Annotated in this window: 58 protein-coding genes, 1 pseudogene and 1 other annotated feature (2 of these 60 only partly in view); of the genes and pseudogenes, 50 read left to right on the forward strand and 9 right to left on the reverse strand. The window is 43.6% G+C overall.

Annotated features, from left to right (window positions below; all coding sequences use genetic code 11):
* A protein-coding gene (locus ACYQ5K_RS03535) for a hypothetical protein (RefSeq protein WP_459777267.1) crosses the window boundary here: on the reverse strand, positions 1-113 show its 5' portion. 757 nt of this gene lie to the left of the window's left edge; only the first 113 of its 870 coding nucleotides appear in the window; its start codon is at positions 111-113; the stop codon falls past the left edge of the window.
* 221 nt (positions 114-334) lie between these two features.
* Between ACYQ5K_RS03535 and ACYQ5K_RS03540 the strand changes: the two genes are divergently transcribed.
* The 10 genes from ACYQ5K_RS03540 to ACYQ5K_RS03585 all read left to right on the forward strand — a co-directional run bounded on the left by ACYQ5K_RS03540 (position 335) and on the right by ACYQ5K_RS03585 (position 11326).
* Positions 335-1621 (forward strand): homoserine dehydrogenase, encoded by a 1287-nt coding sequence (locus ACYQ5K_RS03540; protein WP_173688372.1) that lies wholly within the window; start codon positions 335-337, stop codon positions 1619-1621.
* Between the two features lie 32 nt (positions 1622-1653).
* On the forward strand, positions 1654-2502 hold the full coding sequence (gene thyA / locus ACYQ5K_RS03545; protein ID WP_173688371.1) for a thymidylate synthase: 849 nt from the start codon (positions 1654-1656) through the stop codon (positions 2500-2502).
* Positions 2503-2519: 17 nt separating this feature from the next.
* Positions 2520-3008: a dihydrofolate reductase gene (locus tag ACYQ5K_RS03550; RefSeq protein WP_173688370.1), complete on the forward strand. Its 489-nt coding sequence runs from the start codon at positions 2520-2522 to the stop codon at positions 3006-3008.
* An 80-nt stretch (positions 3009-3088) separates the two neighbouring features.
* Positions 3089-3347 (forward strand) — a binding site (T-box leader).
* An 88-nt stretch (positions 3348-3435) separates the two neighbouring features.
* Positions 3436-5166, forward strand: a complete 1731-nt coding sequence (gene ilvB / locus ACYQ5K_RS03555; protein WP_173688369.1) for a biosynthetic-type acetolactate synthase large subunit — start codon at positions 3436-3438, stop codon at positions 5164-5166.
* Positions 5167-5184: 18 nt separating this feature from the next.
* Entirely contained in the window at positions 5185-5694 is a 510-nt protein-coding gene (gene ilvN, locus ACYQ5K_RS03560; RefSeq protein WP_173688368.1) for an acetolactate synthase small subunit, read from the forward strand.
* A gap of 154 nt (positions 5695-5848) precedes the next feature.
* A complete protein-coding gene (locus tag ACYQ5K_RS03565) occupies positions 5849-6874 on the forward strand; it encodes a branched-chain amino acid aminotransferase (protein WP_008369610.1) in 1026 nt (341 codons plus the stop codon).
* Positions 6874-7509, forward strand: coding sequence for a lactate utilization protein (locus tag ACYQ5K_RS03570; protein ID WP_173688367.1), 636 nt, complete (start codon positions 6874-6876; stop codon positions 7507-7509). Before ACYQ5K_RS03565 ends, ACYQ5K_RS03570 begins: the two co-directional genes overlap by 1 nt.
* A gap of 204 nt (positions 7510-7713) precedes the next feature.
* Positions 7714-8496 (forward strand): class I SAM-dependent DNA methyltransferase, encoded by a 783-nt coding sequence (locus tag ACYQ5K_RS03575; protein WP_334297097.1) that lies wholly within the window; start codon positions 7714-7716, stop codon positions 8494-8496.
* Positions 8497-8515: 19 nt separating this feature from the next.
* Positions 8516-9394 carry an Hsp33 family molecular chaperone HslO gene (gene hslO, locus ACYQ5K_RS03580; protein ID WP_173688365.1) on the forward strand — a complete coding sequence of 293 codons (879 nt, stop codon included), beginning with the start codon at positions 8516-8518 and terminating at the stop codon, positions 9392-9394.
* Between the two features lie 15 nt (positions 9395-9409).
* A complete protein-coding gene (locus tag ACYQ5K_RS03585) occupies positions 9410-11326 on the forward strand; it encodes an NAD(+) synthase (protein ID WP_173688364.1) in 1917 nt (638 codons plus the stop codon).
* Between the two features lie 153 nt (positions 11327-11479).
* Here the strand turns inward: ACYQ5K_RS03585 and ACYQ5K_RS03590 are convergent, their stop codons facing one another.
* On the reverse strand, positions 11480-12166 hold the full coding sequence (locus tag ACYQ5K_RS03590; RefSeq protein WP_173688363.1) for a S1 RNA-binding domain-containing protein: 687 nt from the start codon (positions 12164-12166) through the stop codon (positions 11480-11482).
* Between the two features lie 289 nt (positions 12167-12455).
* On the opposite strand from ACYQ5K_RS03590, the gene ACYQ5K_RS03595 reads away from it, so the two are divergent.
* The 14 genes from ACYQ5K_RS03595 (at position 12456) to ACYQ5K_RS03660 (ending at position 27061) form a co-directional block, all read left to right on the forward strand.
* Positions 12456-13190 carry a DUF5058 family protein gene (locus ACYQ5K_RS03595; RefSeq protein ID WP_117558938.1) on the forward strand — a complete coding sequence of 245 codons (735 nt, stop codon included), beginning with the start codon at positions 12456-12458 and terminating at the stop codon, positions 13188-13190.
* 21 nt (positions 13191-13211) lie between these two features.
* Positions 13212-13901 (forward strand): hypothetical protein, encoded by a 690-nt coding sequence (locus tag ACYQ5K_RS03600; RefSeq protein WP_173688361.1) that lies wholly within the window; start codon positions 13212-13214, stop codon positions 13899-13901.
* Positions 13902-13919: 18 nt separating this feature from the next.
* Complete coding sequence (locus tag ACYQ5K_RS03605; RefSeq protein WP_173688360.1) at positions 13920-15029, forward strand: M20/M25/M40 family metallo-hydrolase; 1110 nt, start codon at positions 13920-13922, stop codon at positions 15027-15029.
* Positions 15019-16380 carry an amidohydrolase gene (locus tag ACYQ5K_RS03610; RefSeq protein WP_459777268.1) on the forward strand — a complete coding sequence of 454 codons (1362 nt, stop codon included), beginning with the start codon at positions 15019-15021 and terminating at the stop codon, positions 16378-16380. The genes ACYQ5K_RS03605 and ACYQ5K_RS03610 overlap by 11 nt, the downstream gene beginning before the upstream one ends.
* Positions 16381-16447: 67 nt before the next feature.
* Complete coding sequence (locus tag ACYQ5K_RS03615) at positions 16448-17743, forward strand: GTP cyclohydrolase IIa (RefSeq protein WP_178025318.1); 1296 nt, start codon at positions 16448-16450, stop codon at positions 17741-17743.
* 100 nt (positions 17744-17843) lie between these two features.
* Positions 17844-19499: a putative manganese-dependent inorganic diphosphatase gene (locus ACYQ5K_RS03620; RefSeq protein ID WP_459777269.1), complete on the forward strand. Its 1656-nt coding sequence runs from the start codon at positions 17844-17846 to the stop codon at positions 19497-19499.
* Positions 19500-19524: 25 nt separating this feature from the next.
* Positions 19525-20130, forward strand: a complete 606-nt coding sequence (locus ACYQ5K_RS03625; protein ID WP_173688356.1) for a flavin reductase family protein — start codon at positions 19525-19527, stop codon at positions 20128-20130.
* A 250-nt stretch (positions 20131-20380) separates the two neighbouring features.
* Positions 20381-21529: an iron-containing alcohol dehydrogenase gene (locus tag ACYQ5K_RS03630; RefSeq protein WP_178025327.1), complete on the forward strand. Its 1149-nt coding sequence runs from the start codon at positions 20381-20383 to the stop codon at positions 21527-21529.
* A 300-nt stretch (positions 21530-21829) separates the two neighbouring features.
* Complete coding sequence (locus ACYQ5K_RS03635; protein WP_178025322.1) at positions 21830-22549, forward strand: polysaccharide deacetylase family protein; 720 nt, start codon at positions 21830-21832, stop codon at positions 22547-22549.
* 13 nt (positions 22550-22562) lie between these two features.
* A complete protein-coding gene (locus tag ACYQ5K_RS03640; RefSeq protein WP_173688355.1) occupies positions 22563-23882 on the forward strand; it encodes a replication-associated recombination protein A in 1320 nt (439 codons plus the stop codon).
* A 181-nt stretch (positions 23883-24063) separates the two neighbouring features.
* The gene (locus tag ACYQ5K_RS03645) at positions 24064-24522 is read left to right on the forward strand and encodes an NfeD family protein (RefSeq protein WP_173688354.1); all 459 of its coding nucleotides are present in this window, start codon (positions 24064-24066) and stop codon (positions 24520-24522) included.
* Positions 24523-24525: 3 nt separating this feature from the next.
* Complete coding sequence (locus ACYQ5K_RS03650; protein WP_173685095.1) at positions 24526-25452, forward strand: SPFH domain-containing protein; 927 nt, start codon at positions 24526-24528, stop codon at positions 25450-25452.
* A 42-nt stretch (positions 25453-25494) separates the two neighbouring features.
* Entirely contained in the window at positions 25495-26217 is a 723-nt protein-coding gene (locus ACYQ5K_RS03655; RefSeq protein WP_178025324.1) for a LytR/AlgR family response regulator transcription factor, read from the forward strand.
* Positions 26210-27061: a sensor histidine kinase gene (locus ACYQ5K_RS03660; protein WP_173688352.1), complete on the forward strand. Its 852-nt coding sequence runs from the start codon at positions 26210-26212 to the stop codon at positions 27059-27061. Before ACYQ5K_RS03655 ends, ACYQ5K_RS03660 begins: the two co-directional genes overlap by 8 nt.
* Before the next feature lie 603 nt (positions 27062-27664).
* Here ACYQ5K_RS03660 and ACYQ5K_RS03665 read toward each other — a convergent pair.
* Genes ACYQ5K_RS03665 through ACYQ5K_RS03675 form a run of 3 tightly spaced genes read right to left on the reverse strand, consistent with a single transcriptional unit; the run spans position 27665 to position 30344 of the window.
* Complete coding sequence (locus ACYQ5K_RS03665) at positions 27665-28177, reverse strand: DUF4364 family protein (protein WP_173688351.1); 513 nt, start codon at positions 28175-28177, stop codon at positions 27665-27667.
* A gap of 12 nt (positions 28178-28189) precedes the next feature.
* On the reverse strand, positions 28190-29191 hold the full coding sequence (locus ACYQ5K_RS03670; RefSeq protein ID WP_243868789.1) for a tRNA modification radical SAM protein MnmL/YtqA: 1002 nt from the start codon (positions 29189-29191) through the stop codon (positions 28190-28192).
* 4 nt (positions 29192-29195) lie between these two features.
* Complete coding sequence (locus ACYQ5K_RS03675; RefSeq protein ID WP_173688424.1) at positions 29196-30344, reverse strand: NAD(P)-dependent malic enzyme; 1149 nt, start codon at positions 30342-30344, stop codon at positions 29196-29198.
* Between the two features lie 223 nt (positions 30345-30567).
* On the opposite strand from ACYQ5K_RS03675, the gene rho reads away from it, so the two are divergent.
* The 13 genes from rho to ACYQ5K_RS03740 all read left to right on the forward strand — a co-directional run bounded on the left by rho (position 30568) and on the right by ACYQ5K_RS03740 (position 41278).
* Entirely contained in the window at positions 30568-31893 is a 1326-nt protein-coding gene (rho, locus tag ACYQ5K_RS03680) for a transcription termination factor Rho (protein WP_173688350.1), read from the forward strand.
* Positions 31894-32001: 108 nt separating this feature from the next.
* Positions 32002-32202, forward strand: coding sequence for a 50S ribosomal protein L31 (gene rpmE / locus ACYQ5K_RS03685; RefSeq protein WP_008369554.1), 201 nt, complete (start codon positions 32002-32004; stop codon positions 32200-32202).
* A gap of 80 nt (positions 32203-32282) precedes the next feature.
* Entirely contained in the window at positions 32283-33218 is a 936-nt protein-coding gene (locus ACYQ5K_RS03690; protein ID WP_173688349.1) for a DUF1385 domain-containing protein, read from the forward strand.
* Between the two features lie 5 nt (positions 33219-33223).
* A complete protein-coding gene (prmC, locus tag ACYQ5K_RS03695; protein ID WP_173688348.1) occupies positions 33224-34081 on the forward strand; it encodes a peptide chain release factor N(5)-glutamine methyltransferase in 858 nt (285 codons plus the stop codon).
* 14 nt (positions 34082-34095) lie between these two features.
* Positions 34096-35172 (forward strand): peptide chain release factor 1, encoded by a 1077-nt coding sequence (prfA, locus tag ACYQ5K_RS03700; RefSeq protein ID WP_173688347.1) that lies wholly within the window; start codon positions 34096-34098, stop codon positions 35170-35172.
* A gap of 89 nt (positions 35173-35261) precedes the next feature.
* On the forward strand, positions 35262-35762 hold the full coding sequence (locus tag ACYQ5K_RS03705) for a DUF1016 N-terminal domain-containing protein (RefSeq protein WP_330586013.1): 501 nt from the start codon (positions 35262-35264) through the stop codon (positions 35760-35762).
* A gap of 183 nt (positions 35763-35945) precedes the next feature.
* Entirely contained in the window at positions 35946-36752 is an 807-nt protein-coding gene (locus ACYQ5K_RS03710; protein ID WP_243259176.1) for an Rpn family recombination-promoting nuclease/putative transposase, read from the forward strand.
* Between the two features lie 250 nt (positions 36753-37002).
* On the forward strand, positions 37003-37950 hold the full coding sequence (locus ACYQ5K_RS03715) for a hypothetical protein (RefSeq protein ID WP_173688346.1): 948 nt from the start codon (positions 37003-37005) through the stop codon (positions 37948-37950).
* A 207-nt stretch (positions 37951-38157) separates the two neighbouring features.
* Positions 38158-38385, forward strand: a complete 228-nt coding sequence (locus ACYQ5K_RS03720) for a hypothetical protein (RefSeq protein WP_330586012.1) — start codon at positions 38158-38160, stop codon at positions 38383-38385.
* Entirely contained in the window at positions 38382-38549 is a 168-nt protein-coding gene (locus tag ACYQ5K_RS03725) for a hypothetical protein (protein ID WP_330586011.1), read from the forward strand. The genes ACYQ5K_RS03720 and ACYQ5K_RS03725 overlap by 4 nt, the downstream gene beginning before the upstream one ends.
* A 158-nt stretch (positions 38550-38707) precedes the next feature.
* Positions 38708-39586: an AraC family transcriptional regulator gene (locus ACYQ5K_RS03730; protein ID WP_173688345.1), complete on the forward strand. Its 879-nt coding sequence runs from the start codon at positions 38708-38710 to the stop codon at positions 39584-39586.
* A 206-nt stretch (positions 39587-39792) separates the two neighbouring features.
* A complete protein-coding gene (locus tag ACYQ5K_RS03735; RefSeq protein ID WP_459777270.1) occupies positions 39793-40296 on the forward strand; it encodes a hypothetical protein in 504 nt (167 codons plus the stop codon).
* A gap of 88 nt (positions 40297-40384) precedes the next feature.
* Entirely contained in the window at positions 40385-41278 is an 894-nt protein-coding gene (locus ACYQ5K_RS03740) for a LysR family transcriptional regulator (RefSeq protein ID WP_173689488.1), read from the forward strand.
* On the opposite strand, the gene ACYQ5K_RS03745 is transcribed toward ACYQ5K_RS03740, so the two are convergent.
* Positions 41247-42122: a YitT family protein gene (locus tag ACYQ5K_RS03745; protein ID WP_173689487.1), complete on the reverse strand. Its 876-nt coding sequence runs from the start codon at positions 42120-42122 to the stop codon at positions 41247-41249. The two genes, ACYQ5K_RS03740 and ACYQ5K_RS03745, sit on opposite strands and share 32 nt — an antisense overlap.
* Positions 42123-42301: 179 nt before the next feature.
* Here ACYQ5K_RS03745 and ACYQ5K_RS03750 point away from each other — a divergent pair, with 179 nt between their 5' ends.
* The 6 genes from ACYQ5K_RS03750 (at position 42302) to ACYQ5K_RS03775 (ending at position 47839) form a co-directional block, all read left to right on the forward strand.
* The gene (locus tag ACYQ5K_RS03750) at positions 42302-42820 is read left to right on the forward strand and encodes a hypothetical protein (protein ID WP_173689486.1); all 519 of its coding nucleotides are present in this window, start codon (positions 42302-42304) and stop codon (positions 42818-42820) included.
* Between the two features lie 96 nt (positions 42821-42916).
* Positions 42917-43477 (forward strand): tRNA 5-(aminomethyl)-2-thiouridylate-methyltransferase MnmM, encoded by a 561-nt coding sequence (locus ACYQ5K_RS03755; RefSeq protein ID WP_173689485.1) that lies wholly within the window; start codon positions 42917-42919, stop codon positions 43475-43477.
* Positions 43478-44007: 530 nt separating this feature from the next.
* Positions 44008-44946 carry a DUF2156 domain-containing protein gene (locus tag ACYQ5K_RS03760; RefSeq protein WP_173689484.1) on the forward strand — a complete coding sequence of 313 codons (939 nt, stop codon included), beginning with the start codon at positions 44008-44010 and terminating at the stop codon, positions 44944-44946.
* Positions 44936-46129, forward strand: coding sequence for a pyridoxal phosphate-dependent aminotransferase (locus ACYQ5K_RS03765; RefSeq protein ID WP_173689483.1), 1194 nt, complete (start codon positions 44936-44938; stop codon positions 46127-46129). The genes ACYQ5K_RS03760 and ACYQ5K_RS03765 overlap by 11 nt, the downstream gene beginning before the upstream one ends.
* 40 nt (positions 46130-46169) lie before the next feature.
* Positions 46170-47228, forward strand: coding sequence for a histidinol-phosphate transaminase (gene hisC, locus ACYQ5K_RS03770; protein WP_173689482.1), 1059 nt, complete (start codon positions 46170-46172; stop codon positions 47226-47228).
* 101 nt (positions 47229-47329) lie between these two features.
* Positions 47330-47839 (forward strand): COG2426 family protein, encoded by a 510-nt coding sequence (locus ACYQ5K_RS03775; protein WP_173689481.1) that lies wholly within the window; start codon positions 47330-47332, stop codon positions 47837-47839.
* An 824-nt stretch (positions 47840-48663) separates the two neighbouring features.
* Here ACYQ5K_RS03775 and ACYQ5K_RS03780 read toward each other — a convergent pair.
* The 3 genes from ACYQ5K_RS03780 to ACYQ5K_RS03790 form a co-directional block, all read right to left on the reverse strand.
* Positions 48664-49263 carry a TIGR04100 family radical SAM protein gene (locus ACYQ5K_RS03780; protein WP_173689480.1) on the reverse strand — a complete coding sequence of 200 codons (600 nt, stop codon included), beginning with the start codon at positions 49261-49263 and terminating at the stop codon, positions 48664-48666.
* A 77-nt stretch (positions 49264-49340) separates the two neighbouring features.
* A complete protein-coding gene (locus ACYQ5K_RS03785; RefSeq protein ID WP_178025707.1) occupies positions 49341-49904 on the reverse strand; it encodes a TIGR04002 family protein in 564 nt (187 codons plus the stop codon).
* Between the two features lie 38 nt (positions 49905-49942).
* Positions 49943-50797, reverse strand: a complete 855-nt coding sequence (locus ACYQ5K_RS03790) for a pyridoxamine kinase (protein ID WP_207734506.1) — start codon at positions 50795-50797, stop codon at positions 49943-49945.
* A gap of 122 nt (positions 50798-50919) precedes the next feature.
* On the opposite strand from ACYQ5K_RS03790, the gene pdxR reads away from it, so the two are divergent.
* The 7 genes and pseudogenes from pdxR to ACYQ5K_RS03825 all read left to right on the forward strand — a co-directional run.
* Positions 50920-52242 (forward strand): MocR-like pyridoxine biosynthesis transcription factor PdxR, encoded by a 1323-nt coding sequence (gene pdxR, locus ACYQ5K_RS03795; RefSeq protein ID WP_173689478.1) that lies wholly within the window; start codon positions 50920-50922, stop codon positions 52240-52242.
* A complete protein-coding gene (locus tag ACYQ5K_RS03800; RefSeq protein ID WP_173689477.1) occupies positions 52243-53109 on the forward strand; it encodes an AraC family transcriptional regulator in 867 nt (288 codons plus the stop codon).
* Positions 53078-53437: pseudogene (locus ACYQ5K_RS03805) on the forward strand (ABC transporter permease subunit); the annotation flags it as partial. The gene ACYQ5K_RS03800 and the pseudogene ACYQ5K_RS03805, both read left to right, overlap by 32 nt.
* Before the next feature lie 106 nt (positions 53438-53543).
* Entirely contained in the window at positions 53544-54164 is a 621-nt protein-coding gene (locus ACYQ5K_RS03810; protein ID WP_173689476.1) for a DUF4867 family protein, read from the forward strand.
* Between the two features lie 34 nt (positions 54165-54198).
* Positions 54199-55683, forward strand: coding sequence for an L-fucose/L-arabinose isomerase family protein (locus ACYQ5K_RS03815; protein ID WP_195230860.1), 1485 nt, complete (start codon positions 54199-54201; stop codon positions 55681-55683).
* A gap of 335 nt (positions 55684-56018) precedes the next feature.
* Positions 56019-57488 carry a xylulokinase gene (xylB, locus tag ACYQ5K_RS03820; protein ID WP_459777271.1) on the forward strand — a complete coding sequence of 490 codons (1470 nt, stop codon included), beginning with the start codon at positions 56019-56021 and terminating at the stop codon, positions 57486-57488.
* A gap of 142 nt (positions 57489-57630) precedes the next feature.
* On the forward strand, positions 57631-57671 hold the beginning of the coding sequence (locus ACYQ5K_RS03825) for a hypothetical protein (RefSeq protein ID WP_178024597.1). The gene runs 427 nt beyond the window's last position; only the first 41 of its 468 coding nucleotides appear in the window; the start codon lies at positions 57631-57633; its stop codon lies off the right edge, out of view.

Here is a 57671-nt window from a genome sequence, read left to right on the forward strand (position 1 = left end):
TTTTTACAGTCGCGGCAGATTGCGAATTCATTGTAGATTGCTTCACCGGCTTCATTTTCGCCTACTTTTTTGTTCTTGATCTCAAGATCCTTTTTACAAATCGGGCACTGCATGATTTATCTCTCCTCTTTGGTTTTTTAATATGTATCTACTCCCTTATTAAATGATGTAAATGTTAAAACTTATGTTTAACATTCACGTACTTAAATACATAGAATCATACATTTATAATGTTATCACGTCCTCAAAAGATGTCAAGAAAGTTCTTTGAATATTCACAAAAAAGTGCTAGAATAAAATGGATTTACTATAGAGATTAGGAGGACGCGAAGATATGACAGATACAAAGACGATCAAAGTAGGATTACTTGGACTTGGAACAGTCGGAACAGGTGTTTATAAATTGATTGGACGCCGCAGTGAAGAGATGCAGCAGAAGACCGGCGCCGCTCTTGAAATAAAGAAAATCCTGGTATACAATATGAAAAAAGTAAGACAGGGTGTAGATCAGAATCTGCTGACAGATCAGTGGAAAGAGATTATAGAAGATGATGAGATACAGATCGTGATCGAAGTGATGGGCGGAATTGAGCCAGCGAAAACGATGATCACAGAAGCACTGAAAGCAGGGAAAAATGTGGTAAGTGCAAATAAGGATCTGATCGCAGAATATGGAAAGGAACTCTATGATGCTGCGAAAGAAGGCGGCGCAGATTTCCTGTTTGAGGCAGCGGTAGCAGGAGGAATCCCGATCATCCGTCCGCTTAAGCAGTGCCTGGAAGGCAACCGGATCGATGAGATCATGGGAATTGTCAACGGAACGACCAACTATATCCTGACAAAAATGTTTGAGGATGGAATGGATTTTACAGAAGCACTTGCAAAGGCGACAGAGCTGGGGTATGCAGAAGCGGATCCAACGGCGGATGTGGAAGGTCTGGATGCAGGACGTAAGGTGGCGATCATGGCTACGTCAGCATTCCATTCGCAGGTGAAATTTTCGGATGTCTATACGGAGGGAATCACAAAGATCACAGCAGCAGATGTAAATTACGCAAAAGAGATGGGAAATGTGATCAAACTGATCGGTATTGCGAGAAATACATCTGATGGAATTGAAGCAGGTGTTTATCCGATGATGATCGATAAGAAACATCCGCTCGCTACCGTAAGAGATTCTTTTAATGCTGTATTTGTGCATGGAGATGCAGTTGGGGATACCATGTTCTATGGAAGAGGAGCAGGAGAACTGCCGACCGCAAGTGCAGTTCTCGGAGATGTGATGGATGTTGCAAGAAATATTGTATGGAACTGTACCGGAAGAATCGGATGGAGCGCATACAAAGAGCTTCCGATCAAGGAATTTGCGGACGTCAAGAATCGTTTCTTTATCCGTATGCAGGTAAGTAATGAACCGGGAGTACTGGCAGCAATCGCGAAAGTATTCGGAGATCACAAGGTAAGTATCGAACGTGTGATCCAGGAACAGGCAAAAGCGGCAAAGGCAGAACTTGTCATCGGAACATCCGCAGTCAAGGAATACCATCTTCAGGATGCGCTGGAGGAATTAAAAGAAATGCCGATCGTAAGTGAGATCAGCAGCATTATCAGAGAATATTAAAAGGCACAGCATTGAAAAAGGAGCAATCAGGCATGAGTTATGCAGACAAAGTTTTTATAGAGATGTGCAGGGACATCATTGATAATGGAACCAGCACAGAAGGAGAAAAGGTACGTCCGAGATGGGAAGACGGGACTCCGGCGTATACTGTAAAAAAATTTGGTGTGGTGAACCGGTATGATCTGCGAAAAGAATTCCCGGCACTGACACTCAGAAGAACCGGGATCAAAAGCTGTATGGACGAGCTTTTGTGGATCTGGCAGAAAAAATCCAATAATATCCACGATCTGAACAGTCACATCTGGGACAGCTGGGCAGATGAAGATGGATCGATCGGGAAGGCATACGGCTATCAGATGGGCGTAAAGCATGTTTATAAAGAAGGAATGATGGATCAGGTAGACCGTGTGATCTATGACCTGAAGAATAATCCTTACAGCCGCCGGATCATGACGAATATCTATGTACATCAGGATCTTCATGAGATGAATCTGTATCCGTGTGCATACAGCATGACGTTCAATGTGACAAAAGAAAAAGGCAGTGACAAGCTGACACTGAACGGAATCCTGAACCAGCGTTCCCAGGATGTGTTGGCAGCAAATAACTGGAATGTATGCCAGTATGCTGTGCTGCTTCATATGCTCGCACAGGTATGCGATATGCAGGTGGGTGAATTTGTACATGTGATCGCAGATGCACATATTTACGACAGGCATATTCCGCTGATCGAAGAACTGATTTCAAGAGAGGCGCACCCGGCACCGGAATTCTGGCTGAATCCGGAAGTGAAAGATTTCTATCAGTTCACACCGGATGACGTAAGATTAGACAACTATGTGACAGGACCGCAGGTCAAAAATATTCCGATCGCGGTTTAGAAAAGGAGACAGATACGATGAACATTATTGTAAATGCAGATAAAAACTGGGCAATAGGAAAGAATAACAGTCTGCTTGTACGAATCCCGGCAGATATGAAATACTTCCGTCAGATGACAGAAGGAAATATTGTCGTGATGGGAAGAAAGACACTGGAAAGCTTTCCGCAGGGACGTCCGCTTGCCAACAGGGTTAATATTGTGATTTCCCACAACCCGGATTATCAGGTGAAGGATGCGATCGTGGTACACAGCGTGGAAGAGGCAATGCAGGAATGTAAAAAGCATGAAGGAGAAGTCTTTGTGATCGGCGGAGAAAGTATTTACCGTGCTATGCTTCCGTACTGTAATACAGCGTATGTTACGCGGACAGATCATGTATATGAGGCAGATACCTGGTTCCCGGATCTGGACAAGGATCCGGATTGGCAAAAAACAGCTGAGACGGATGAACAGACATATTTCGATCTTGAGTATGTATTTGCAAAATATGAAAGAATAAAATAGATCAATAAAATTTGCGAAATGTATCATTGACAAATCAATAGACCACTCATTATAATAAATGTAATCGATGAGACAATAGAAGAAATGCTATGACAAGGAGGAGTATATAATCTTCGGAAGCAAAGAGAGAAGGCGGATGGTGTAAGCCTTCATGAAGGGATTGTAGAAGTAGCCTTTGAGCAGCGGACCGAACGGGGATTTCTCAAGTAGACTTCGACGTAAGCCCTACGTTACAGGGGAATAGTATCGAACATTTCTATGGTTCTGTACTTGCGTGAGAGCAGAGAAGCAGCTTCTCTGAAGACAGGTGGTAACACGGATTTTATATTCGCCCTGAACGGTCAGCCGTTTAGGGCGTTTGTTATTCTATATGACTATGATAAAAATTTGGCGATCATCTGTATAGAAAATTCATGGAGGTAGATTTATGAAAAAAATATCAGGGAATAAATTACTTGTAAAAGCATTAAAAGAAGAGGGTGTAGATATCCTTTTTGGATATCCGGGAGCCTGTACGATTGATATCAGTGATGAAATTTACAAACAGGATTACACAAAAGTTGTACTTCCGCGTCATGAACAGGCACTTGTCCATGCGGCAGACGCTTACGCCAGATCAACAGGAAAAGTCGGGGTATGTCTGGTGACAAGCGGACCGGGTGCAACCAATCTGGTGACAGGAATTGCAACGGCAAATTATGACAGTGTACCGCTGGTATGTTTTACCGGACAGGTTGCGAGACATCTGATCGGAAATGATGCATTTCAGGAAGTTGATATTGTAGGTATTACAAGAAGTATCACAAAATACGGCGTGACAGTAAGAAAGAGAGAAGATCTGGGAAGAATCATCAAAGAGGCATTCTATATTGCGCGCAGCGGACGTCCAGGACCGGTTCTTGTGGATCTCCCGAAAGATGTAATGGCAGAGCTTGGAAACCCGAATTATCCGGAGACAGTCAATATCCGCGGATATAAGCCGAGTACCGGCGTTCATATCGGACAGCTTAAGAGGGCAGTCAAGATGCTTGGAAAAGCAAAGAAGCCTCTGTTCCTTGCCGGTGGCGGTGTCAATATTGCAGGAGCTAATAAGGCGTTTACAGAACTTGTAGAACGTACCCAGATCCCGGTTGTAACAACGATCATGGGACGTGGAGCGATTCCGACAACACATCCGCTTTTTATCGGTAATCTGGGGATGCATGGTGCATATGCATCCAATATGGCAGTGGAAGAATGTGACCTGCTGTTCTCGATCGGGACCAGATTTAATGACCGTATCACTGGAAAACTGCATGCATTTGCACCGAAGGCTACGATCGTACATATCGACATTGATACTTCCTCCATCTCACGTAATATTCAGGTAGATATCCCGATCGTTGCGGATGCAAAAGAAGCCATTGAAAAATTATTGGAATATGTAGAACCAATAGAGAAAAAAGAAAGCTGGATGGAACAGATCGAAGGCTGGAAAGAGGAGCATCCGCTTAGGATGAAACCAAAGGGAGACCAGATGCAGGCACAGGATATTCTGGAGACGATCAATGAAGTGTTTAAAGATGATGACAAGATTGTTGTGACAGATGTAGGACAGCATCAGATGTTCACATCCCAGTATCTGGAAGTGAATGAAAAGACCAGACTTTATATGTCCGGCGGACTTGGAACCATGGGATATGGATTCCCGGGAGCAGTCGGAGCGCAGATCGGCAATCCGGACAGTACGGTAATTGCAATTTCCGGTGATGGCGGTATGCAGATGAATATTCAGGAATTTGCAACGGCAGTGCTGGAAGAACTTCCTTTGATCCTCTGTGTATTTAACAATACCTATCTTGGAATGGTTCGCCAGTGGCAGAAACTTTTCTATGGAAAACGCTATTCTATGACGGATCTTCGTGCAGGCGCAGCGACAAGACGTGGAGAAGAGCATCCACCGAAATATACACCGGATTTTGTAAAACTTGCAGAAAGCTATGGGGCAAAGGGAATCCGTGTAACCGAAAAATCCGAGATGAAGGCAGCATTTGAACAGGCAAAAGCAAACCGTGCACTGAAGGTGCCGACTCTGATCGAATTCATGCTGGATCCGGAAGTGCAGGTTTATCCGATGGTACGTCCGGGCGGAACCCTGGAAGATCTTTTGATGGATTAATGGAGAGGAGAGATGAAGATGGATAATACAATGAAAAAAAGATGGATTTCCTTATATGTGGAAAATCAGGTTGGTGTACTTTCCAAGATTTCCGGACTCTTTTCCGGTAAATCCTATAATCTGGAGAGTCTGACGGTAGGTACAACAGAAGATCCGACTATCTCCAGAATGACGATTGAGACGAACAGTGATGAAGAGACTTATGAACAGATTAAAAAGCAGCTGAACCGTATGGTTGAAGTAATCAAAGTCATTGATTTTACAGAAGTATCTGTTGTTATGCAGGAGCTGATGTTTATCAAAGTAAAAAACTGTACACCGGAAGATAAGACAGAGCTTTTCCAGATCGCGCAGACTTATCAGGCAAAGGTACGTGATTATGGAAAAGACAGTGTGCTTCTTGAGTTTGTACACACGGCACATAAAAATACAGCGATCATCCAGTTTTTACGTTCTGAATTCAATTCAATTGAAGTTGTAAGAGGTGGAAGTGTGGGGATTGAAGCAATCACAATGCCAAAAAGATAAAAAAATCAAAAAAAACAGAGTGCACTCTTGAATTTGAAAAACAGAAGTACTATAATAGCGATATGTAATCCGTAGGATTCAAAATACGGGAAGCAAAATTTATAATTTAGATATATGTTACTGTAAGAAGCAACAAGGGAATGGAGGAATTACAATGGAAAAGAAACAGATTGACTGGTCAAGTATAGGATTTGGTTATATCCCGACCGAAAAGAGATATGTTTCAAATTACAAAGATGGAAAGTGGGACGATGGATGCCTGACAGAAGATGCCAACATTGTACTGAATGAGTGTGCAGGTGTTCTGCAGTATTCCCAGTCAGTATTTGAAGGTATGAAGGCATACACAACAGAAGACGGACGTATCGTTGTATTCCGCCCGGATATGAACGCAAAGAGATTTGCTGATTCCGCAAGAAGACTTGAGATGCCGGTATTTCCGGAAGACCGTTTTGTAGATGCGATCGTACAGGTAGTAAAAGCCAATGCGGCTTATGTACCACCTTACGGATCAGGAGCGTCCCTTTATATTCGTCCATATATGTTCGGAAGCAATCCGGTTATCGGAGTTAAACCAGCTGACGAATATCAGTTCCGTGCATTTGTAACACCAGTAGGGCCATATTTCAAGGGCGGCGCAAAGCCGATCACAATTAAAGTTTCAGACTTTGACCGTGCGGCACCGCATGGAACAGGACATATCAAAGCTGGTCTTAACTATGCAATGAGTTTGCATGCAATTGTAACAGCACATGAAGAAGGCTATGCAGAGAATATGTATCTGGATGCAGCAACAAGAACAAAAGTAGAAGAGACAGGTGGAGCAAACTTCATCTTCGTCACAAAAGATGGTAAAGTGGTTACTCCGAAGTCAAACAGTATCCTTCCATCTATTACAAGACGTTCTATTCTTTATGTAGCAGAACATTATCTTGGACTTGAGACAGAAGAAAGAGAAGTATATCTTGATGAAGTAAAAGACTTTGCAGAATGCGGACTTTGCGGAACAGCAGCAGTTATCTCACCGGTTGGAAAGATTGTAGATCATGGTAAAGAAATCTGCTTCCCAAGCGGAATGGATGAGATGGGACCTGTTATCAAGAAATTATATGAAACACTTACCGGAATTCAGATGGGACACATCGAAGCACCGGAAGGATGGATCCAGGTGGTTGAATAATGGATAAATTCGTCACAAAGCGAAATGATCTGCTCGCAGAGCAGGTAATAAAGAATCTGAAGTCCCGTCAGATGGAGGGACATTATGTACAGACCAAAGAAGAGGCACTTGCCCTTGCGCTGGAGCTGATTCCGGAAGGAAGCAGCATCAGCTGGGGAGGGTCTATGAGCATTAAGGCAATTGGTCTTCCGGAAGCACTTCATAAAGGAAATTATAAAGTGCTTGACAGAGATCTGTGTGCGACACCGGAGGAAAAAGCAGAGATGATGCATCAGGCATTTAACTGTGATTATTTTCTGGCAAGCTGCAATGCAATCTCGGAAGATGGCATACTGGTCAACATAGATGGAAATGCAAACCGTGTGGCAGCTATTTCTTACGGACCGGAAAATGTTCTGATGATCGTTGGCATGAACAAAATCGTAAGAAGTGCAGAGGATGCATATACCCGGGCAAAGTATGTGGCAGCTCCGATCAACGGACAGCGTTTTGAAGGACTTCCGTGTGCGAAGACAGGTGTCTGTTCCAACTGTAAATCTCCGAAAAGTATCTGCTGTCAGACACTGATTACGAGATTCAGCCATGTTCCAGACAGAATAAAGGTGATTCTGGTGAATGAAGAACTGGGATTCTAAAAAATTCGAAGAGAATCAGGGAATTTTCCCTGGTTCTTTTTGCGCCTGAAAAAGAAAATTCCGAAAGGGATAAAGTTCTCATCATAATATGACTTTTCTATGAGAAAATCCTGTGTTATACTATAGAATAATCTGGATGTCAGGATACGCAGCGGAGTATACCGCGGACATCGGTCAGTGCCGGCTATTGGACACTGGTGGCGAATCGAAAGAGAGGAACAGCAGAATATGGAAGCGTATACAAGTTTTGCACGTGTATATGATACCTTCATGGATAATATTCCTTATGAAGAATGGTGCGAATATCTCACCGGTCTTATGAGAGAATACGGTGTTATGGATGGACTGGTACTGGATCTGGGGTGTGGTACCGGGAATATGACAGAATTGCTTGCAGAGGCAGGATATGATATGATTGGTGCGGATAATGCGGAAGAGATGCTGGAGATCGCAATGGAGAAACGTGACAGATCTGGTCATGATATTCTGTATCTTCTGCAGGATATGAGAGAGTTCGAACTGTATGGTACGGTTAGAGCTGTCATCAGTGTCTGCGATTCAGTCAATTATATTACGGAGCCGGAAGAACTTCAGGAAGTATTCCGCCTGGTCAACAATTATCTGGATCCGAAAGGTGTTTTTATTTTTGATTTTAATACACGCTACAAGTATGAAGAGATTCTTGGAGACCGCACAATTGCGGAGAACCGGGAGGAATGCAGTTTTATCTGGGACAACTATTATTACGAAGATGAGAAGATCAATGAATATGATCTGAGTCTTTTTATTGAAACAGATAAGGACAGTGGGCTTTATCGCAAATATGAGGAGACGCATTATCAGAGAGCGTATACGCTGGAGGAGATGAAGAAACTGATCCGAAAGTCGGGGTTGGAATTTGTGACAGCATACGATGCATTTTCAAAGAATGCGCCGACGGATACAAGCGAGCGCATTTATGTGATCGCAAGAGAACAGGGAAAATAGAACAGGAGAGAATTATTATATGAAAGATTATATTGTAAGAGCAACTGCAGGAGACGGGCAGATCCGTGCATTTGCCGCAACAACAGGCAATCTGGTGGAAGAGGCAAGGAAGAGACATGACACAAGTCCGGTAGCGACAGCGGCACTTGGAAGACTTCTGACAGCAGGGGCAATGATGGGAGGCATGATGAAGAATGAGACAGATGTGCTGACGCTCCAGATCAAAGGTGATGGACCACTTGGCGGAATTACGGTGACTGCAGATGCAAAAGGTGATGTGAAAGGATACGTCGATCATCCGGAAGCAATGATGCCGCCTAAGAATGGCAAGCTGGATGTTGGAGGAGCTGTTGGAATCGGTCTTTTAAATGTTATTAAAGATATGGGACTGAAAGAACCATATGTAGGACAGACTATCCTGCAGACAAGCGAGATCGCAGAAGATCTGACGTATTATTTTGCAACCAGCGAACAGGTTCCGTCTTCCGTGGGTCTTGGAGTATTGATGAATAAGGACAACACTGTACACTGTGCAGGTGGATTTATCGTGCAGGTAATGCCGTTTGTATCGGATGAGGTGCTGGATAAGCTGGAAGAGAATATCAAGAAGATCTCTTCCGTTACCAGTATGCTGGATAACGGACATACACCGGAGCAGATGTTGGAGCAGGTACTGGATGGTCTGAATGTGGAATTTACAGATACAATGGATACACAGTTTAAATGTAATTGTTCACATGAGAGAATCGAGAAAGCCATCATCAGCATTGGAAAGAAAGATATCCAGGAAATGATCGATGACGGAAAAGAAGTAGAAGTAAAATGCCATTTCTGTAATACGGCGTATACATTTAGTGTAGAAGAACTGAAACAGATTTTAAAACAGGCAAAAAGATAATGAGGTAAACAACATATGAGACAGGGATTTATCAAGGTTGCAGCGGTCACAGTTGATATCCGTGTGGCGGATGTCTGGCACAACTGTGAGGAAATCTGCAAACGTATGAAAGAAGCTGAGAAGGCAGGTGCAAAGATCATTGTATTTCCGGAGCTTTGCCTGACCGGGTATACCTGCAGCGATCTTTTTACGCAGGATATACTGTTAAAAGAGGTGCGAAAAGCGCTTGCGAAAATTGCAGAAGAGACAAGACATACAGAGGCACTGGTATTTGTCGGACTTCCGCTTGCTGTGGACGGAGAACTGTATAATGTTGCGGCAGCATTAAATGATGGAAAGATTCTTGGTTTTACGACCAAGACTTTCCTTCCGAATTATGGAGAATTTTATGAGATGCGCCAGTTCCGTCAGGGGCCGAAAAAAGCAAGACTGATTTCCTATGAAGGGGAAGAAATCCTGTTTGGACCGCAGATCCTGTATCAGGCGGCAGAGATGGATGAGCTGGTCGTATCGGCAGAGATCTGTGAGGATGTCTGGTCACCAGTCCCACCGAGCATTGAGGCGGCAAGAGAAGGTGCGGTCATCCTGGTCAACTGTTCAGCAAGTGATGAAACGATCGGAAAGGATAGTTACCGGGAAGAACTGATCAAGGGACAGTCTGCAAGACTGATTGCAGGTTATGTCTATGCAAATGCCGGGGACGGAGAGTCTACGACAGATGTGGTATTTGGTGGGCATAATATTATTGCAGAGAACGGGACGATCCTGAAAGAAGCAAAGCGGTTTGCCAACGAGATGATCGTCAGCGAGATTGACATTTTCCGTCTTTTAAGTGAACGGAGAAAAAATACAACTTTCCAGACAACTGAAGAACGGCGGCTTCCAAAAGTAGTATTTCATATCAGTATGGAAGAAACTGAGCTTACCAGAGATTTTGCACAGACACCTTTTGTTCCGCAGAATATGGCAGAGCGGGAAAAACGCTGTGAAGAGATTCTGATGATCCAGGCAATGGGATTGAAAAAACGTCTGGTGCATACTCATTCGAGAACAGCGGTAGTCGGAATTTCAGGTGGTTTGGATTCTACACTGGCACTGCTTGTGACTGCAAAAGCATTTGACATGGCAGGGAAAGACCGAAAGGATATCATTGCGGTAACGATGCCTTGTTTTGGTACGACAGACAGAACCTATCAGAATGCCTGTCTGATGTCAAAAAAACTGGGAGCCACTTTAAAAGAGGTGCCGATCGCGGATGCAGTCCATGTGCATTTTCACGATATCGGACACGATGAAGCGGTGCATGATGTGACCTATGAGAATTCACAGGCAAGAGAGCGTACCCAGGTGCTGATGGATATTGCTAACCAGGAATGGGGCATGGTCATCGGAACCGGAGATATGTCGGAGCTGGCTCTTGGGTGGGCGACTTATAATGGTGATCATATGTCCATGTATGGAGTCAATGCATCCGTTCCGAAGACGCTGGTACGCCATCTGGTACAGTATTATGCTGATACCTGTGAGGATCAGGAACTGAAAGCGGTACTTCTGGATGTGCTTGATACACCGGTAAGTCCGGAACTTCTTCCACCAAAGGATGGCGAGATCGCGCAGAAGACGGAAGACCTTGTAGGTCCGTATGAGCTGCATGATTTTTATCTGTATTATGTTCTTCGGTTTGGATTTGAACCGTCGAAGATCTACCGTCTTGCAAAGCTTGCTTTTGAAGGAACCTATGACAGTGAGACAATCATGAAATGGCTGAAGACATTTTACCGGAGATTTTTTGCACAGCAGTTTAAGCGTTCCTGTCTGCCGGATGGCCCAAAGATCGGTACAGTAGCACTTTCTCCAAGGGGAGACTGGAGAATGCCAAGCGATGCGTGCGTGGCAGTCTGGATGCAGGATCTGGAAGCACTGGAAAAATAGAAGAGCAAAAGGGAAGTTTGTGTCTGAACGGATTTCCCCTTAAGTAGATAGGATAAAGAATCGAAAGCTACTTAAAGGGAAGCCTGTCAGATGCAAACTTCCCTTTTTTGTATATACGATGAGCCAAATGCCCTGCTGATAAAATTGTCAATTTTAGAGCTTGATATTTTTAAACAGATCCCCAAGGCTGGTTCCGATTGCTTCTGCTTTTGGAATTTCTACGTGTTCCAGCTCTTCTTCCTGTTCTTTTTCAGCATCTTCTGCAAGAGCCTTGATACTGAGGCTGATCTTGCCATCTTTGATACCGATGACTTTGACATCCACTTCATCCCCGACATGAAGTACCTGGTCTGCTGATTTGATTCTCTGGGTACTGATCTGGGAAATGTGAACCAGGCCGGAAAGACCGTTCTCAAGACGTACAAAAGCGCCGTAGGACTGAAGAGATTCAACAGTACCTTTTACAACACTTCCAACCTGTACAGATGCAAGTTTTTTTGCATCTTCTTCTTTTTTCTGTTCTCTTAAAATCTCACGTGCAGATAAGATCAGGCGTCCTTTTGCCTGGTTTGCCTCGATGACACGGACATCAATTTCTTTCAGAAGATAGGTTTCCAGATCTTCGATATAAGAAAGAGAAAGGCGGGATGCCGGGATGAATCCGCGGAGTCCTTCGACCATGGCGATCACGCCGCCATTTACGATTCCTTCTACTTTTACGTGAAGATTGGTTCCTTCTTCCTGATAACGTGCGACCACATTCCATGGATTGGCATCATCGAAATGTGCTTCGTAGTCTGCCATGCTTTCTGTCTGTTCCTGTAATTTTTCGTTTTCCATCTTAACACCTCTGTTAGTTTATTTTTCTGAACGTATGCTCAATAATATTATTAGTATAACACATTTTTATATAGATAAAAAGTATAGATTCCAAATCGATAAGTGGGTGATGCACTCTTAATGAGAAAAAATCGTTATTATGTACGAAAATTGTGGTAAAAATTTGTGTATATTTTGAATGGTAAAAATCGTGAAAAAAGTTGACAAAAGAAAAAATAAATTGTATATTACCAATATAAGGACATATTAAAGACGATGTCCCAAACTAAAAGGTAAAGGAGTAATTAAAATGAAGGGAAATGTGAATTATCTGGAACTGGCAAACAGCCCTCTGATGTGGGTGAGTGCCGCAATAGCAGTAGGAATCGTAGTTTTTCAGTCCGTACTGTTCTTCAGAAAGTCGCTCAAAGCAGCAAAAGAGATTGGAATTGAACAGGAAAAGATCAATATGGCAATTAAGAGTAGTGCCATTTCTTCAATCGGTCCATCTATCGTAATCCTGGTAACAATGATCTCTCTGATCGTATCAATGGGAGCACCTGTTTCATGGATGAGACTTTCTTTTATCGGATCTGTTAACTATGAAGCAATGGCAGCAGGATTTGGTGCCCAGGCAATGGGAGCAACACTGGAGAATCTGACACCGGTTGCGTTCGCATGTGGTGTATGGACCATGATCTGCGGATCACTTGGATGGCTGATCTTCACACTGCTTTTCACGGACAAGATGGATAAAGTAAATCATCTGATGTCAAAAGGAAATTCAAAAATGGTTCCGATCATTTCAGCAGGAGCTATGCTTGGTGCATTTGCAAACCTCGCATCAGGAAATTTCTTCAATGAAAAAAATCAGTTCGCATTTGGCGGAGCACCGGCGATTGCAACAATCGTAGGATGCATTCTTATGATGATCCTGACAAAGGTTGCAAAAGAAAAGAATATTGGATGGCTCAGAGAATGGGCATTTGCAATTTCCATGTTCTCAGGCATGCTTATTGGTTACATCTGGAACACTGTATTTTAATAGGAATGAGAGGATAAAGATATGAATAAAGAATACTACAACAAAGTCTATATACCTGGTATTGTCAAATGGGGAAAAATCACCATGTTATTAGGTATCATTACATGTTTTGGACCAGCACTTGTTATCTCAGTTGTATACGGATGTATGCCACCGGTATCCGCGATCATTGCAGGTACAATCGCACAGATCAGTGTAAGTGGAGCATTTTATATTGTAGAACCGATTTCCTATTTCCCGATTCTTGGAATCCCGGGAACTTATCTGACATTCCTTTCAGGAAATACATCCAACATGCGTGTTCCGTGTTCTTCTGTTGCACAGGAAGCAGCAGGCGTTGAAATGGGTAGCGACAAAGGTTCTGTTGTATCAACCATCGGTATTGCTGTATCAATCATTGTAAATATTGTGATCCTGACAATCGGAGCAATTGCAGGAAACGCAATTATCGGTATGATGCCAGAAGGATTCAAGCAGGCCCTCAACTTCCTTCTTCCGGCACTTTACGGAGCTGTATTCGGACAGTTCGCAATCACAAGACCAAAGCTTGGTGTAGTTGCAGTAGTTATTGCATTTGTGATGAACTGGCTGATGAAAAACGGATTCTTATCCTTCTTCCCTGGAACACCGTCATACGTTGTTATCCTGGTAGCTGTATTTGGATCTATTTTTGCAGGAAAGATTATCTACAAGAAAGAACTTGAGGACTAAGTCCGGAAAGGAAAAGTTATGTTATCGAGAGAAAGATTACAGGAAAGGTTTATTGAGATGATCAAAATCTACAGTCCGTCTAAAGGGGAAAAAGAGATGGCGGACTGGATAGAAAACTGGCTGAGTGAGCGGAATATTCCGTTCCAGTCAGACAATGCCGGAGAAGCATATGGTGGAAACGGCAGAAATATCGTTGCATTTGTAAAAGGAAACACAGAGGAACGTCCACTTGGATTTGCTGCACATATGGATCAGATCGAACCATGCAGAAATGTAAATCCGGTGATCAACGGAAACATCATCAGTACCGACAAGACAACAACACTTGGCGGAGATGACAAAGCTGGAATTTCAGCAATTATGGAAGCGGTAGAAGATATCATTGAAAGCGGTGTACCGCACAGAGATATTTATCTGGTATTTACCTGCTCCGAAGAGATCAGTATGATGGGAACAAAGCACATGGATATGTCTATGCTGCCATGCAAAGAACTGGTTGTTGTGGATGCAACAGGAGGAGCAGAAACGCTCGCATACAAAGCACCGGCAATGGAAGCGATTGAGATTACCTTTAAAGGAAAGAAAGCACATGCCGGAATCGAACCGGAAAAAGGAATCAATGCGATCGTTGTAGCATCAAAGGCAATCAGCAAGATGCACATCGGACGTATCGACCATGAGACCACTTCCAATATCGGACATATTGAAGGCGGATCTGCGACAAATATTGTGACAGATGAAGTAACATTTACCGCAGAGATCCGTTCCCACAGTATGGAAAAGCTGGCAGCAGAGGTTGCACATATGGAACAATGCTGTAAAGAAGCAGCGGAAGAAATGGGAGCCAGTTATGAAATGAAGCATGAGATGGCTTATCCAACTCTGTCACTGGAAGAGGACTGTGAACTGATTCAGGATACTGTAAAGGCAATGGCAGAAGAAGGAATTACAGCAAATAAAATGATCATTGGTGGTGGAAGTGATGCGAATGTGCTTGCAGGACATGGATATAAGAGTGTCATTTTAGGATGCGGAATGATCAATGTACACACAGTAGAAGAAGCACTTGATACAGATGAGACCTGGAAGGTAACAAAAGTGCTGAGAAGACTGATGGGTGCAGAATAGGAGATGGACGACACAGATGGAAAAAGAAGAACTGAAGAAGAGATGTCTGGACGCGATTGATGCGAACAGGGATCTGATCATTCAGCTTGGCGATGATGTATATAAAACGCCTGAACTTGGCTATAAAGAATTTAAGACGACTGAGAGAATGATAAAGGCATTTCAGAAGCTTGGGGAAGAGCCGGAAACAGAAATTGCATATACCGGCTGCAAGGTTTCAACTCCGAAAAAAGGGGATACAAGAATTGCCGTGATCGGAGAGCTGGACTGTATCCAGTGCAAAGAACATCCGGACAGCACACCGGAGGGGAATGTTCATGCCTGCGGTCATCACGCACAGCTTGCAAATCTGTATGGATGTGCGATCGGTCTTTTGAAATCCGGAGTTATGAAAGAACTGGATGGCGCGGTTGATTTTATTGCGATCCCGGCTGAGGAATGTGTAGATTATGATTACCGTGACAGCCTGATTCGTGAAAATAAGATCAGCTTTTACGGCGGCAAGCAGGAATATTTAAAACGCGGTGGCTTTGATGATGTGGATATGGCATTGCAGTGTCACATGATGGAAATTGGAAATGGCAGACATTGCACGATTGATACCGACTGCAACGGCTTTGTGACAAAGACGGTAACATTTATCGGAGAAGCTGCGCATGCAGGTTTTGCACCACATGAAGGAATCAATGCGTTAAATATGGCAGAGCTGGCACTGAACAATATCCATGCACTCCGTGAGACTTTTCAGGAGAAAGAAAAGGTTCGTGTGAGCGCGATCATCACAGAAGGCGGAGATCTGGTCAACGTGGTCCCGGCAGTTGTGAAGATGCAGATTATGGTGCGTGCTTTTACAATCGAAGGAATGCTGGATGCAAGTAAAAAAGTGAACCGTGCATTAAAAGCCGGAGCTCTTTCACTCGGTGGAAAGGTTGAGATTGATGATAAGATTGGCTATCTCCCAATGAATACCAACCGTGAACTTTCCGCTTTATATAAGGAGAATATGATTGAATATACAGGGGCAGAAAAAGATTCATTTGTAGAATTATATGAGACAGCAGGTTCTACCGATCTGGGGGATCTTTCCCAGATTATGCCGTGTATGCACATCTGGACAGAAGGAATCATCGGAGGACTTCATTCCAAAGATTATCGTCTTGCAGATCCGGAGTTGGCATATATCGTTCCGGCAAAGATGATGGCACTTACGATCATTGATCTTCTTTATGATGATGCAAAGAAGGCAAAACATATTCTGGATAATTTCAAACCGACACTGACAAAAGAAAGCTATCTGGAATTGAAAAAAGAATATTCTAAGCTTGTGGTTTTTGATGGCTCTGAGTTATAATAAAAAGGAATCCCGTTTGAGGGATTCCTTTTTTAAAATATAAGATCACAATATGGGGGATATTTTTGTGAAAATTGGAGTTATCGGATCAAAAGCATCTTGCGAGATTGTTAAGAAGAGTATAAAAGAAATTGACAGTTTAGTCGAAGTAGTTTCCTATGAAGAAGAGCAGGTCAATCGAAGCGACAGACTAATCGAAGGATGTGAACTGGAGTGTGATGCGGTGCTGTTTACCGGTCGCGCGGTCGAGAGTTTTGTCGGGCAGAACTATCATTTTACCAAGCCGCATGCTTCGGTGGAAAAGTCGGTTGTCAGTATAGCCGGAGCTTTCCTGCAGATGCAGAAAAGTAATATCGAACTGGATGCATTTAGTATTGATATTGTAGAAAAACAGGTTATTGAGGATTTGCTGGATGCATTTGATATTCTGGCAAGAAATATCTATTCCTGCCCGTTTCAAGCAGGAGTAGAAGAAGAACAGTATGTGGAGTGGCACATGAAGCTTCTGGATGAAGGAAAAGTGAATGTGGCACTGACTTCACTGCGCTGGGTATATAAGATACTGAAAGAAAAAGGGTATCATGCCATTTATCTGCCGCCGACCAGGGCGAAGGTGAGAGTGGCATTGGAAAAATTAAAAAATGAATGCGCACTCCAGGAAGCGGAGTATGCGCAGGCAGCAGTTGAAATTTTTCAGCTTACAGACTATGAGAGCAGAGAAGAAAATTATTATTCGAGTATGCTCGCAAAAGCAGATATTGAAAAAGAAATCATTAAATATACAAAAGGGATTCAGGGAGCGATTTTTGCATCTGGAAGAAGAGAGTATATCGTATTTTCAAACTCGGGAGCTGTGCAGGAAGAGTTTAATCAGAGGAGACTTCTGAACCTGCAAAAAAAGGTTCAGGAAGAAAATAAGATCAGCCTGAATGTGGGAATTGGAACCGGAGGAACCATGAATGAAGCAGAAATGAATGCAAGGCGTGCATTGGATTCTTCCCTGAAAAATGAAAAGCAGGAGATTTTCTGGATTGATGCAAAGCAGACACAGCATGGTCCGCTTGGAAAAGAGATCCAGCTGGAATACCAGCTTATTTCTTCCGATCCCAAATTACAGGAAATTTCAGAGAAGACAGGTCTTAGTACAACATCAATCCTGAAGATCATTGCAATTGCAGATGTGAGAAAAAGTTATATTTTTGATGCACATCAGCTGGCAGAGTGCCTGGGAATTACGGTCAGAAGTGCCCGGCGGATCATGAATAAGATCATGGAAGCCGGCTATGGAAAAGTATATGCGAAGAAGACTGCGGCAGCAGGAGGAAGACCGAAGGCGCTTGTAGAGATATTGTTTAAAATTTAGTGTAAGTGGTCTTTTATCCGTACAAGGGTTGACGAACAACGAAAAAAATGGCATTCTGAAAAGTAAGTAACACAAGAGATAGTAATGGAGTTGTAATAAAATGGAACAGAAAAAACCAAAGAAAGTGTATGTGATCGGACACAAAAATCCGGATACGGATTCCATCTGTTCAGCAATAGCATATGCAAATCTGAAAAATCAGATCACAGGAGAGAGATACATAGCGAAGAGAGCAGGCGAGGTCAATGGCGAGACCGCTTATGTTCTGGATAAATTCCAGACAGAGGTGCCGGCACTTCTGGACAATGTACATCTGCAGGTGAAGGATATGGATATCCGTCAGATCGAAGGAGTCTCTGGTCACATGTCCATTAAAGATGCATGGGCACGGATGAAGGATGAGATCATCAAGACTCTGCCGGTGACAAGAGGGGAGAAGCTGGAAGGGCTGATCACCATCGGAGATATCGCAACATCTTATATGGAAGTGTATGACAATAATATTCTTGCAACAGCGAGAACCCAGTACCGAAACATCGTCAAGACACTGGACGGAATGCTGATCACCGGGAATGAACATGGCTATTTCCTGAATGGAAAAGTTGTCATTGCAGCATCCAGTCCAGATATGATGGAGAATTTTATCGAGAAGGATGATCTTGTTATTCTCGGAAACCGTTATGAGTCCCAGCTCTGCGCGATCGAGATGGATGCAAGCTGTCTGGTCATCTGTCAGGGAGCCAATATCTCCAAGACGATCAAGAAGATGGCAGAGGAGCGGGACATTGTGATCATTCAGACACCACATGATACCTTTACTGCGGCAAGGCTGATCAACCAGAGTATTCCGGTCAAATTTTTCATGAGCCGTGACAATCTGGAAACGTTCCATCTGAAAGATTATGTAGAACAGGTCAAAGAAGTCATGTCAAAGACGAAGTACAGAGATTTCCCAATTCTGGATAATAAAGGAAAGTTCTGTGGTTTCCTCTCCAGACGAAGACTTATGACTTCCCGTAAAAAACAGGTAATTCTGGTGGATCATAATGAAAAATCACAGGCTGTGAATGGAATTGAAGAGGCAGAGGTGCAGGAGATCATTGATCATCACAGACTGGGTGGTCTGGAGACCATTGGACCGGTCTACTTCCGCAATCAGCCGGTTGGATGTACGGCGACGATCATTTACCAGATGTATCAGGAAAGCGGTGTGGAAGTAGATCCGCAGATAGCGGGACTTCTGTGTTCAGCGATCATTTCAGATACCTTACTGTTCCGCTCACCAACCTGTACCATGGTTGATCAGGCGGCAGCAGAAGCACTGGCACGGATTGCCGGAATCAATATGGAAGAACATGCAAAAGAGATGTTCAATGCGGGAAGTAATCTGCGTGGTAAATCCGTAGAAGAGATCTGTTTCCAGGACTTCAAGGTATTTAATGTGAAAGATACGAGGTTCGGAGTCGGACAGATCACTTCCATGAATCAGGATGAGCTGGATGAGGTAAAAGAACGTCTGATTCCATATCTGGAAGAGGCAAGAAAGACGCAGGGACTGCATATGCTTTACCTGATGATGACCAACATCCTGGAGGAATCAACAGAGCTTCTGTGCTGTGGCGAGAATGCGAAGGAGCAGGTCCTTGAAGCGTATGAACTGTCAGGTGATACCGAAAAGATCCTTCTGAAGGGGGTCGTATCCAGAAAGAAACAGATGATCCCTGTTCTGGTCACTTACCTGCAGCAGAAACAATAAACAGATGATACGGGAGAGATGAAAGATGGCAAAGCAGATCTGGAAGCCGGGCAATATGCTGTATCCGCTGCCGGCAGTTATGGTCAGCGTGGCAGATAAAGAAGGCAATCCAAATATCATTACCGTGGCGTGGGCGGGAACCGTCTGCACCAATCCGCCGATGGTTTCCATTTCCGTGAGACCGGAGCGGTATTCTTATCATATGATCGAAGAGACCGGTGAATTTGTGATCAATCTGACAACAGAAAAGCTTGCGTATGCGACGGATTACTGTGGTGTGCGTTCGGGAAGAGATGTGGACAAATTCAAAGAGCTGCATCTGACTCCGGAAAAGGCAGAGCATGTGAGCGCACCGCTGATCGGGGAAAGCCCGGTCAACATCGAGTGCAGGGTGGTCAAAAAAGAAACGCCGGGATCGCATCATATTTTCCTTGCTGAGGTAAAAGCAGTTCATGTAGATGATGCCTATATGGATCAGAAAGGGCGATTTGCACTGGAAAAGACCGATCCGATCGTATATGTGCACGGACAGTATTATAGTCTGGGTAAGCTTTTGGGAACGTTTGGGTACAGTGTGAAGAAACCGGCGAAAAAGACAGTAAAGAAGAACGTGAAGAAAAAGAAAAAATAAAAACACAGATTCTCTTGACAAAGAAATGACAGAGGGTATATTCTGTGTAAGTGGAAACTCAAGGGCGAGGCTGCAATGGTGCGGTCTCGTTTTTTGTTTTATAGGAACTTCCTATAAAATAAAAGGCACTGTGTGCCGGAGATGCGCACTCGCGCGAAGAGGAATAATGTCGCAAGTGACTGCGCTTGGCGCGAGAATGTGCCAAGGCACATTCTTTGTGTATACGATAAGGAAAAAGGAGTAGTAGATGATGAAAGATTTTGCATTCAATGTACCACAGGATATTATTTTTGGAAAAGGCAGTTTAAAAAGACTTCCGGAGCTTCTTGAGAAAAGTGGTTCCAGGAAGATGCTTTTGATCTCCGGACCGGTTTTGAAGAAGATCGGGATGGTAGAGAAGGTGGAAGAAATCGTAAAAGCTTCCGGTATTGAAATCGAAGTATTTACTGATGTAGAAGCCAATCCGTCTGTAGAAACGGTAAATAAAGCGACAGAGGCATACAAAAAGGCAGGAGCAACCAGTATTGTAGCTTTCGGTGGCGGAAGCCCGATGGATGTGGCAAAGGCAGTTGGTGTTCTTGCAAAATACGGCGGAGAGATCGGAGATTATGAGGGAGCACATAAGGTGCCGGGACCGATCGTTCCAATCATTGCAATCCCGACAACGGCAGGTACAGGAAGTGAAGTGACCGCATTCTCTGTAATTACGGACGAAGCAAGAAACTATAAGCTGACCGTATTCAGTTATGAGCTGATCCCGAGCTATGCCCTTCTGGATCCGGAACTTGTCATGACTTCACCGGCATCTGTAGCCGCAGCATGTGGCGTAGATGCACTGATCCATGCATGGGAGGCATATACTTCAAGAGATGCTTCTCCATTTTCCGACGCGATGGCAGAAAAGGCAATGGAACTGATCGGTGCAAATCTGCGCAGATTCGTGGCAAACCGTCAGGATGAAGAGGCGGCAGCAGCCATGCTCTCCGGAAGTATGTTCGCAGGTATCGCATTTGCCTGGGCAAGACTTGGAAATATCCATGCTATGAGCCATCCGGTAAGCGCCTATTTCCATGTGGCACACGGTGTGGCAAATGCGATCCTTCTTCCAACGATCGTAGAATATAATGCACTTGCAGACCACGGACGTTATGAGAAGATCTACAATTATATCAGCAAAGAAAAAGATCCGGTGATCGGTTTTGTACCGGAAATGCTGGTGGACGAAGCAAGAGATCTGCTTCGTGATCTTGGCATTCCGCAGCATCTTGCCGATGTTGGTGTAACGGAAGATAAGATTGAACTGATGGCTGCCGATGCCATGAAGAGTGGAAATATCATGGCAAATCCGAGACAGTCTACGATTAAGGATATTATTGCGCTTTATAAGAAGGCAATGTAGAGAAGAGATGGAATGAATCTGCAAAGATTAAAATGAAGTGGGAAAATCCAGAAAAAATTCTGAGAGAATGTATTTAGCAGAAGAATAAAAAAAGACGGTTCAGGGGATATGAATCAGCAGGAGCTGGTTTGTATCCTCTGTTTTTGTATCTTATAACAGAAAACTGGAAGAAGTAGGATTTTCGCCTATATTTTTATAACGCGAGAGTGCATGAGGCAGGAAAGAATAAATGTGAGTACATAGGAAAAGAATCTCACGCATATAGTAAAAAGAGTAGAATGGAAAAAGAGGGATGTCCGGATGCTGCACCGGCTGTTTTATGGAATAATCAGTTTTTTATGTTTTACATGGCTTCTGGTGAGCTGGGGAGTGGTAAGTAACGGAAGGATCGAATTGATAAAAATGAATGAGAAAACGGTAGAAGCATCCTATGACACAGGTGGAACAGATACGCAGCATCAGGAAAAGCAAAAGATTGCCCTCACCTTTGATGACGGTCCACATCCTTCTGGTACGCCTGTTCTTCTGGACGGACTTGCAGAGCGGAATGTGAAGGTTACGTTCTTTGTAATTGGGGAAAATGCAGTGAAGTATCCGAAGCTTCTGACAAGAGAGGCAGAGGAAGGACATATCATCGGAAATCATACTTACAGCCACGTGGATCTCACCAAAATGTCCCAGGAAGCAGCGGAGTGCGAACTGGAAAAGACTAATGCCGCGATCGAAGCAGTCACTGGAAAAAAGACGGAATATATGCGGCCGCCTTATGGAGCCTGGAAGAAGGAGATGGAAGAGAATACCGGCATGATTGCGGTGCTATGGAATGTGGATCCGCTTGACTGGAATACGGATAACGAGACAGAAATTGTCAATAAAGTAGTGACGGAAACGGAGGAAAATGATATTATTTTATTACATGACTGTTATTTGTCTTCGGCGAAGGCGGCACTTCGTATTATTGATATCATGCAGGCAAAAGGATACGAATTTGTGACAGTCGATGAATTGCTGCTGGATTAAAGGAGAGGTTTTGATGGATTTATTTGATTATATGCGGGAGACGACAAAGGAGAAAGAATCGCCCCTTGCCTCCAGACTGCGTCCGACGACTCTGGATGAGGTAGTTGGACAGCAGCACATTATCGGAAAGGACAAGCTTCTGTATCGTGCGATCAAAGCGGACAAATTAAGCTCCGTCATCTTTTACGGTCCTCCGGGAACCGGAAAGACGACGCTTGCAAAGGTGATTGCCAATACTACAAGTGCAGAGTTTACCCAGATTAATGCTACGGTTGCCGGGAAGAAGGATATGGAAGAAGTGGTGAACAAGGCAAAAGAGCTGAAAGGGATGTACCAGAAGCGGACGATCCTTTTCATCGATGAGATTCACCGTTTTAACAAGGGACAGCAGGATTATCTGCTTCCGTTTGTCGAAGACGGCACGATTATTCTGATCGGGGCGACGACGGAGAATCCGTACTTTGAAGTGAATGGAGCGCTTCTTTCCAGATCAAGCATTTTTGAACTGCGTCCGCTGTCGCAGGAGGAAGTGGAGACGCTGATCTTAAGAGCGGTGCAGGATGAGAAAAAAGGAATGGGAAGTTACCATGCGGTGATCGAGGAGGATGCCCTGCATTTCCTTGCGGACCTTGCCGGTGGAGATGCCCGGTCTGCCCTCAATGCAGTGGAGCTTGGAATCCTCACAACACCGAAAAGTGAGGACGGTCAGATCCATATTACGCTGGATGTTGCATCGGAATGTATACAGAAGCGGGTTGTGCGATATGATAAGACCGGGGATAACCATTACGATACGATTTCTGCATTTATCAAAAGTATGCGCGGTTCCGATCCGGATGCGGCGGTGTATTATCTGGCAAAGATGCTGTATGCGGGGGAGGATATCAAATTTATCGCCCGCAGGATCATGATCTGTGCATCGGAAGATGTGGGAAATGCAGATCCGATGGCACTGAATGTGGCGGTCAGCGCAGCGCAGGCGGTGGAGCGGATCGGAATGCCGGAGGCGCAGATCATTCTGTCGCAGGCAGTTCTTTACGTGGCGACAGCACCGAAGAGCAATTCGGCATGCAATGCAGTCTTTGCGGCGATGGATAATGTGAAAAAATATAAGACAACCGTTCCGGTACATTTGCAGGATGCACATTATAAAGGTTCTGCAAAGTTAGGACACGGAATCGGTTACAAATATGCGCATGATTATCCGAATCACTATGTAAAACAGCAGTATCTGCCGGATGAGATCCGGGATGCGGTGTTCTATGAAGCGAGTGACAACGGTTATGAAAAAACGATCAAAGCGCATATGAAACGGATCAGGGATGAGGCGTAAAGTGACCTGATGATTTCCGGTTGGCAAAAAAGAAGCGGCTACTCATGCGTCAACTGTAAAAAGGACTGACACGAAAGGGAACAACGAGATTCGCACAGAAAATCACTGCATTCACGCAGAAAGGATTGATTTGCCACAGACACTCTGCTACCATAACGGTAAGCAGAAAGGAGTGAAGAATATGGGAGCAGTTCAGGACAGCTATATCACAATTGCATGGCTGGTTCTTCTGGTAGTACTTCTGGTGATCGAGATCATAACGGTGGGACTTACAACGATCTGGGGAGCAGGAGGTGCGCTGGCGGCACTGATCCTGAATATTCTGGATGTACCGTTTGCCGGACAGGTGGTTACATTTTTTGTTGTGACAATTTTACTGCTTGTATTTACCAGACCATTTGCAATGCGGTTTATCAATACCCGCCGTCTGAAGACGAACTATGAAGGAATCATCGGAAAGACGATCCGGATCAGCCAGAAGGTAGATAACATCGGGCAGACCGGTATGGCAGTGGTAAATGGTACGGAGTGGACGGTAAGATCCGAACAGGATGACGTGATCCTGGAACCGGGGACACTGGCGAAGGTCGTCAACATATCCGGAGTAAAGTTAATCGTACAAAAATATGAGGAGGACTAAAAGATGATGGGACTTATTATTTTAGTAATTATTATTGTGATCGCATTATTGCTTCTGACTTCCTGCATCAAGATCGTGCCACAGGCAAAGGCACTGGTTATCGAACGTCTTGGTGCATATCAGGCAACATGGAGTGTAGGACTTCATTTTAAACTGCCGATCATTGAACGTGTGGCAAGAAGAGTAGACTTAAAAGAGCAGGTAGTTGATTTTGCACCGCAGCCGGTTATCACAAAGGATAACGTAACCATGCGGATCGATACCGTTGTATTCTACCAGATTACAGATCCGAAGATGTTCTGCTACGGAGTAGCGAACCCGATCATGGCAATCGAGAATCTGACAGCGACCACTCTTCGTAACATCATCGGTGATCTGGAACTTGACCAGACACTGACATCAAGAGAGACGATCAATACGAAGATGCGCGCATCTCTGGATGTGGCAACGGATCCATGGGGAATCAAAGTCAATCGTGTAGAACTGAAAAATATCATTCCGCCGGCAGCAATCCAGGATGCAATGGAGAAACAGATGAAAGCAGAACGTGAAAGACGTGAAGCCATTCTCCGTGCAGAAGGTGAAAAGAAATCTACTGTCCTTGTTGCAGAAGGTGAAAAAGAATCTGTGATCCTAAAAGCGGAAGCTGAAAAACAGGCAGCGATCCTCCAGGCAGAAGCAGAAAAAGAAAAGAGGATCAAAGAGGCTGAAGGTGAAGCGGAAGCCATCCTTAAAGTACAGCAGGCAAATGCAGACGGTATCCGTTTCATCCGTGAAGCAGGTGCAGATCAGGCAGTGCTTACCATCAAGAGTCTGGAAGCATTTGAAAAGGCAGCAGACGGCAAGGCAACAAAGATCATTATTCCGTCAGAACTGCAGTCACTTGCAGGACTTGTAAAAAGTGCCAAAGAAGTGATCAAAGAAGATTAAAGCTAATCAGATAAAAGAAAAGAGAGGAAAGGTGACAAAAAGATGACGGAGGTATTGATCCTGGAAGATGAACCGGCTTCGCTTCAGGCGTTGTTAGAGATTCTTACCGCATATTCGGATGATATCCGCGTCCACAAGGCATCTTCCCTAAAAGAGGCAAAAGACCTGCTGGATCAGGAAATCCGGTATGGTCTTTTCCTTTTGGATGTAAATCTAAGTGGCGAAGACCGGGAGGATATCGGTGGGATTTTGTTCGCAAGAGAGATACGGGAGAGGTTTGAATATACATTTACCCCGATCGTGATGGTGACTGCCATTGGCAATATGGAAATGCAGGCTTACCGGGAGCTGCACTGTTACCAGTATATTATGAAGCCATTTCGCAGGGAGCAGGTGGAAGAGGTTGTTCAGAAGGTGCTGGAAAAAGAGAGTAGGGAGAAACCACCGGTGATTGTTGTGAAAAAAGACGGGATCAATTATCAGCTGAAATGCGAGGATATCCGTTATCTGGAAGCGATACCGAGAGGAACAAGACTGCATCTCGTGACGGAGAACTGGGATGTCCCTTATGTGACTCTCAGACAGATGCTGCTTAAGATGCCAAAAGGGATGTTTACACAGTGCCATCGGATGTATGCGGTCAATAAAAATGAAGTTGAATATTACGATACCGTCAACCGGATCATCCGGATCAAAAACTGTCCGGATACGGTGGAAATCGGTGTGACATACAAATCGGTGATCGGAGGACTGTTAAATGGCTGATTGGGTACGCAAATTTCTATATCGTATTTTCTGCGTAATGGCACTTATGGTATCAGTCTATCTGATCGTGGATTTTCTGATCAGCGGTACCTTCGATTACCGGGTGTTTATCATGTTTGTTCTGATGGTGATCGTTGTAATCTGGGGAATTGTGGACTGGCGAAGTAATTATGTACTGATACGTCAGAAGGAAAATGAACTGCGGCTTTATCAGAACTATCTGATTCCGCTGGAAGAACTGGTCAAAGAAATCCGTGCCAAACAGCATGAATTTGACAATCATCTGAATGCAATCCTGAATATGCATCTGACCATCGACAATTATGAAGAGCTGGTAGCAAAGCAGTCCGCTTATATCACTGGAATAGCCCGGGAAGATGACAGCAGGAAATATCTTCCGCTTCTGAAGATCAGCGATAAAATCCTGGCAGGATTCATCTACAGTAAAATTGTCCGTGCACCGGAATATGTCCAGACCGATATCCGGGTATGGAATAAAGAAATCGTATCCGGAATCTCCGAACATCACCTGATTGAGATTGTGGGAACCCTGATCGACAATGCATACGAAGCCTGTACCGAAGAAAAAAATCAGGTACTGATTGAAATTGATTCCCAGAATGATAAGCTTATCTTCACGATAAAGAATCCGGTAGAAGGAATCGGACTTGGTGAGATCAGTCATTTCTTTGAAAAAGGATTCACCACCAAAGAAGATGAGAAAAAGCATGGACTGGGACTTTATAATGCGAAGATGCTCGTGAACCGTTACCACGGAGAAATTACGGTGGGAATGGAGAAAATAGAAGAAAGGAAATTCATCAGTTTTGTGGTGGTTATTTAGGCAGATCGGAATATGGGACGGTCTGCTTTTTTGCAGGTTGTGGTCGGGCGCGGACAGAAAACAAATGGAGCGGATTCCTTTGTGCTGACCATTCCGATGAGCCACTTAAGGCGAAAATTGTGTCAGCAAGGGCTTCCACAATTTTTGTGTCTCATCTCCATAGCACAAACATGGAATCCTTATCCATTTGTTTTCTGTCCGCGCCCGGGATTCAGCTCTTTTGGAGCAGACCTGGTATTCATAAATTTTCAATGATCTGGTTAAGATGTGCCTAATTAACGATGTAGATTTGATATTTGTAGTGGAGAGACATTGGTTTACTTACAAACCAGCGATACCAAAAAACGAACGAACCCCACATTGTGCTGGGGCGAAAATCCAGGTTCGCACCAATACAGTAGAAAACGGGCAAGGATACAAAATAACCCCAACAGATTCGATTGTTGTGCTATGGAGATGAGACGCAAAAATCGTGGAAGCCTCTGCTGAACACGATTTTCGCCCTAAGTGGCTCATCGGAATGGTTAGCACAACGGAATCAGTTGGGGTTATTTTGTATCCTTGCCCGATCACAACCCTGAATTGCGAACTGTCTTTCCCCCATCACAACAACTGAGCCATCAACCACGCATAGACAACCTGATTTTTCTTTTGCCAGTTGAGTGCGATTGCCGCCGCTTCTTTTTCGGTCGGCACAGAAAGTGTCAGATCGATCAGTGGTTCGTGATTTTCAAAGACCTGGCAGCGCACGGAGTATTCTTCCGCCGCATTTTTCTTGTAATCTGCTTTGACGGAAACTTCATTTTTCAGGTCATACTGTTTTGCCTGTAAAAAGTGGTCGATGTCATCTTGGATAGATTTTGAAATCTTATCCCGGAAGAGATGAACCGTCTCCGCACCATCCTCCGTCAGATGGAAAAGAGTGCGGTTGTGAGTGGATTCTTTCAGGATGAGACCACCGTCCGTAAGTTCAGAAAGAGCCTGCTGGAGTTTGAAATAATCGGTATATCCTTTATCCAGGACAAATTCAGAAATCTGGGAGTTGGTCAGAGGAAAATCAACTTTGTCCAGCATGTATAGAATGATGAGTTTATAAAGTGTAAATGCTTCTGCCATAGGGCTGCCTCCTTAAAATGTAGTATATTCTTTCCCCTGCCAGAGATTCTGCTCTTTTAAATAGCGCTGCATCTGATTGAGTACTAACCGTTTATTGCCGGTCCAGAGCGGTGCGATAAGAAGAGATTTTGGTCCGTCACCGGTCAGACGGTGAATGACAATATCCGGACGGAGCGAAGCGATACATTTTCCAAGCAGATGAAAATAAGCGTTCATATCTGGAATATAAAAAGGTTCCTGCCTGTAAAGATCTGCCAGATCGGTATGCTTCAGAACGTGGAGAAGCTGCAGCTTGATTCCGTCAATCGGAAGAGTGTTCAGATAATGGATGGTTGCAAGCATATCTGCTTCAGATTCTCCCGGAAGAAATAAAATTACGTGGGTGATGATCTGTACCCCAATCGCATGAAGGGAATGGACCGCCTGCTCAAAGACGGGAAGTGGATAACTACGGCGCATCCAGTTGGCAGTGCGTTCGTGGATCGTCTGAAGTCCAAGCTCTACCCAGACCGGTTTAATGGCATTTAGTTCGGCAAGCAGTGTAAGGATTTCAGGTGAAAGGCAATCCGGACGGGTTGCGATAGATAAAATGCGTACTTCCGGATCAGAAATCGCCTCGGTAAAGATCCGGCGCAGATGACAGACTGGTGCATAGGTATTGGTATATGCCTGAAAATAGGCGATATAGCTGTGCCCGTTGTATTTGGGGCGGACAAGGTCTTTTCCATAGGCAAGCTGATCGGCAACAGAAAGAGAAGAAGAAGCGGCAAAATCGCCGGATCCGCCTTCGCTACAGAAGATACAACCGCGTGTGCCGCAGGTTCCGTCCCGGTTCGGACAGGAACAGCCTCCGTTTAAAGAAATCTTGTACAGTTTCTCACCGAAATTCTGTTTCAGATAGTAGTCCAGTGCATAGTAGCGCCGTTCTCCCCAGCGCCGGGGATTTTCTTTTTTGTAAGTAAGCCCGCAGGATATTTCCTGCGGGCGATTGCTATCATGGGTCCTTGTATTCATAAGATTAAATCAGAGCTTTGACAGCTTCGCTTACAATCTGTGATACGCGTGGGTCAAAAGCTTCCGGAAGAATATTGTTCTCGTTAAGCTCTTCATCCGGAACCAGTCCAGCGATTGCTTTTGCTGTGGCAAGCTTCATCTCTTCGGTGATCTGTGGCACACGTCCTTCTAATGCACCTTTAAAGATACCAGGGAAAGCGACAACGTTGTTGACCTGGTTCGGGAAGTCAGAACGTCCGGTTCCGACAACTTTTGCGCCTGCAGCTTTTGCAAGATCCGGCATGATCTCCGGTACCGGGTTTGCCATTGCGAAAAGGATCGCATCCTTATTCATAGAAGCAACCATTTCCTGGGAAACAATGTTCGGGGCAGATACACCGACGAAGATATCAGCACCCTTGAGTGCATCAGCAAGTGTGCCGGTCTCATGGTCAAGGTTGGTCACTTTGGTCATTTCTTTCTGCATCCAGTTCAGGTTCGGTGAATCAGCAGAGATGATTCCGTTGATATCACACATAGTGATTTTCGGGAAGCCGTAGGTAAGAAGAAGCTTTGTAATTGCAACTCCGGCGCTTCCGGCACCATTTACAACGATCTTACAGTTTTCTTTTTTCTTGCCAGTTACTTTAAGGGCGTTGATGATACCTGCCAGAACGACGATGGCGGTTCCATGCTGGTCATCGTGGAATACAGGGATATCAAGAAGTTCTTTTAAACGGCTCTCAATCTCAAAACAGCGCGGGGCAGAGATATCTTCCAGGTTGATTCCGCCGAAAGCAGGTGCAATATTGACAACGGTCTTAATAATCTCTTCTGTATCCTGGGTATCCAGGCAGATCGGAACTGCGTTGACTCCGCCGAATTCTTTGAAAAGAACTGCTTTTCCTTCCATAACAGGCATGGCGGCTTTGGCTCCGATGTTACCAAGTCCGAGAACGGCACTACCGTCGGATACTACAGCGATCGTGTTGGCTTTCATCGTGTATTTGTAGGCTGCATCCGGGTCCTTTGCAATGACCTTGCATGGCTCGGCAACGCCTGGTGTATATGCGATTGCGAGGTCTTCACGAGAGTTTACGTGTGACTTTGCAGTAGTTTCAATTTTTCCATTCCATTTTTCATGCATTTCAAGTGCTTGTTCGATTGCTGACATTTTCATACGTCCTCCTTTGATTACAGTTTTGCTGCTCTTTTATGATAACATTCTTCTGATATGAAAGCAAATCAAAAAACTTCTTTCCATTTTGTGCAAAATGTTGTATACTTGGGTTTATCAAAAGCAAATTAGTCAGTTCAGACAAGATTTCCCAATGTTAAAAGTTTAATATTTTTTTGGATAAGAAAAGTAATTGGAATAAAGGAGGAATATAGAACATATGACGAGAGAAAAATATGAGTCCCTGCCTCTTTCTACGTTAAAAGAGGTGGCAAAAACGCGCGGACTTCGCGGAATTTCAACGTTGAAAAAAGCAGATCTGATCGATCTTATGCTGGAAGAAGATGACAAAGATTCAATAAAAGAGGCGAAGGAGGAAGTAAAATCCGAAAAAGCCGGAACTGCAGATATTGAACAGCTTGACAGTGGACGTACGGTGAATGGAATTCTGGAAGTCATGGATGGATACGGATTTATCCGTTCCCAGAACTATCTGCCGGGCGATGAAGATGTATATGTATCACCATCGCAGATCCGCAGATTCAGCCTGAAGACAGGGGATATCCTGACAGGAAATACAAGAGTAAAGATACAGTCCGAAAAATTCAGTGCGCTTCTGTATCTGACCAAGATCAATGGAATGTCTCCGGCAGAAGCAGCACGCAGAATGAACTTTGAAAATATGACACCGATTTTCCCAAATGAACGTCTCAGACTGGAAGCGGGAAAGAGCAGCACGGCAATGCGTGTTATGGATCTGATCTCTCCAATTGGTAAGGGACAGCGAGGCATGATCGTATCACCGCCGAAAGCAGGTAAGACAACCCTGTTAAAGCAGGTGGCGCTTTCTATGAGGAAGAACAATCCGGAGATCCATCTTCTGATCCTTCTGATCGATGAACGTCCGGAAGAAGTAACTGACATCAAAGAAGCCATTGAAGGGGATAATGTGGAAGTCATTTATTCGACATTTGATGAGCTTCCGGAGCATCATAAACGTGTGTCAGAGATGGTAATCGAGCGTGCAAAACGTCTGGTCGAGCACAAAAAAGACGTTGTGATCCTTCTGGACAGCATTACCCGTCTGGCAAGAGCATACAACCTGGTTGTTCCACCGAGCGGACGAACCCTGTCCGGTGGTCTTGATCCGGCAGCACTTCATATGCCGAAACGTTTCTTTGGTGCAGCGAGAAATATGCGTGAGGGCGGAAGCCTTACTATCCTCGCAACCGCACTTGTAGATACCGGAAGCAAGATGGATGATGTCATCTACGAAGAATTTAAAGGAACCGGTAACATGGAGCTGGTGCTTGACCGGAAGCTTTCTGAAAAGAGAATCTTTCCGGCAATCGATATCCCGAAATCCGGAACCCGGAGGGAGGATCTGCTTCTTACGAAAGAGGAGCAGGAAGCAGTAGATATTATGCGCCGTGCATTAAACGGAATGAAGTCAGATGAAGCGGTAGACAGCATTCTGAATATGTTTGACCGCACGAAAAATAACGTAGAATTTGTCCAAATGGTCAAAAAAACAAAGTTTATTTAGAAAATTACTTGCATTTAGAAAAAAACTATGTTATGCTAACATAGCTGTTTAAAGATATTAGCCGCGTGAAAGCGCGTAAAACGAATAAAACAAGAAGAGGTGAAAATCATGAAAGAAGGAATCCATCCAGATTACTATCAGGCAACTGTAACTTGCAACTGTGGGAATACATTCGTAACAGGTTCTACAAGCAAAGAAATCCACGTAGAAATCTGCTCTAAATGTCATCCGTTCTACACAGGACAGCAGAAAGCAACTCAGGCCAGAGGTCGTGTTGACAAGTTTAACAAGAAATACGGAATTCAGTAATAAGAGAATTCAACAGGCTGGGATTGTGAAATCTCAGCCTATTTTGTGTATACGATGAATTAAAAAGGACATAACAGAATATGAAATCTTCGAATATTGGTGGTCAGGCTGTCATCGAAGGCGTGATGATGAAGAATAAAGACCGTTATGCGGTTGCGGTAAGAAAGCCTGACGGAGAGATAGAAGTTACAACAGATACATATAAAAGTGTAGTTGGAAAATATACGGCACTTACGAAGCTCCCTTTTGTCAGAGGAATCTTTAATTTTGTTGATTCTCTGGTATTGGGGATGAAGACTTTGACCTGGTCAGCAAGCTTTTATGAGGAAGAGGAAGAAAAAGAGATGACCGAAGCCGAAGAAAAGAAGCAGGAGCGTATGGAAAAGCTTTTGATGACGCTGACGATGGTTGTATCTTTTGCACTTGCGATCGGTATTTTTATGGTACTTCCGTATTTTTTGTCAGATCTGCTGAAGAAATGGATTTCTTCCTATACAGTTCGGATTATCATTGAGGGAATCATCCGCATTGTGATTTTTGTTGCTTATGTGGGTGGAATTTCAGTAATGAACGATATTAAGCGTCTGTATCGCTATCATGGCGCGGAGCATAAGTGTATCAACTGTATTGAACATGGACTTCCACTGACTGTTGAGAATGTTAGAAAGAGCTCTAAAGAACATAAAAGATGCGGAACCAGCTTCATGCTGTTTGTCATGATCGTGGGAATCGTTCTCTTATTTTTTGTAAGGGTAGAATCTCCGCTGATGAGAGTGATTGTGAGAATTGCACTTCTTCCGGTGATCGCAGGAATTTCTTATGAGCTGATCAAATGGGCAGGAAGCAGTGAGAATCCGATCGTGTGTATCTTAAGTAAGCCGGGACTTTGGCTGCAGGGGCTTACGACAAAAGAACCGGACGATGAGATGATCAAAGTTGGTATCGCATCGGTAGAAGCGGTATTTGACTGGAAAGCATATTTGAGAGAGAATTTCGGATATAAGGAAGAGGAGTAAAAGCTGTGACCTATCAGGAAGCATATCAGAAAGCCACAGGCGAATTGAAAGCGGCAGGGATCCCGGAGCCGGAGAGTGATGCCTGGATCTTGCTGGAGCATGTGACCGGCATGACAAGGACCAGGTATTATGTTGATGGCTTTGGGAAGATGCCGGAAATTGAAGAAGACCGGTTCTTTGAACTGGTGAGCTGCAGAAAAACCCGGATTCCGGTGCAGCATCTGACCGGGGTACAGGAATTTATGGGATATGAATTTGCGGTCAATGAACATGTACTTGTGCCGAGACAGGATACGGAAATTCTTGTAGAGGAAGCAGAGAAGAGACTGCGCCTAATGAAAAAGAAAAATCCGATAAGGCTGCTGGATATGTGTACCGGTTCCGGTTGTATTCCAATCAGTCTGAAGCTTCGAAATCCGCAGATTTTCATAGAGGGAGCAGATATTTCAGAAGAGGCTCTGAAAGTGGCTGGGGAAAATGCCCGAAAACTCGGAGCAGACGGTGAATGGATCCGGACCGATATGTTTGAAAATATCACAGGAACTTTTGACATGATCACATCGAATCCGCCTTACATTCCGACAAAGGTGATTGAGGAGCTGGAAGCAGAGGTACGTTTCTATGACCCGTATGAGGCGCTGGATGGAAAAGAGGATGGGCTTTATTTTTACCGGATCCTCGCGGCAGAAGTTCCAGACTATCTGACAGATGGCGGCTGGCTTATCATGGAGATCGGGCATGACCAGAGTGCAGATGTGGAAAATCTGCTGAAAGAGGCAGGTTTTGAACAGGTTTCGACGCAAAAGGATCTGGCAGGTCTTGACCGTGTGGTAAGTGGCGTGTACAATAGGCATAGCAAATAACAGGAGGAAAAGAAATGTTTGATAAATTAGAAGATCTGCTCATTCGTTATGAGGAGATTATGGGTGAGCTTCAGGAGCCGGATGTGGTCAATGATCAGTCACGTTTCCGCAAGCTGATGAAAGAACAGAATGATCTGACCCCGATTGTTGAGGCATATAAAGAATATAAAAACTGTAAACAGAATATAGAAGACAGCCTGTTTCTTCTGGAGGAAGAATCCGATGAAGAGATGAAGGAGCTGGCAAAAGAAGAACTCAGTGAGTCTAAGAAGAGAGTCGAAGAGCTGGAACAGGAGCTCAAGATCCTCCTTCTTCCAAAGGACCCGAACGATGACAAGAACGTTATCGTGGAGATCCGTGCAGGTGCAGGTGGAGATGAAGCTGCCCTTTTTGCGGCTGAGATCTACCGTATGTATGTACATTATGCAGACAGCAGACGATGGAAGACAGAGATGATTTCCCTCAATGAGAACGGAATCGGCGGATTTAAAGAAGTCGTATTTATGATCACAGGACAGGGAGCATATTCCCGTATGAAGTACGAAAGTGGTGTACACCGTGTACAGCGTGTGCCGGAGACAGAAAGTGGCGGACGTATCCATACTTCAACCATTACCGTAGCAGTGATGCCGGAAGCAGAAGAGGTTGACGTTGTGATCGATGAAAAAGATATCCGTATCGACGTAATGCGTGCATCTGGTAACGGTGGTCAGTGTGTCAATACAACAGACTCTGCTGTACGACTGACTCACTACCCGACAGGAATCGTGATCTACAGCCAGACAGAAAAATCACAGCTGCAGAACAAAGAAAAGGCATTCCGGCTCCTGCGTTCTAAGTTATATGAACTGGAACTGGAGAAACAGCAGTCTGCAGAGGCTGAGGCAAGAAGAAGCCAGATCGGTACCGGAGACCGTTCCGAGAAGATCCGTACTTACAACTTCCCACAGGGACGTGTGACCGATCACAGAATCAAGCTTACGCTTCATAAGCTGGACAGTATTATGAACGGAGATCTGGATGAAGTCATTGACAGCCTGATCGCAGCAGACCAGGCAGCGAAGCTGGCATCGATGAATGAGGCAGTATAAGCTGGTAAAATCGGATAGAGAAATTAAAGGGAGTATGAAAGCCGGGAGAGAGGCTTTCGTACTTCCTTTTTGTGTTTTTGGAAAAATTTGTGGTAAAAAATGAAAGAATAGGTACGTGTAAAAATGGCATTTTAGTGAATGATGGATTAATTGGATTCGTGCAAGGAATCTTGAAATGGCTGAAAATGTATAAAACATTTCCTGAAATCGTCGACACGGCGTGTAGACAATCCAATGTGTTGCTTTCATGGTCTCATTATCGAACTTTATTACAAGTTAAAGACCCTGAAGCACGTGCTTGGTATGAAAAAGAAGCCGCAGAACAGATCTGGAGTGTTCGGACTTTGCAACGCAACGTATCTTCTCAGTATTATTATCGTATGCTTAAAACTCAGAAAAAAGAGTTTGTAGAACGGGAAATGAAGAAACTGACAGCACCGTATCAAAATGATAAGTTAGAGTTTATCAAGAATCCTGTAGTTGCAGAGTTCTTAGGATTTTCACAAAACTCAGAAAATCAAAGTCCAGATTTTATACTACAAGTTGATTGTATTTATTTTTCGATTTGCTTATACTGTAAACAAAAGTGAGATACTTATTACAACAGTTGATATGGATAGGATGCATCAAAATCACTTATAACTAATTGGGAAAAAGCAGAACGGAAGGGATGGAGTTGATATGTAAGATGAAACTTGATTGTTTTCGTGGATTCTTGTAAAATGATTTTATAGAGAGATGGGTACAGAAAAAGCAGGAGGTGATAATCACCGATGACAAAAGATGAAACGTTCTTAGAGCATATGGAAAGATACAAAGAAACGATAAAAAATCTGACTGTGATGTGCGATATTCTTGCGCGGAATGTTTTTAAAGACAGGAAAGCCTGTGAGTATGTTCTTCGAATTATTATGGATGATGAAGAACTCACAGTTATTGACAATGAAGTGCAGATGGATTTCAAGAACATGCATGGAAGAAGCACGGTACTGGATTGTGTGGCAAAGAATGGAAAAGGACAGATATTTAACGTCGAAATACAGCAGGATAATGAAGGAGCACATCCAAAACGGGCGAGATATCATTTAGGGATGCTTGATGGAAATGTTTTAGATCCAGGCGAATTTTTCGATAAGCTGCCGGAGACTTATGTCATTTTTGTAACTCAGAATGATACGCTTGGATATGGACTTCCGATTGCTCATATTGATCGGAGAATAAAAGAGAATGGCAAAGCTTTTGAAGATGAAGCACACTTTATTTATGTGGATTCCAGCAAAGATGATGGTGGTAAGCTTGGAAAACTGATGCATGATTTTCGGGTTAAGGAAGCGAAAGATATGCAGGCGGGCGCATTGCAAGACCGTGTGCGGGAACTCAAAGAGACAGAGAAAGGAGTGGAACATATGTGCAGGGAAATGGAAGAACTTTGCGATGAAGCAAGAATGGATGAGAAGAAAGATGTAGCATATTCTCTCGCTGAACGGAAGATGAGCGTTGAGGATATTTCTGAAATTATAAAAGTAAATATTGAAACCGTCAGAGGATGGCTTTCAGGACGTACTCCTGCAGCAAAATAGTAATAGGATACCCTCATACAGGACAAGAAAATAGAAATGTCTTGTATGGGGGGATTTTTATATACCGAAAACAAAATTCAGAAAATCAAAGTACAGGTTTTATACTACAAGTATATTGTATATACCCTTCGATGTGCTTATACTGTTAAACAAAAGTGAGATACATATTACAACAGTTGATATGGATAGGATGCATCAAAATCGCTTATAACTGATTTAGACAAAGCAGAACAGAAGGGCTGGATTTGATATGTCAGATAACAATGAGAAGCAGAATAATGGATTGAAGATAGAGAACGAAAAAACAGATACTGAAGATATAAGGCAGCAGAATGAAGGGGATACTGTATCAGAAAAGAAAACTGTTAGGTTGTTCGGACATAAAATTACCCGTAAAAAAATCTATACAGCGTGCGCAGGGGCTGTTTGTGCAGCACTTCTTGTGGGGAGTTATGCGATGGTAAACAGTGATTCCGTAACTCCTGATACAGATTCGGCAGCTAAAGTGACGGAAATACAGACAAAGGTGAAAACAGATAAGAAAGAAGAGAAGGTTCAAGTTACCGATTCGGACGCAGATACAAAAGAGAGTGTGAAGAAAACGGAAACGGCACAGGAGACTGTAAAGAAGAAAAGAGAGGAAACTGAGAGCCAGGAAAAAGTCGCTTCTAACAATAAATCCAACACGAACAGTAGTGTTTCTGAGAATGCGAATAAGTCCGATAAAGGAACCAATAGTGTGTCAGGTGGTAGAAAGGAAAATGTTAGTTCCAATTCCAGTGCGATAAGTTTCAGCGGCTCTGGTTCTGGTAATGTTACAAAGCAGGACAGTACACCGTTGCATCAGCATAATTATAATATTCCTATTATAAAGATCGTTCATCACGATGCAGTGTATAGCACGGTTCACCACGATGCGGTGTACAACACAATTTATCACGATGCAGTGTACCAAGAGCGTTCTATTTGCAATCAATGTGGTGCAGATATCACTGGAAATGAAGCAGTGCATTTCGAAACGTCATTGCTAAGTGGAGGCAATTGTGGTTCTTGTCATGGAGAATATGTAACTGTATCAAATGCATGGAACGAACAGGTGCTTGTGAGTGATGCATGGGATGAGCAGGTACTTGTGAGTGCGGCTTGGGATGAAACAGTGACAACGGGTTATAAGTGCAGTTGTGGCGCAATGAAGTAGATAAGTAAGTGAGTGTCTGACTCGTCAGGCTTCAGGAATGGCTTATAGATAGTATTTCTACGGTAAAATAGGTTCGATTTGGAATCCTGAAATGGCTCAAAGTGCACTATATAATGTTAAATAAACGGTTGTAACGAAAATATATAAAACATTCGATAAAGAATATGTAAATTGAAAATGAGATAAAATCAGTGGAGGATAAAAAATATGGATTGCGTGTGGAGTGATCTATATCAAGCGGCACGAAAGGTGCTGAAACCAAGAGCTGTTTCTAAGATTATTGAAGCAGGTGGTGTTGCGGCTGCGGTTGAATCCGTATCCGGAAAGATTTATGTTGGAGTTTGTGTGGATACTGCCTGCACATTGGCGTATGTGCTGAAAGAAATGCCATTTTTAATAAGATTACAAATGGCGAAGATGAGATACGTCGTGTGATAGCGATTGACCGGGAGGGGAAAGCAATTCCGCCTTGTGGAGCCTGCCGTGAGCTTATGACGCAGTTAATGCCTGAGAATTATCGTAACATAGAAATTATGATGGATTATGAAAAGAACCGGGTAGTGACACTTGGAGAACTTACACCGGAATGGTGGATATAAAGAATGTGATATGGAAGCTACAGAACAGACCTGTTTTGTGGCAAGGCGGCAGGATAGAAAAGAAAACAGAACAGAATTATAACATCCCAAAGCATACAGAATCAGGAAACAACATCCAGATTTTGCTAGACTGTAATCACAGAAAGGGAGTGAGCACAATGAATTGGATACAAGGAATACAAAGAGCGATTGATTATGTAGAAGTCAATATCACAGAAGAAATTGATTACGAAGAAACAGCGAGACAGGCATATTCTTCTCCGTTTCATTTTCAGAGAGTATTTGGTATCTTGTGTGGAATGTCGCTCGGTGATTATATCCGCATGCGTAGGCTTTCACTTGCAGGAGAAGAATTGTCCAAAGGAAATGCAAAAATCATTGATATAGCGCTGAAGTACGGATATGATGCGCCGGAAAGTTTTTCCCGTGCCTTTACCCGGTTTCATGGTATTTCGCCAAGCGAAGCAAAGCGTGGCGGAAAAGTTAAGATCTTTACTCCTCTGTCTGTAAAATTAACTTTAACAGGAGGCAGTAAGATGGATTACAGAATTGAAAAAAGAGATGCGTTTCAGGTGGTGTGCAAAAGAAAAAGAGTTGGAAAGCCGCAGACGGCAAATGCCACTCCGGACATTACTGCAATGTGGCAGGAGTACGGTATGGATGGAACGGTGAAAAAGCTAATAGGCTGTATGCCGGAAAATCCGGTGATGAAGGGGCTGCTTGGCATTTGCTTTTCGTCTGAATTAAATGCAAAACAGTTCCCATATGGAATCGGTGTAGAGTATGATGGAAGGGAAATTGATGACGATTTAGAAGTAGTCACAATTCCGGCAAATACTTATGCGGTATTTACAAGTAAGGGCAAAATGCCAGATGCTTTTATCAAAACATATAACCGGATTGTTACCGAATTTTTCCCGCAGAGTTCACAGTATGAGTATGCTGAAAATGTAGAATTTGAAGTTTATTCGTCAGCGGATATTTCAGATCCGAATTATCATTGTGAAATCTGGATTGCGGTGAATGAGAAGAAATAATTGTGAGAGGATACCCTCATACAGGATGAGAGAATAGAAATGTCCTGTATGGGGGATTTCCCATGTACAGAGAAAGCAAAGATTCAGGAAATAACAGTATAGATTTTATACTATAAGTATATTGATTGTTTTCGTGGATTCTTGTAAAATGATTTTAGAGAGATGGGTACAGAAAAGCAGAAGGTGATAATCACCGATGACTAAAGATGAAACACTCTTGGATGCTTGATGGAAATGTTTTGGATCCGGGTGAATTTTTCTATAAGTTGCCGGAGATTTATGTCATTTTTGTGACTCAGAATGATACGCTTAGATATGGACTTCCGATCACCCATATTGATCGGACAATAAAAGAAAATGGAAAGATGTTTGAAGATGAAGCACACTTCATTTATGTGGATTCGAGCAAAGATGATGGCGGTAAGCTTGGAAAACTGATGCATGATTTCCGTGTTAAGGAAGCGAAAGATATGCAGGCAGGCGCATTGCAAGACCGTGTGCGGGAACTCAAAGAAACAGAGAAGGTAGTGGAACATATGTGCAGGGAAATGGAAGAGCTTTGTGATGAAGCAAGAATGGACGAGAAGAAAGATGTAGCATATTCTCTTGCTGACAGAAAAATGAGTGTTGAGGATATTTCTGAAATTATAAAAGTAAATATTGAAACCGTCAGAGGATGGCTTGCAGGACACACTCCTGCTAAAAAATAGTAATAGGATACCCTCATACAGGTCAAGAAAACAGAAATGTCCCGTATGGGGGATTTTTATATACCGAAAAACAAAACAGAGGCGTTGAATGAACATACAACAATTAACTTACATTGTAGAAATCGCAAATTGCAAAAGCATTTCCCGCGCAGCAGAGTACCTTTTCGTCTCGCAGCCTGCCCTGTCCCAGCAGATCCGTAATCTGGAAAAGGAACTGGGATACCGCGTGTTTCGCAGGACAAGCAAGGGGCTGGAGCTTACGGAAAAAGGGAAGCTTTTCTACGAAAAAGCACAGAAAATGCTGGAGGACTGGAATCATTTTAAAGAGGAAGTGATTTCAGGGACAGAACATAAAAAATTAAAGATTGGACTTGGAGCCAGAGTGTATTCCAACCGACTATTTCCAAAGATTGCCAGATATTTTGAAAAGCATCCGGAGCTGGAGGTTACGTTTTATACAGAAGCCGGACTGGATGCGTATGCGGCGATCAAAGATGGATCCCTTGATATGGCACTGGACCGGATGCCGGAAAATGAAATTGGTATGGAGAAATGTGTCTGTTTTGCAAAAGAACTGATTCGTGAGAAGCAGTGCATACTGGCGGCACCGGATCATCCGCTCGCACAGAAAGAAAATGCTTCAATTATGGATTGCAGGGAATATACCATGCTCACGGGACTGGAACATTCGGTGGAAGACCGCCTGCTCAGAAAGACATATGGAGAGCAGAATATTACATGGAAGAGAGTCATCCGTTCGGACAGTATTGATACAGTGATGAAGATGGTGAAAAGTGGAAGCGGGATTGCCATTGGACCACAGTCATTTGCGGAATACTATGGTGTCACGGCAGTGCCGCTGGTTCCTGCCAGGCAGGACAGTCTTTATTTTGCCTGCCTGAAATCAAAGAAAAAAGAGCCGGAGATACGGGATTTTCAGAGGTATCTGGCTACTCTGGTTTCCAGTGTTTGTCCAGATTAAATCCGCGTCCCTGTACTTCCTGTACCTGGGAAACGATGATAAAACTTTCCGGGTCGATCAGATGGACATTTTTCTCAAGCTGGACAAGCTCGCGGTTGGAAATGACGGTGAGTACCATGTTCAGCTGCTGACTGAGATAACCGCCCTGAACCGGAATGATGGTTGCACCACGGTCGATTTGCTTAAGTACAAAATTGCGGATTTCATCCGAATGTTTGCTGATGATCTGGACGGCAATCCGTGAAGTGCCGCTGACGATCAGCTTATTCATGACAAGCGTGTAAATGATCACATACAAAATTGCATAGAGTACCTTGTCAACCGGCTGATAAAGCGCCTGTCCCAGGATGACAAAGAAGTCGATAATGTACAGACCGGCTGAAACCGGAAAACGGAAATATTTATTCAGAATCAGCGGAGGAACATCAACGCCTCCGGTAGAAGCGCCGGTACGGATGATCATCCCAAGAGAGATTCCGATTCCGATCCCTGCAAAGAGTGTGCAGAGGATCAGGTTGTCCGTCAGGACATAATCTCCAAGGATCTGATTGAAAAATTCCAGTGCAATCGGATACATGAAAGAACTTAAAATTGCGGAAAGAGTATATTTTTTTCCGAGAAAAATATAGGCAAGCACCAGCATGACAATGTTAAAAGCGAGTACCAGCGAGGAAAGTGGGATCCCGGTTATGCGTTGCAGGATCAGTCCGATTCCGGTTGTGCCTCCGGCAACAAGGTCGGCAGGAAGAAGAAAAACTCTTGCCGAGAAAGCGTTGAGAATATTTCCCAGACAGATGATGAGAACAGAAGAGATCTGTTCTTTTCTTTTTGCGGTAAGATTCATTGGTTAGTACCTCCATAAGTCGATACCTCTAATTTAGGAGAAATGGAAGCAAATTGGAAATACATTCTGTGAATAATGATATAAGAAAAACTTATAACGCAACCGTCATTGTGTTCTTGAAAAAGCACCAGAATATGCTAAAATTGATATAAATGAGAGAACATGAGGAGGTACAAAAGATGGGACATATTGTACAGCGTCTGGTCCGGAATGCCATCATGCAGGCAGTGAACCAGGCGATCCAGAAGAAGACACAGCAGGAAGCTGCAAAGTTTGGAAATGAATGGAAGGGAAGTTTTCACTGCCTGGTGTCCGGGTATTACAGCGGGATGACCGTCAAATATCTGATGCTTCCATTTGCAATCTTCTGTATTCTGTGTGCGGCAGGAAGCGGAATTGCCGGAGGGCTGACCTACAGTATCTGGTTTATCGTGATCGCAGTGGTGTGCCTGATTACGCGCAATTATGGAATGAAAAAGATGCGAGTCATCATTTACTGGGACAATGGCATGGCGTTTTATGATAAGGATGGCAATGAACTCGTACAGCTGCCACGGACCGCCATCGATCAGATGACAGTAAAAAACAGTAAGATTACCATATTGTGGGACGGCAAAGAGTATAAGATTATCAGAAACCCATTCGATAACGAAAAAGAAGTACGGGAAATGCTTAATTTCTATGGAAAAGACAGATAAGGAGTGACAGAAAATGATAACAAAAGAAGGAAGCTCTGATCGCACAGACCATCGAGGCAATGCGCACTTTCCTACCATAAGCAGGAGATTTAGGACATGAATTTTCAGATCACAGAATATTGCCATCACATTTTAGAAGAATATATAGAAGAAGGGGATATCTGCATTGATGCCACCGCCGGAAACGGCGGTGACACGGAGTTTCTGTGCAAAAAAGTCGGAGAAACCGGAAAAGTCTATGCTTTTGATGTGCAAGAGATGGCGATTGCTCACACCAGAGAACGCCTCGAAAGAGCGAATCTGTCTGCACGAGCTGAACTGATCCTTGACGGTCACGAAAAAATGCAGACCTATGTAAAAGAAGAAGCCAAGGCCATCATCTTCAATTTCGGCTATCTCCCCGGCGGCGACCACGAAATCGCAACCCATCCATCAACAAGCCTCGCCGCCATCGAGTCAGCCCTTAACCTGCTCAAAAAAGGCGGCGTCATAAACCTCTGCATCTACAGCGGCGGCGACACCGGCTACGAAGAAAAAGAAGCCATTTTGAATTATCTCAAAACATTAGACTCAAAAAAATGGCTCGTAATCGTAAACACTTACTACAACCGCAAAAACGATCCCCCACTCCCGGTATTCATCTATAGACTAAAATGATTTTATAGCTGATTACATTTGCCACATTTTGAACAGAGAAGCAAAATCCCTTTATTGTAAACATACTGGTTTTATCAGATGACTGGATTCAGAAAACAGTAATTGGATCAACTGAATCAACAAAGCTGTTTTGCGCTTTTTATGTCTGTCAAAGAAAATCATACCGGAACAAATGAACAAATAAAGCCGTTTTTGCGGTTTCCTGTTTGGCAAAAAAACTTTGTACTGGGGCAACAGTCACAACCAGTAAAGTAGATCTGCCAGGTACCCAAATAGAACATGCCAGATTCCATCCGAGGCAATGGAGATGAAACTCAGGCAATTATGGAAGCCATTGCTGACATAATTGCCGCTTTCAGAGGTTCATCGGAATGGTTTGCCGAGTGGAATCAGGCATGTTCTATTTGGGTACCTGGCCCACTAACTTTACAAGTAACACAAAAAAATACAAGAAAACCGCAAAAATCCCCTCAAAATGTGGTATACTAACAGACAGTACCGCAAAAAAGCGGAATATGGAAGGAATTTTTATGGCAGAAGCAAAATTTAAAAAACCAGAACTGACAGACCGGGATCTTATCGATTTTTATTTCAAAAAGTACCCAAGCAGAAGCTGCGACCGTACTTTTGCAAATGTATATCTGTGGGCAAGGTTTTACGAAGTAGAATTTGCACAATATAACAACGTTCTCCTGTTTCGGGACAACAGTGCAGGTTACGGCTATGCATTTCCGGCAGGTGAAGATGAAGATGTAAAAGCAGCGATTGAAGATATCATGAAGTGGGAGAAAGAAAAAGGCGTTCCATTCTGTCTGTATGGGGTGACAAAAGAGAATTTCGCCAAGCTGGAAACATGGTTTCCAGGCAAATTCGACATCACCTATCACAGAGATGAGGCGGATTATGTCTATGAAAGTGAGAAACTTGCAACACTTTCCGGCAAAAAGCTGCATGGCAAGCGGAATCACGTCAATAAATTTAAAGCACTTCACGGAGATAACTGGAGTTACGAAACGATTACAGAGGATAATCTGGAAGAGTGTTTTCAGATGGCACTGAAATGGCGGAATCTGAATGGCTGTGAAGATGATGAAGAGAAGAATTCTGAGATGTGTGTAACACTCAATTCACTGCGTCTTTACAAAGAACTGAACCTGACCGGAGGTCTGCTCAGAGTTGGTGATGAGATTGCTGCATTTACGATTGGAGAAGCGGTAAATGACGATACCTTTGTAGTTCATATCGAGAAAGCTTATGCGGACGTGGAAGGTGCGTATACCATGATCAACCAGCAGTTCGTAGAGCATGAAATTGCCGGAAAATACGAATATACCAACCGGGAAGATGATGTTGGAGAAGAAGGCTTAAGAAAGGCCAAGCTTTCCTACAAACCGGTATTTATGGTAGAAAAAGGTGTTGTGACATTAAAAGAAGACAGCGAAAAGGAGTGTGCAAAAGATGATATCTAAGAAGATGGAAAATATGGTGGCAAACAGTTCGGCGATCCGTGCCATGTTTGAAGAGGGAAACCGTCTTGCAAAAATTTACGGACCGGAAAATGTATTTGATTTCAGTCTCGGTAATCCAAATGTACCGGCACCGAAAGCCGTAAAGCAGGCGATTCTTGATATTCTAGATGAAGAAGACGAACTGGTGCTTCATGGATATACTAACAGCAATGCGGGATATGAAGATGTCCGCCAGGCTGTAGCTGAATCTCTGAATGAGCGCTTTGGTACTGCGTTTGCAGCAAAAAATATTACGATGACAGTTGGCGCCGCAGGTGGACTGAATGTTATTTTAAAAGCACTGTTAAATCCGGGAGATGAAGTGATCACATTTGCACCGTATTTTGGAGAGTACAGAAGTTATGTCAATAATTTTGACGGTGTTCTGGTTGAAATTTCACCGAATACCGTAGATTTTCAGCCAAAGCTGGATGAATTTGAGGCAAAGATCACACCAAAGACAAAAGCAGTGATCGTTAACACACCGAATAATCCGACCGGTGTTGTCTATTCCGAAGAGACGATCAGGAAGATGGCAGAGATCATGGAGAAGAAGCAGAACGAATACGGAACAGAGATTTATCTTATCTCTGATGAGCCATACCGTGAGCTCGCTTATGATGGTGTGGATGTACCGTATCTGACCAAGTATTATGCCAATACGATCGTAGGATATTCTTATAGTAAATCTCTTTCCCTGCCGGGAGAGCGAATCGGATATCTGGTGATCCCGGATGATGTAAAAGATTCAGAGACACTCATTGCAGCAGCCAATGTTGCAAACCGTATCCTTGGATTTGTCAATGCGCCAACCCTGCAGCAGAAGGTGGTTGCAAGATGTCTGCATGAGAAGACCGATATTTCATACTATGACAGAAACAGAGAGACTCTTTACCAGGGACTCATAGATTGTGGATTTGAATGTGTCAAACCGCAGGGTGCATTTTACCTGTTCATGAAGACTCCGATCGAGGATGAAAAGGCATTTTGCCAGGAAGCAAAAAAATATAATCTGCTTCTGGTACCGGGAAGTTCTTTTGGATGTGCAGGATATGTCAGAATTGCATATTGTGTAGCTTATGAGACAATCGTAAATGCACTGCCGAAATTCAAAGAGCTTGCAAAAGAATATCAGTTAGGATAAGACAAAAGCAAAAGATGTGACAGAAAGGTGAGAAAGCAAGATGAGAGAATTTGAGAAAAATATCCGAAAAGTAGAACCTTATGTTCCGGGTGAACAGCCACAGAAAAAAGTGATCAAACTGAATACCAATGAGAATCCGTACCCACCTGCACCGGGAGTTCTTGCAGCAATGAAAAAGCTGGAGGGTCATGTGGACAGTTTAAGGCTGTATCCGGATCCGACATCTGATGCACTGGTTAGTGCACTGGCGGACTTTTATCATGTTGGAAAAGATCAGGTTTTTGTGGGCGTGGGATCTGACGATGTTCTTTCTATGTGTTTCCTTACCTTCTTTAACTCGGAAAAACCGGTTTTCTTTCCGGATATTACATACTCCTTCTATAAGGTATGGGCGGATCTTTACCGGATTCCATACGAATGTAAGAAGGTAGATGAAAATTTCCGGATCGTAAAAGAAGATTATTATCCGGAAAATGGTGGTGTGATCTTCCCGAATCCAAATGCACCGACATCCATCTATGAAGATCTGGAATTTGTAGAAGATATCATCAGACACAACCAGGATGTCATTGTGATTGTGGATGAGGCATATATTGATTTCGCAGGAGAGTCAGCACTTTCTCTTCTGGACAAATATGACAATCTGATCATTACACAGACATTTTCAAAGGCAAGATCAATGGCTGGAATGCGTATTGGATATGCAATCGCAAGCCCGCTCCTGATCAAGTATTTAAACGATGCAAAATATTCGTTCAATTCTTATACTATGAACAAAACTTCTCTGGTGTATGGAGCAGAAGCGGTAAAAGATAAAGAATATTTTGCTGAGACAACACGTAAAATTGTGGAGACAAGAGACTGGGCAGAAGAAGAATTCAAAAAGCTCGGCTTTGTATTTCCAAAACCAAGCGCAAACTTCATCTTTGTATCACATCCGGAATACGATGCAAAAGAACTCTTTGAAGCAATGAAAGAAAAAGGAATCTATGTGCGTTTCTGGGGAAGCGAGCGAATTGAGCAATATCTGCGCGTGACGATCGGTACGAGAGAAGAGATGGAAGCACTCTTTGCCTTCCTCCGTGAATATATGATGTAAGTGTTAAAAGCATAAATTGCGTTTGTGCTTGCACAAATAACCAATTTATGCTTATTGACACGTCGAACACCGATTTAATAAGTAAAAAATAGGAGATTTGTATGACTGAAACTTTAGTACAGTGGTTTGTAACCCATCTGGGCGGCAAGGCTGCCAAAGAATTGATTATCTTTATTATTTCAATGATTCCGATCCTGGAGCTCAGAGGAGGAATCCTTGCGGCAGGTCCGGCGTTTTTAAATATCCCGACCTGGCGTGCAATCCCGATCTGTCTGGTGGGTAACCTGATCCCAATCCCGTTCATCCTGCTTCTGATCCGTCCGATTTTCGCATGGCTGCGCAAGACGCGCCTTTTCCGTCCGCTTGTAGAAAATCTGGAGAAAAAAGCGATGAACAAAAGCGACCAGATCAGCAGATATGAATTCTGGGGGCTGGTACTCTTCGTAGGAATCCCCCTTCCGGGAACCGGAGCCTGGACCGGAGCTCTCGTAGCATCCCTCCTTGGCATCGACTGGAAAAAAGCTTTCGGGGCAATCGTAGTCGGCGTATGCATGGCATCGGTGATCATGTATATCCTGTCTTACGTTGTGATCGGAGGAATCTTTGGATAAAAATGTGAAAGTTTTCCTTGAGAAAATATAGAATGACTGTATGTGAGAGCATATGGTCATTTTTGTTTGGCGAATGATAGAGGTTGAGTGAGCGCCAGCCACAAAAGGAATCGTTCGGATTCAAGTTGCGCTAACCATTCCGATGAGCCTCTTAGGACGGGAAGCATGTTCAGCAAAGGCTTCAATGCTTCCTGAGTCTCATCTCCATAGCGCAAAATAGAATCCGAACGATTCCTTTTGTGGCTGGCGCTCTTTGAACTTTATCGAATAAAATGTGGTGATATTGGTAAGATAACAGCAATTCAGAACGAAGCAGGAGAAAACTTTGAGAAGGGATGAGGAGTCTGTTGTTTTGTTGGAAACATTCGACTATCGGGCATTTATTGAAAAACATGTATTATTTTCGTTAAACATGTTGAATTACCAGACATCTACAGGAAGAGTTATATTACTTCTGTCAAATACCAATTGTTAAAAACGTTCAATTGTTAAACATCGAACCAGAGTTGAAAGGGAGAATAACAATCGGAATGAATAAGTTCCTGTTCATTCGCTTTGTTACAAGCATTCAAAAATCAGGCTGCCATAGAATACACTGAAAACAGGCAGTCGAGCCAAAAGAAATGGTGCTAATTCACTTTTTGTGCAATGGAGATGAGACTCAAAAATTGTGGAAGCCTATGCTGACACAATTTTCGCTTCAAGAGGCTCATCGGAATGGTTTGCACAATGGAATTAGCACCATTTCTTTTGGACCGACTGCCGTATACAGCGCAAATTTTGGCAGCCGTCCTATTTGGGTAATTTGTAAAAAAAAGAATGAACTAAGAATAAATTCTAACCTTCAACGGAATCCCCATCTCGTCCGCAATCTTCTGTGAAGCATCGATTTCTTCCTGTGAAATAATGCTGACCACACTGAACTGGACAGAAGAGAATAACTTTTTGGATTTTTCAGCGAAAGCAAGCATATCCGGGAATGCATTTTCAAAACAAGGCTGCGTAACTTCCTGGTAACGCTCGGCAGTTGGCGCATTCAGGCTGATCGATACGGCATCGATATATTTTGCCATTTCTTCGGCGATCGGCTTTTTATTGAAGAGTTCGCCAAGTCCGTTGGTATTGACGCGGAGCAGAACTTCCGGATGTTTTTCTTTCATGTATTTTGCAGCAGCAATCAGATTATCGTAGGCACAGGTCGGTTCTCCGTAGCCGCAGAAGACGGCTTCCGGATAATTTGTAAAATCAAAAGCATCGATGGCTTCCTTGATCTCTTCGAAAGAAGGATTGTGGTCGTGCCAAAGTTCTGTTGCCTCTCCGATGGCTTCATGCTCGTTGCGGATGCAGAAAATACATTTGCAAGTGCAGCGGTTGGTGATGTTAAAATATGCATTGTTTTTAAATGTGTAAATAATATCTGACATTATAATAAAATCTCCTCTTTGAAAGTCAGGCGGATATTCAGGAACCACCTGCCATTTGCGTATAATCAAATATTTGGCTAAATTCCAAATTTATTTTTCATTGTACTCTTGAAACCGGCTTTGTCAAGAGTGGAACCAAGAATGATAAAGATCACAGCACTTCCGCCTGACTGGGCAAGGGTTCCTGCAATCGAAGGAATCAGTGCACCCCAGGTTCCGAACAGGATCACATCTGTGATATAATATCCAATAAAGGAAATTACAGCGGCAACAACAACACCGACACAGTTGTGTACATTCACGATCTTGTCCTTTTTACATGTGATCGGAAGGGAGATCAGCATCTTGATGATGAAGGTTGCAGGTGCGTATACCGGAGCAGTCAGGATATCTGCCATGGCACCACCGATTGCGCCGGCGAACATGGCATATGGCGTTGGGAGGAATGCAGCGGCAAGATAGATTAGAGAATCTCCGATGTGTACATATCCGCCATTTGCACCAAATGGAATATGGAAAATATAAGCGGTTGTCACACAGATCAGTGCGGCAAAAAGAGCTGTTGAAGTCAGTCTGGAGACTTTCTGATGAGAAAGTGCATTTGCAGAGGGTTCTGGATTGTTAATGGTTGTAGATGACATGATAGTTACCTCCTTGGTTTTTATTTCTTTTGTAAATGTCAGTCAAGCAGCATGGAAAGATGGGATTCAAAATTGATTCCATCATTGCGTGGAATCTGGTCGGCAACGGTGTCAATCAGAGATCTTTCGATAAACCGGCATGCTTTTTCCACGCCTGCAGCTGCACTTTTTCCCTGTACCATCGAGGCACATACGACAGCGGCGAGTAGGTCGCCGGTGCCAGAATAGCTTCCACCATGAATTCCAGAGGAAATGACGTTTATCTGGTCGTTCTCGAGAACCAGATTATAATATTTTACGGTATCATCAGAAGGAGCCTGATAAAGAATACCGGTGACGATGATCGTCTGGATCTGTGTTTCTTTTAAAGGAGCGGCAATCCGGGCGATCCGGTCCAGATAATCCGGTTCGTCCTGATGTCTGGTAAGCTCTGCAAAATCAGAGTGTGTTAAAAGACACAGCTCGGTAAGATTTGGTGTGATCACATCTGCATGGGATACAAGCTTCTGCATCTGCTGCTGGAGTCTGGGGGTGAAAATGTCATATTTGATACCGGAATCTCCCATGACCGGATCGACAAAGAGCAGGGTGGAAGGGGTTCTGAATTTCTCACAGAAATTCAGGATTTTTTCCGCCTGATCTGCACTGCCGAGATATCCGGTACTGATCGCATCCAGGGTAAGGCCACGTTTTTGCCATTCTTCTGTGTAATGATCGATCTTGTCGGTAAAGTCCGTACAGTAATAGCTGTCATAGCCGGTCTGATTGGTTAAAACTGCCGTTGGCAGAGGACAGACCTGTACACCCATGACGGAAAGAACCGGGATCGCAGCTGTCAGAGAGCATTTACCAAGACCGGACAGATCATTAATAACAGCGACTCGTTTTATCATTGAGGTATCCTTTCCGAAATACAAAGTGAAAATTTCTTGCATTTCTTATGTGTTTTATATAGAATAAAATAAAAGTGTCATTTGTAAAATATACAAAAAGAAATATTTTTTAGAGGTCAGTTATGAGAGTGGAATTACAGAATGAGGAACACTGCCGGTATCTGAGAGTATATCATTATTACAGGAATCTGATACTATCCGGGCAGATGAAGTCAGAGACAAAGCTTCCATCGATCCGTAAAGGGGCAAGTGAGCTGCAGATGAGCCGGACGACGATGGAGAATGCGTATATGCTTCTGGCAGCAGAAGGTTATATTGTGTCCAGACCGCAGAGTGGATATTATGTGACGGATATTGCCGAGAAGCAGGAAGAGGGCAGAAAGATTGCAAGCCGGCATGTAAGGAAACTGGAGAATCCTGTTGTCTATGATTTTGCAACATCTAATGTAGATAAAGAGAGTTTCAGGTTTGAATTATGGCGGAGATATATGAAGAGTGCACTGCGTCAGGATGAGAGACTGCTTTCTTATGGAGAACCGCAGGGGGAACAGGAATTCAGGGAAATACTGTCTGAATATATTCAGAAGACCAGAAGTGTGATCTGCAGCCCGGATCAGATCGTGATCGGTGCCGGTATACAGAGTCTTCTGCATATTCTGTGCCCACTGAATCACAAAAAGAGAACCATATTTTTCAGGGACAGTGAGTTTGTACAGGGAATGACGGTTTTTGAAGATCATGACTACCGGATTGCAGGAAGTGCGGAAGAAGAGATTGGAATGTATTACGTGTCCCCATCACAGATGACAAGATTTGGTGGGGTGATGCCGATCCAGGAAAGACTGGAGCTGGTCGGACGTGCCGAGGAAGAGCATTTTCTGATCATTGAAGATGACTATAACAGTGAGTTCAAATATTTCCAGAAACCGGTTCCGTCCCTACAGGGACTTTCAGGAGGAAGGAATGTCATTTATCTGGGGACATTTTCCAAAATGCTGCTTCCGTCTATCAGGATCAGTTATATGATACTGCCGCCGGAACTGATGGAAACCTACGAAAAAAGAAAAAATAATTACAATCAGACTGCATCCAAGGCTGAGCAGATCGCACTGACACAGTTTATCCGTGACGGACATCTGGCGAGTCAGGTTCGTAAATCCAGGAAGATCCATCTGGCAAAGGCAGAAAAGCTTGCAGACAGTGCAAAAAAGATTTTAGGAAAAGATGTGGATGTACAGGTTGGTGCTGCAGGATTTATGGTACAGTTGATCTTTGCGGAGGACTGCGATGCAGAAAAGATTGCAGAGAAAGCAAAAAAGAAAGGAATGACATTTCTTGAAGTGGAGAAGAACAGGATGTTACTCACCTGTGCAGGTGTTTCTGCTGAAAAGTATGAGGATGCCATGAAACTGCTCAGAGAATGTACAGAGAAGGGGATGAATTAGATGGAATTTTCGCATGAACTGGTTCTGCCGAATGAAGATCTGCCATTCCGGATGTTTCTGTTTGAAGGAAAAGACGGAAATTATGTCAGGGAAAAGCACTGGCACCGGTCGATCGAGATGTTTGTTGTACTGGAAGGAAAGCTGGATTTTTATATCAATGAAGAAGATATCCATTTAGATGAAAAATCATTTGTGATTGTGAATTCTAATGAGCTGCATTCGATTTCGGCACCGTTTCCGAATAAGACGATCGTACTGCAGATGCCACTTCAGACATTTGAACGGTATTATACGGATGAACAGTTTATCTGTTTTACCCACAGCGAACGCGTGCAGGATGAACAACTGGTTGAACTGGTTGAAAAGATGTATGTGACGTATCAGAAGAAGAAAACAGGATATGAATTAAAGGTACAGAGCTATTTTTATATGCTGGTCTATCTGATGGTGACAAAATACAGGAAGGTTGATGTCAGTGCGGAGATCGTGCGGGATCACAAGAACAGAAACCGGCTTTCTACGATTACGAATTATATTAAGGATAATTATCAGAAAGATCTTTCGCTGGAAGGGCTGGCACAGATCTTCGGGTATTCGCCGACCTATCTGTCACGGATGTTTCGCAAATATGCAGAAATCAATTATAAAGAATATATTCAGGGCATCCGTCTGGAATATGCCTACCGGGAACTGATAAGCAGTGATACGATGGTTGAGGAAATTGCAGAACATAGTGGATTTGCGGACGGAAGAGCATTTGCCAAAGCATTCCGGAAAAAATACGGAGTAAGACCAAGTGATTTCCGTAAAATGAGAAAGCAGGAATCGGAAGATGAAAACTGCTCAGCTTTCAGGTATCAATACTAATAAAGTGTACTTTATTGCTTATGCAAACATGGGACTTCTTGCAGCAGTTGCAGCAATGGCAGTTATCGCCCGTCTGAACTCAGCAAACCCGACAGCCGGTGATGGATATGAAATGGATGCGATCGGATCCTGCTTCATCGGTGGTGCTTCCGCTTATGGTGGAAGCGGTACGATCCCGGGAGTTATCGTAGGTGCAACACTGATGGGTGTTATCAACCTTGGTATGTCTATCATGGGTGTAGATGCCAACTGGCAGAAAGTTGTAAAAGGTATTGTTCTTCTTGCAGCTGTTATCTTCGACGTAGAATCTAAAAAACGTTCTAAATAATAAAAAAATAACGTAAGGACAAGAAAGTGCAGTTAACAGGCTAAGTTTTCGGTAGCAGATACCGGCTTGGCCTGTTAGAATATAAGACAGAAAGAAGGTGGAAGAAATGAAAATCAATAAAGTAACAGATCCAGAATTCAGAAAGTATGGACGCGTGATCGACGGCTATGATTTTTCAAAGCTGATCAAAGCAATGGAACACACCCCTCTTCCAGAGGATGTTATCTATGAACCATCTATTGAAGAACTGGAAGCAACCGATGTGGCAATCGATCTGAAGATGAGAATTTACGGAGAACTTCCGATCCAGATCGGATATTGCAACGGACATAACAGTAAACTGAATGCACTGGAATATCACAGAAGTTCAGAAGTGAATGTCGCAGTTACGGATATCATTTTGCTTCTGGGGGCAGAGCAGGATATCGAACCGGATTTTACATACGACACATCAAAAGTAGAGGCATTCCTTGTTCCGGCAGGAACTGGAATCGAAGTGTACGGAACAACCCTTCACTATGCACCTTGCGGAGTAGATGGAAATGGATTTAAGGCAGTAGTAGTTCTTCCAAAGGGAACGAATACAGATCTGATGACCTGCCATACCAAGTCATTTGATGACAAGCTTCTTACCGCAAAGAACAAATGGCTGATCGCACATGAAGAAGCCGGAATCGAAGGCGCTGTGTGCGGACTTAAAGGTGAGAACATCGACATCGCAAAATAGAACAGACAGATTCATATTTTAGGAGGAAAAAACAATGAATAACATGCCAGAACTGAAAATCGGAGTTGTTGCAGTAAGCCGTGACTGCTTCCCGGAAAGCCTTTCTGTATCAAGAAGAGAAGCACTTATGAAAGCTTACAAAGAAAAATACGGAGAAGAACATATTTACGAATGTCCGATCTGTATCGTAGAGAGTGAGATCCATATGGTACAGGCTCTGGAAGATATCAAGAAAGCCGGATGTAATGCACTGGTTGTATATCTTGGAAACTTCGGACCGGAAATCTCAGAGACTCTGCTTGCAAAACACTTTGATGGACCAAAGATGTTCGTAGCAGCAGCAGAAGAAAGCGGCAACAACCTGATCCAGGGACGTGGCGATGCATATTGTGGTATGTTGAACGCAAGCTACAATTTAAAACTTCGTAACATCAAAGCATATATTCCGGAATACCCGGTTGGAACAGCAGAAGAATGTGCTGATATGATCCATGAATTTGAACCGATCGCAAGAGCAGTCATCGGACTTAACAATTTGAAGATTATCAGCTTTGGACCAAGACCGCTGAATTTCCTTGCATGTAATGCACCGATCCAGCAGCTTTACAATATCGGCGTAGAGATTGAAGAAAACTCAGAGCTTGACCTGTTTGAAGCATATAACAAACATGCAGGAGACGAAAGAATTCCGGCAATTGTAAAAGAAATGGAAGAAGAACTCGGAGCTGGTAACAAGAAACCGGAAATCCTTTCAAAACTTGCTCAGTATGAGCTGACACTCAAAGACTGGGTAGAAGAACACAGAGGATATCGCAAATACGTTGCAATCGCCGGAAAATGCTGGCCTGCATTCCAGACACAGTTCGGATTTGTACCATGCTATGTCAACAGCCGTCTGACAGCACAGGGAATTCCGGTATCCTGCGAAGTAGATATCTATGGAGCACTCAGCGAATTCATCGGAACAGTTGTAAGTGAAGACACTGTAACACTCCTTGATATTAACAACTCTGTACCGGCCGACCTTTATGAAGAAGACATTAAGGGCAAATTCGATTACACACTGAAAGATACATTCATGGGATTCCACTGTGGAAATACTGCATCATCCAAACTTTCATTCTGCGAAATGAAATACCAGATGATCATGGCAAGATCTCTTCCGATCGAAGTAACACAGGGAACACTTGAAGGAGATATCAAACCTGGAGATATCACATTCTTCCGTCTGCAGAGCACATCAGACAATGTACTGAGAGCTTACATTGCACACGGTGAAGTCCTTCCGGTAGCAACACGTTCCTTCGGAGCAATCGGAATTTTCGCAATTCCGGAAATGGGCAGATTCTACCGTCACGTACTGATCGAAAAGAACTTCCCGCATCACGGAGCAGTAGCATTCGGACACTTCGGAAAAGCACTCTACGAAGTATTCAAATACATCGGAGTACCAGTAGACGAAATCGGCTACAACCAGCCAAAAGGTGTACGTTACCCAACAGAAAATCCTTGGGGCTAATTAAAACTATACACAATCATATAAGGGGCGGATGCATCACACCGCCCCTTTATAGTACAAAGAAACCAGAAATTATAAGTAAGATTTCTGTCTTAAATGGTTCAGTCGAAAGCCTTCAGGACCAGATTATGACAAATAAATAGTGCTGATTCCATTTGAGGCAATGGAGATGAGACTCAGAAATTGTGGAAGCCATTGCTGACACAATTTCCGCCCCAAGAGGCTCATCGGAATGGTTTGGCGATTGGAAGATGCAATATTTATTTGTCATAATCTGGTCACAATACCTGAAAATGAGTTCATTTAACACAGAAATACAGTCGAGGAGGAACATTATGCTCTATATAGGCGTAGACCTTGGAACATCCGCAGTAAAACTTCTGTTAATGGATGAAAAAGGTGATATCAAAAAAATTGTTTCGAAAGAATACCCATTATATTTCCCGCACCCAGGCTGGTCAGAACAGCACCCGGAAGACTGGTTCAAACAGTCCGTAGAAGGAATCAAAGAACTGACTTCTGAGTGTGATAAGAGCCAGGTTGCAGGAATCAGTTTTGGTGGACAGATGCACGGACTGGTTATCCTGGATAAAGAAGACCAGGTCATCCGCCCGGCAATTCTCTGGAATGATGGACGTACCACAGAAGAGACCGATTATCTGAATAACGAGATTGGAAAAGAGACGCTTTCCAAATACACAGCAAACATTGCATTTACCGGATTTACTGCACCAAAGATCCTGTGGGTAAAGAAAAATGAGCCGGAAAATTTTGCAAAGATCACAAAGATCATGCTTCCAAAAGATTATCTGGCATACTGCCTGTCAGGAAGCTTCTGTTCAGATTATTCGGATGCATCAGGAATGCTTCTGATGGATGTAGAACACAAATGCTGGTCCAAAGAAATGATGGACATCTGTGGCGTGACAGAAGAACAGCTTCCGAAGCTTTATGAAAGCTACGAAGTCGTAGGAACTCTGAAACCGGAAGTAGCAGCGGAACTTGGACTTTCTGAAAACGTAAAGATTATCGCAGGAGCAGGCGACAATGCAGCTGCAGCTGTCGGAACAGGAACTGTTGGTGACGGAAGATGTAATATTTCCCTTGGTACATCCGGAACCATCTTCATTTCCAGTGCAAACTTCGGAGTAGACAAGAACAATGCCCTGCATTCTTTTGCACATGCAGACGGTCATTATCATCTGATGGGATGTATGCTCAGTGCCGCATCCTGCAATAAATGGTGGGCAGAAGAAATCCTTCATACAGATGATTTTGCAGCAGAGCAGAAAGATATCACAAAGCTTGGTGAGAACCATGTATTCTATCTGCCATATCTGATGGGAGAAAGATCTCCGCACAATGACCCTTATGCAAGAGCCACCTTTACCGGCATGACTATGGATACCACGAGAGCAGATATGATGCAGGCAGTACTGGAAGGAGTTGTATTTGCACTCCGCGATTCCCTGGAAGTTGCAAGAAGTCTTGGAATTAAGATTGAACGCACCAAGATCTGCGGTGGTGGAGCAAAGAGCCCGCTTTGGAGAAAGATGATCGCCAATATCATGAATCTGAAGGTGGATATCATCGAGAGTGAAGAAGGACCGGCACTTGGCGGTGCAATCCTTGCAGCAGTCGGATGTGGCGAATACGAAAGCGTAGAAGAAGCAGCTGACAAACTGGTTAAGATTGTAGATACTGTAGAGCCAGAAGCAGAACTGGTTGAAAAATATGAGAAGAGATATCAGGAGTTCCGGGAGATTTATCCGGCACTCAAACCAGTATTTCCTCACATTCAGTAGAGGGGAGACTGTGTATTTCTGGCGTCAGTCACAGTTGTGGCTGGCGCTTTTTCTTGGATGTTTCTGATGCTCCCGTTGACAGTGCCAGTTAAAACCCGTATAATGAATTATAAGATTGACATGATGTGGAGGGCTTGATTCTATGATTATTGCAAAGAATGATGAAGATAAAAGAAGCCGTGT

This window comes from Allocoprococcus similis, from assembly GCF_054660775.1.

Coding starts and splice junctions, on each gene's coding strand:
- ACYQ5K_RS03785 (WP_178025707.1), bottom strand. CDS start 49,904: ATGTCATCTACAACCATTAACAATCCAGAACCCTCTGCAAATGCACTT.
- ACYQ5K_RS03690 (WP_173688349.1), top strand. CDS start 32,283: ATGAAATCTTCGAATATTGGTGGTCAGGCTGTCATCGAAGGCGTGATG.
- ACYQ5K_RS03730 (WP_173688345.1), top strand. CDS start 38,708: ATGAATTGGATACAAGGAATACAAAGAGCGATTGATTATGTAGAAGTC.
- hslO (WP_173688365.1), top strand. CDS start 8,516: ATGAAAGATTATATTGTAAGAGCAACTGCAGGAGACGGGCAGATCCGT.
- ACYQ5K_RS03670 (WP_243868789.1), bottom strand. CDS start 29,191: ATGAATACAAGGACCCATGATAGCAATCGCCCGCAGGAAATATCCTGC.
- ACYQ5K_RS03565 (WP_008369610.1), top strand. CDS start 5,849: ATGGAAAAGAAACAGATTGACTGGTCAAGTATAGGATTTGGTTATATC.
- rpmE (WP_008369554.1), top strand. CDS start 32,002: ATGAAAGAAGGAATCCATCCAGATTACTATCAGGCAACTGTAACTTGC.
- ACYQ5K_RS03600 (WP_173688361.1), top strand. CDS start 13,212: ATGAATAAAGAATACTACAACAAAGTCTATATACCTGGTATTGTCAAA.
- ACYQ5K_RS03740 (WP_173689488.1), top strand. CDS start 40,385: ATGAACATACAACAATTAACTTACATTGTAGAAATCGCAAATTGCAAA.
- ACYQ5K_RS03780 (WP_173689480.1), bottom strand. CDS start 49,263: ATGTCAGATATTATTTACACATTTAAAAACAATGCATATTTTAACATC.
- ACYQ5K_RS03630 (WP_178025327.1), top strand. CDS start 20,381: ATGAAAGATTTTGCATTCAATGTACCACAGGATATTATTTTTGGAAAA.
- ilvN (WP_173688368.1), top strand. CDS start 5,185: ATGGATAATACAATGAAAAAAAGATGGATTTCCTTATATGTGGAAAAT.
- ACYQ5K_RS03810 (WP_173689476.1), top strand. CDS start 53,544: ATGAAAATCAATAAAGTAACAGATCCAGAATTCAGAAAGTATGGACGC.
- ACYQ5K_RS03750 (WP_173689486.1), top strand. CDS start 42,302: ATGGGACATATTGTACAGCGTCTGGTCCGGAATGCCATCATGCAGGCA.
- ACYQ5K_RS03570 (WP_173688367.1), top strand. CDS start 6,874: ATGGATAAATTCGTCACAAAGCGAAATGATCTGCTCGCAGAGCAGGTA.
- ACYQ5K_RS03765 (WP_173689483.1), top strand. CDS start 44,936: ATGATATCTAAGAAGATGGAAAATATGGTGGCAAACAGTTCGGCGATC.
- ACYQ5K_RS03655 (WP_178025324.1), top strand. CDS start 25,495: ATGACGGAGGTATTGATCCTGGAAGATGAACCGGCTTCGCTTCAGGCG.
- ACYQ5K_RS03790 (WP_207734506.1), bottom strand. CDS start 50,797: ATGATAAAACGAGTCGCTGTTATTAATGATCTGTCCGGTCTTGGTAAA.
- ilvB (WP_173688369.1), top strand. CDS start 3,436: ATGAAAAAAATATCAGGGAATAAATTACTTGTAAAAGCATTAAAAGAA.
- xylB (WP_459777271.1), top strand. CDS start 56,019: ATGCTCTATATAGGCGTAGACCTTGGAACATCCGCAGTAAAACTTCTG.
- ACYQ5K_RS03735 (WP_459777270.1), top strand. CDS start 39,793: ATGAAACACTCTTGGATGCTTGATGGAAATGTTTTGGATCCGGGTGAA.
- ACYQ5K_RS03660 (WP_173688352.1), top strand. CDS start 26,210: ATGGCTGATTGGGTACGCAAATTTCTATATCGTATTTTCTGCGTAATG.
- rho (WP_173688350.1), top strand. CDS start 30,568: ATGACGAGAGAAAAATATGAGTCCCTGCCTCTTTCTACGTTAAAAGAG.
- ACYQ5K_RS03640 (WP_173688355.1), top strand. CDS start 22,563: ATGGATTTATTTGATTATATGCGGGAGACGACAAAGGAGAAAGAATCG.
- prfA (WP_173688347.1), top strand. CDS start 34,096: ATGTTTGATAAATTAGAAGATCTGCTCATTCGTTATGAGGAGATTATG.
- ACYQ5K_RS03715 (WP_173688346.1), top strand. CDS start 37,003: ATGTCAGATAACAATGAGAAGCAGAATAATGGATTGAAGATAGAGAAC.
- ACYQ5K_RS03650 (WP_173685095.1), top strand. CDS start 24,526: ATGATGGGACTTATTATTTTAGTAATTATTATTGTGATCGCATTATTG.
- ACYQ5K_RS03635 (WP_178025322.1), top strand. CDS start 21,830: ATGCTGCACCGGCTGTTTTATGGAATAATCAGTTTTTTATGTTTTACA.
- ACYQ5K_RS03755 (WP_173689485.1), top strand. CDS start 42,917: ATGAATTTTCAGATCACAGAATATTGCCATCACATTTTAGAAGAATAT.
- ACYQ5K_RS03710 (WP_243259176.1), top strand. CDS start 35,946: ATGACAAAAGATGAAACGTTCTTAGAGCATATGGAAAGATACAAAGAA.
- ACYQ5K_RS03675 (WP_173688424.1), bottom strand. CDS start 30,344: ATGTCAGCAATCGAACAAGCACTTGAAATGCATGAAAAATGGAATGGA.
- thyA (WP_173688371.1), top strand. CDS start 1,654: ATGAGTTATGCAGACAAAGTTTTTATAGAGATGTGCAGGGACATCATT.
- hisC (WP_173689482.1), top strand. CDS start 46,170: ATGAGAGAATTTGAGAAAAATATCCGAAAAGTAGAACCTTATGTTCCG.
- ACYQ5K_RS03745 (WP_173689487.1), bottom strand. CDS start 42,122: ATGAATCTTACCGCAAAAAGAAAAGAACAGATCTCTTCTGTTCTCATC.
- ACYQ5K_RS03585 (WP_173688364.1), top strand. CDS start 9,410: ATGAGACAGGGATTTATCAAGGTTGCAGCGGTCACAGTTGATATCCGT.
- ACYQ5K_RS03595 (WP_117558938.1), top strand. CDS start 12,456: ATGAAGGGAAATGTGAATTATCTGGAACTGGCAAACAGCCCTCTGATG.
- ACYQ5K_RS03800 (WP_173689477.1), top strand. CDS start 52,243: ATGGAATTTTCGCATGAACTGGTTCTGCCGAATGAAGATCTGCCATTC.
- ACYQ5K_RS03620 (WP_459777269.1), top strand. CDS start 17,844: ATGGAACAGAAAAAACCAAAGAAAGTGTATGTGATCGGACACAAAAAT.
- ACYQ5K_RS03540 (WP_173688372.1), top strand. CDS start 335: ATGACAGATACAAAGACGATCAAAGTAGGATTACTTGGACTTGGAACA.
- ACYQ5K_RS03625 (WP_173688356.1), top strand. CDS start 19,525: ATGGCAAAGCAGATCTGGAAGCCGGGCAATATGCTGTATCCGCTGCCG.
- ACYQ5K_RS03605 (WP_173688360.1), top strand. CDS start 13,920: ATGTTATCGAGAGAAAGATTACAGGAAAGGTTTATTGAGATGATCAAA.
- ACYQ5K_RS03645 (WP_173688354.1), top strand. CDS start 24,064: ATGGGAGCAGTTCAGGACAGCTATATCACAATTGCATGGCTGGTTCTT.
- ACYQ5K_RS03775 (WP_173689481.1), top strand. CDS start 47,330: ATGACTGAAACTTTAGTACAGTGGTTTGTAACCCATCTGGGCGGCAAG.
- ACYQ5K_RS03720 (WP_330586012.1), top strand. CDS start 38,158: ATGGATTGCGTGTGGAGTGATCTATATCAAGCGGCACGAAAGGTGCTG.
- pdxR (WP_173689478.1), top strand. CDS start 50,920: ATGAGAGTGGAATTACAGAATGAGGAACACTGCCGGTATCTGAGAGTA.
- ACYQ5K_RS03550 (WP_173688370.1), top strand. CDS start 2,520: ATGAACATTATTGTAAATGCAGATAAAAACTGGGCAATAGGAAAGAAT.
- ACYQ5K_RS03815 (WP_195230860.1), top strand. CDS start 54,199: ATGAATAACATGCCAGAACTGAAAATCGGAGTTGTTGCAGTAAGCCGT.
- ACYQ5K_RS03665 (WP_173688351.1), bottom strand. CDS start 28,177: ATGGCAGAAGCATTTACACTTTATAAACTCATCATTCTATACATGCTG.
- ACYQ5K_RS03760 (WP_173689484.1), top strand. CDS start 44,008: ATGGCAGAAGCAAAATTTAAAAAACCAGAACTGACAGACCGGGATCTT.
- ACYQ5K_RS03590 (WP_173688363.1), bottom strand. CDS start 12,166: ATGGAAAACGAAAAATTACAGGAACAGACAGAAAGCATGGCAGACTAC.